We start from the raw sequence: 57,233 nt of genomic DNA on the forward strand, positions 1-57,233 counted from the left end.
CGGTAGTTCAGTTGGTTAGAATACCTGCCTGTCACGCAGGGGGTCGCGGGTTCGAGTCCCGTCCGTTCCGCCACTTATTAGAAAATTAAGCCTGCTACTAAGCAGGCTTAATGATAAGAAGATTTAGGGGCGTAGCTCAGTTGGTAGAGCACCGGTCTCCAAAACCGGGTGTCGCGAGTTCGAGTCTCTCCGCCCCTGCCAGAAACAATCCTTAGCATTCTTGCTAAGGATTTTTTTTACCTGTAATTTGAGTTTTTCCTTCTTTCTTTTTTACTCCCGGCATCCTTGCCAGCGTTTTCCTTAATCTTCCAGAATATTCGTTCTCAGCAGATCGCAAATCAGCGCATGTTTATCGCTATTTTGCAGCCAAACTGCATATAACGGGCGTGAAAGCGTTGTACTGTCGGTAACCGTATGGAGATCGCTTTTACCTTTAGCCCAGCTGACCGGTAGCCAGCTAAAACCTTTGAGGACTGAAAGTTGCTGCCTGGCTAATTCTGCCGAACTGGTGGTAAGTACCGGCACTTCATCTCCCGCAATCAATCCAGCCTCGTGTTGCTGAAAGTCAGGTCCCCATTCCAGACGCAGATAATTCAGTTCATCTTTGGTTTGTGAAGGAGAACTGCAATACAGCGCCAGCGTGAAATATCCCAACAGTTGGCTGCTAAATTCGTCCATTTTGGGCGTTTCGGTAGTAATCAATAGATCAAGCTGTCGTTCATGAAGCTGTTTTACTAACGACTGTCGCTGCGCGATCCTCGCTTCAAATTGCAGGCTGGATTGTGGCTCCTGGGATTGGTACAAACGCCCCAGCCAGCCATTAAGCATGCATTCCCAGAGGGATGCGCTGGCACCAATAGAAAACTCGTTATGCCGCGAGGTATTCGCAACCTCCTTACGTGCTGCTTGCCACGTATTCATCAGCGTTTCAGCGTAAGGTAATAATTTTTCACCTGCAGCGGTTAAACGGATATTGTTTCTGTGTCGGGTGAACAGGTTTACACCCAATTGATTTTCCAGTTGTCTGATCCGAAAACTAACCGCTGATTGGGTCAGATAGAGCGCTTCAGCAGCCCTGCCAAAGTGGCGTGTCCGGCTAACTTCCAGGAAAGTTTTTAACAATTCCGTATCCACAACTCGCTCCATAAAATTATTTGTCGTTATGATTTAAATCTTTTGTTTGACGCTCTGTCAAGCGTAACTAATACTCCGCGCCATAAATAGCTCGGCCAAAGAATTAGGAGCGTGCAGGATGGCGGAAAGCTTTACGACGACTAATCGATATTTCGATAATAAATATTATCCCCGCGGATTCTCCCGTCATGGTGATTTCACCATTAAAGAAGCACAACTGCTTGAGCGTCACGGTTATGCTTTCAACGAGCTGGATCTGGGCAAGCGTGAGCCGGTAACGGAAGAAGAAAAACTGTTTGTTGCGGTATGCCGTGGTGAGCGCGAACCGGTTACCGAAGCTGAACGTGTGTGGTCCAAATACATGACGCGCATTAAGCGTCCAAAACGCTTCCACACGCTGTCTGGCGGGAAACCTCAGGTGGAAGGTGCGGAAGACTACACCGAATCTGATGATTAATAAAAAAGGGCGAAAGCCCTTTTTTTATGCCAGTAGTTTCTGCAAATGAATGAGTAATCTGTCTATCGCCCGATACCCAACAGCCTCCTGTAAGTGCTGGCGAGAGATATGGTCAGATTGTTCTATATCCGCGATCGTTCGAGCGACCTTTATCAGGCGTAACCATGCGCGGATGGATAATCCGAGATGCGCGAGCGTTTCTTCAAGCCACTGCGCATCGTCGCTACGCAATGGACAGTATTTATGGATATCCTGACTGTCCAGGTGCGCATTTAACTTATTCTGCCGCCGATACTGACGCTCTCGTGCTGCCATAACGCGTTGCTTCACCGTTGCGCTATCTTCCCCTTTTACCTGGCTCTGGCTGAGTATGCCGGGCGGCGGTAAGGGGATTTCGAGGGAGAGATCGAAGCGGTCAAGAAATGGACCTGATAATCGATTGAGGTAGCGTAGCGTCTGCTCTGGGGTACAGCGGTTATGGTTCCCCTGATAATGTCCTGTTGGGCTGGGATTCATGGCAGCAATAAGCTGAAAACGCGCGGGGTAAGTTATTTTTGCCCGAGTGCGGGATAAATGAATCTGCCCGGACTCAATGGGCTCTCGCAGTGCATCCAGCGTGCGCCGCTCAAACTCGGGAAGTTCATCCAGAAACAGTATGCCGTTATGCGCCAGAGATATCTCGCCTGGCGCAGGAATAGAGCCTCCACCGACCATGGCGGTTAATGAAGCACTGTGATGCGGCGAACGAAAAGGGCGTTGTTTCCACTGTTTTTGTAGCGTGTCGGAATTGACCAGACTTAGAATCGCGGCGCTTTCCAGTGCTTCATCATTGCTCAGTGGCGGAAGCAATCCTCTCAGGCGACTGGCCAGCATGGTCTTACCCGTTCCCGGCGGCCCGATGAGTAAGAGGTTATGACCGCCAGCTGCGGTAAGCTCCAGCCCGCGTTTACCCTGTTCCTGGCCGATAACATCGCTCAGATCATCTGCTAATGCGCAGGGGGTAAAATCTGCCGATGATGGTCTGTCTAAATCATGCTTACCTTCGAGAAATGCGCATACGGCCTGTAGATGATCGGCTATCAGGCACCCTTCACCGTGTATCAGTCCCACTTCAGCTGCATTCTCTTTTGCGACAATAATTCTCCTGCCTGCGCGAATAGCTTCAGTTGCACTTGATATCGCACCGGGAACGCCGCGTAACGCGCCTGTAAGCGCTAATTCGCCTACCAGCTCATATGTATCGAGGTTATGGGTTGTAAGCTGCTCAGACGCTGCCAGAAGCGCAACTGCGATAGGTAAATCATATCGTCCCCCTTCTTTCGGGAGATCGGCCGGAGCGAGGTTTATGGTTATCTTCTTCGCCGGGAATTCATAACCGCTATTAATAATCGCACTGCGAACTCGATCGCGAGCCTCTTTTACCGTTGTTTCGGGTAATCCCACCATGGTTAAACCAGGCAAACCATTACTGATATGTACCTCGATGGTAATGGCTGGCGCATTCACGCCCAGCGCAGCGCGTGTGTGAACAATCGATAGTGACATAAGCCCTCCTGATGAAAGCATTATGTCGCAATACATCGCGGCAAGATTTCACATAATTACGGTTTTTAGAGGCTTATTCCCGTGTTTTTATGTAGCTCAATACTGCTTGCATAAAGCCTGGAATAGCGCTCGCAAACGCTTTTGAATAACGTTTTTAGTAGGGAACGGGTTGCCGAGAATCACCTGAAACGTGAAATATTTTCACTTTTGATTTTTTGTATAAAAAACAACGATATTTATCTAAACCGTTAACGGCGTCAGAAAAACGAATAAAAAAATATCTTGTGTCATTTGCAAATTCTATGGTAACTCTTTAGGTATTCCTTCGAACAAGATGCAAGAAAATACAAAAATGACAGCCCTTCTACGAGTGATTAGCCTGGTCGTGATTAGCGTGGTGGTGATTATTATCCCACCGTGCGGGGCTGCACTTGGACGAGGAAAGGCTTAGAAAACAAGCCTTAACGAACTAAGACCCCCGCACCGAAAGGTCCGGGGGTTTTTTTTGACCTTAAAAACATACATGAGGAGCAGAAAGTGAACGGTAGCATAAAATTCTGTTTCTCAAGATTTACGGCGGGGATGTAACTATGAATGGGGCACAGTGGGTGGTACATGCGTTGCGTGCACAAGGGGTTCAAACCGTATTTGGTTATCCTGGTGGCGCAATTATGCCGGTTTACGATGCGTTGTATGACGGCGGCGTAGAACACCTGTTGTGCCGACACGAGCAGGGTGCGGCAATGGCGGCAATTGGCTATGCCCGTGCGACCGGTAAAACCGGTGTGTGTATCGCCACTTCAGGTCCTGGCGCTACCAACCTGATCACCGGACTCGCCGATGCGCTGTTAGATTCTGTTCCTGTGGTGGCGATCACCGGCCAGGTGGCCTCACCTTTCATTGGAACGGATGCGTTCCAGGAAGTGGACGTTCTGGGTATGTCTTTGTCCTGCACCAAACACAGTTTCCTGGTGCAGTCACTGGAAGAGCTGCCGCGCATCATGGCAGAGGCTTTCGCTGTGGCGAACTCCGGTCGTCCGGGTCCGGTTCTGGTTGATATCCCGAAAGACATCCAGCTGGCCAGCGGTACGCTGGAGCCGTATTTTACGACTGTCGAAAACGTAGAGGTTTTCCCGCACGCTGACGTTGAGCTGGCGCGTAAAATGCTGGCGCAGGCGCAAAAACCGATCCTGTACGTCGGTGGCGGCGTTGGTATGGCGCAGGCGGTCCCGGCCCTGCGTGAATTTATCGCGGTAACCCAAATGCCGGTCGCCTGCACATTGAAGGGGCTGGGCGCAGTAGAAGCTGACTACTCATACTATTTGGGTATGTTGGGAATGCATGGCACTAAAGCAGCAAATTTCGCGGTGCAAGAATGTGATTTACTGATTGCAGTGGGCGCGCGTTTTGATGACCGGGTGACCGGCAAGCTGAATACCTTCGCGCCGAACGCCAGCGTGATCCACATGGATATCGACCCGGCGGAAATGAACAAGCTGCGCCAGGCGCACGTCGCCCTGCAGGGTGATTTAAATTCTCTGCTGCCGGCATTGCAGCAATCTCTGAAGATTGACGCATGGCGTCAGCATAGCGCTGAACTGCGCACAGAGCATACCTGGCGCTATGATCATCCCGGTGAGGCTATCTACGCGCCACTGTTGTTGAAGCAGTTGTCCGATCGCAAACCCGCGGACAGCGTAGTGACAACGGATGTTGGTCAGCATCAGATGTGGTCGGCGCAGCATATGACCTACACCCGCCCGGAAAATTTCATCACCTCGAGCGGCTTGGGTACGATGGGCTTTGGCCTGCCAGCAGCGGTTGGCGCGCAGGTTGCTCGCCCGAACGATACGGTAATCTGTATCTCCGGTGACGGTTCCTTCATGATGAATGTACAGGAACTGGGCACCGTAAAACGCAAGCAGTTGCCGCTGAAAATAGTCTTACTCGACAACCAGCGGTTAGGCATGGTGCGACAATGGCAGCAGCTGTTTTTCCAGGAACGTTATAGCGAAACCACCCTTACCGATAACCCCGATTTCCTCATGTTGGCCAGCGCCTTCGGCATACCAGGTCAACACATCACCCGTAAAGACCAGGTTGAAGCGGCACTCGACACCATGCTGAACAGCGAGGGGCCATACCTGCTTCATGTCTCAATCGACGAACTTGAGAATGTCTGGCCTCTGGTACCACCAGGTGCCAGTAACTCAGAAATGCTGGAGAAATTATCATGATGCAACATCAGGTCGCCGTTGAGGCTCGTTTCAATCCGGAAACGTTAGAACGTGTTTTACGCGTGGTACGCCATCGTGGTTTTCAGGTGTGCTCCATGAATATGGAAGCCGCCAGCGATGCGCAAAATATAAATATCGAATTGACCGTTGCCAGCCCCCGGTCGGTCGACTTACTGTTTAGTCAGTTAAGTAAACTGGTAGACGTTGCACATGTTGCTATCTGCCAGAGCACAACCACATCACAACAAATCCGCGCCTGAGCGCAAAAGGAAGAAAAATGACGACGAAAAAAGCTGATTACATTTGGTCTAATGGCGAGATGATTCGTTGGGAAGACGCGAAGGTCCACGTGATGTCCCACGCGCTGCACTACGGTACTTCAGTATTCGAAGGCATCCGTTGCTACGATTCTCACAAAGGGCCGGTGGTGTTCCGTCATCGCGAACATATGCAGCGTCTGCGTGATTCAGCCAAGATCTATCGTTTTCCGGTTTCTCAGAGCGTTGATGAGTTGATGGAAGCTTGCCGCGAGGTGATTCGTAAAAACAATCTGACCAGCGCCTATATCCGTCCGCTGGTGTTTGTTGGCGACGTGGGGATGGGCGTTAACCCGCCAGCGGGATACACCACTGACGTGATCATCGCCGCGTTCCCGTGGGGCGCTTACCTCGGTGCTGAAGCACTGGAGCAGGGGATCGACGCGATGGTTTCTTCCTGGAACCGCGTTGCGCCGAACACCATTCCTACTGCTGCTAAAGCGGGTGGTAACTATCTGTCTTCGCTGCTGGTGGGTAGCGAAGCGCGTCGTCATGGCTATCAGGAAGGCATTGCGCTGGACGTGAATGGCTACATCTCCGAAGGTGCGGGCGAAAACCTGTTTGAAGTAAAAGACGGCATTCTGTTTACCCCGCCGTTTACCTCTTCCGCGCTGCCGGGTATTACCCGTGACGCGATCATTAAGCTGGCGAAAGATCTCGATATCGAAGTACGTGAGCAGGTGTTGTCCCGTGAATCACTGTACCTGGCTGACGAAGTGTTCATGTCCGGTACCGCGGCTGAAATCACCCCAGTACGCAGTGTCGATGGTATCCAGGTGGGCGAAGGCCGCTGCGGTCCGGTCACCAAACGCATCCAGCAGGCCTTCTTTGGCCTCTTCACCGGTGAAACGGAAGATAAATACGGCTGGTTGGATTCAGTAAACCAATAACAAAATTAATATTTCCCCAAAATAATTCACGTTGCAGGAAGACGGCAACGCAGCAAGTCCCAGTAGCTTACTGTAGTAAGTGACTGGGGTGAGCGAGGCGGCCAACGCACCTGCGGCGTGAAGTATGCAGGGGAAAGACAGACGGGAGTTAATCAAGCATGCCTAAGTATCGTTCTGCTACCACCACCCACGGCCGCAATATGGCGGGTGCCCGCGCATTGTGGCGCGCCACCGGGATGACCGATGATGACTTCGGTAAACCGATTATCGCTGTGGTGAACTCCTTTACCCAGTTTGTGCCGGGTCACGTCCACCTGCGCGATCTCGGTAAGCTGGTTGCCGAACAAATCGAAGCCTCAGGCGGCGTGGCGAAAGAGTTCAACACCATTGCTGTGGATGATGGTATCGCCATGGGCCATGGCGGCATGCTGTATTCACTGCCGTCGCGTGAGCTGATCGCTGACTCCGTTGAGTACATGGTTAACGCCCACTGCGCCGATGCGATGGTCTGCATCTCCAACTGCGATAAAATCACCCCGGGGATGTTAATGGCCTCTCTGCGCCTGAACATCCCGGTTATCTTCGTTTCCGGCGGCCCGATGGAAGCCGGGAAAACTAAGCTCTCTGACCAAATCATCAAGCTCGACCTGGTTGATGCGATGATTCAGGGTGCTGACCCGAAAGTTTCCGACTCACAAAGCGAGCAGGTTGAACGTTCCGCCTGTCCGACCTGCGGCTCCTGTTCCGGTATGTTCACCGCTAACTCGATGAACTGCCTGACTGAAGCGCTGGGCCTGTCGCAGCCGGGTAACGGTTCACTGCTGGCGACTCACGCCGACCGTAAAGAACTTTTCCTCACTGCAGGCCAGCGCATCGTCGAGCTGACCAAACGCTATTACGAGCAGGATGATGCTTCCGCGCTGCCGCGCAACATTGCCAGCAAGGCAGCGTTTGAGAACGCCATGACGCTGGATATCGCCATGGGCGGCTCCACCAATACCGTTCTGCACCTGCTGGCGGCTGCGCAGGAAGCGGAAATCGACTTCACCATGAGTGATATCGACAAGCTGTCCCGCAAAGTCCCGCAACTGTGTAAAGTGGCACCGAGCACGCAGAAATACCATATGGAAGACGTGCACCGCGCAGGCGGCGTACTGGGTATTTTAGGCGAACTGGATCGTGCTGGACTGCTGAACCGCGACGTGAAAAACGTGCTGGGGCTGACTCTGCCGCAAACGCTCGATCGGTATGACGTGATGTTGACCAAAGACGACGCGGTGAAAAAAATGTTCCGTGCTGGCCCGGCCGGCATTCGTACAACCCAGGCATTCTCACAGGATTGCCGTTGGGATACGCTGGATGACGACCGCGCGGAAGGCTGCATTCGCTCGCTGGAGCACGCTTACAGCAAAGACGGCGGTCTGGCAGTTCTGTACGGTAACTTCGCGGAAAACGGCTGTATTGTAAAAACCGCAGGCGTGGATGACAGCATCCTGAAATTCACCGGCCCGGCAAAAGTGTATGAAAGCCAGGACGATGCGGTTGAAGCCATCCTCGGCGGTAAAGTGGTGGCTGGCGACGTGGTTGTCATTCGCTACGAAGGGCCGAAAGGCGGGCCAGGCATGCAGGAAATGCTCTACCCAACCACCTTCCTGAAATCGATGGGCCTCGGTAAGGCTTGCGCGCTGATTACCGATGGTCGTTTCTCCGGCGGTACTTCGGGGCTTTCCATTGGTCACGTTTCTCCGGAAGCGGCCAGCGGCGGTAATATCGCGATTATCGAAGATGGTGACATGATTGCCATCGATATCCCGAATCGTGGCATTCAATTGCAACTGAGTGATGCGGAAATCGCTGCGCGCCGTGAAGCGCAGGAAGCTCGCGGTGACAAAGCCTGGACGCCAAAAGATCGTCAGCGTCAGGTCTCCTTTGCACTGCGCGCCTACGCCAGCCTGGCAACCAGTGCCGACAAAGGTGCGGTGCGCGATAAGTCGAAGCTCGGGGGATAATGACCATGGCGGATTCACAACCTCTATCCGGCGCTCCTGAGGGCGCCGAGTATCTCAGAGCGGTACTGCGTGCGCCGGTATACGAAGCGGCACAGGTAACGCCGCTACAGAAAATGGAAAAACTCTCTTCGCGCCTCGACAATGTCATTCTGGTGAAGCGCGAAGACCGTCAACCTGTTCACAGCTTCAAGCTACGCGGTGCCTATGCCATGATGGCGGGCTTGACCGAAGAGCAAAAAGCGCATGGCGTCATTACCGCATCGGCTGGTAATCATGCTCAGGGCGTCGCTTTCTCTTCTGCGCGATTAGGCGTGAAGGCGCTGATTGTCATGCCAACGGCTACCGCCGATATCAAAGTCGACGCCGTTCGCGGCTTCGGCGGAGAAGTGCTGCTGCACGGCGCGAACTTTGATGAAGCCAAAGCCAAAGCGATTGAATTGTCGCAGCAGCAGGGTTTTACCTGGGTGCCGCCGTTCGATCATCCGATGGTGATTGCCGGGCAGGGCACGCTGGCGCTGGAGCTGCTCCAGCAGGATGCGCATCTCGATCGCGTCTTTGTGCCAGTTGGCGGCGGCGGTCTGGCGGCAGGTGTTGCGGTGCTAATTAAACAGCTGATGCCGCAAATCAAAGTGATTGCCGTGGAAGCCGAAGATTCGGCCTGTCTGAAAGCGGCGCTGGATGCCGGTCATCCGGTGGATCTGCCGCGAGTGGGTCTCTTTGCCGAAGGCGTGGCGGTGAAACGTATTGGCGATGAAACCTTCCGTCTGTGCCAGGAATACCTCGACGATATTATTACCGTGGATAGCGATGCTATTTGCGCGGCAATGAAAGACCTGTTCGAAGATGTACGCGCGGTGGCGGAGCCTTCCGGGGCGCTGGCGCTGGCGGGGATGAAAAAATATATCGCCCAGCATAATATTCGCGGCGAGCGTCTGGCGCATGTTCTTTCCGGCGCTAACGTTAACTTCCACGGCCTGCGCTACGTTTCTGAACGTTGCGAGCTGGGGGAACAGCGCGAAGCCTTGCTGGCCGTGACCATCCCGGAAGAAAAGGGCAGCTTCCTGAAGTTTTGCCAACTGCTGGGCGGGCGCTCGGTGACCGAGTTTAACTACCGCTTTGCTGATGCGAAAGACGCCTGCATTTTTGTCGGCGTACGTCTGAGCCGTGGGCTGGAAGAGCGTAAGGAAATCCTGCAACTGCTCAATGAGGGCGGCTATAGCGTGGTGGATCTGTCTGATGACGAGATGGCGAAGCTACACGTGCGCTATATGGTCGGTGGACGTCCGTCGAAACCCTTACAGGAACGTCTTTATAGCTTCGAATTTCCGGAGTCGCCGGGGGCGTTGCTCAAATTCCTGCATACCCTGGGGACGCACTGGAATATTTCATTGTTCCACTATCGCAGTCACGGCACTGACTATGGTCGTGTGCTGGCGGCGTTTGAGTTGGGTGAACACGAGCCTGATTTCGAAACGCGGCTGAATGAACTGGGTTATGACTGTCATGATGAAACACATAACCCGGCGTTCAGGTTCTTCCTGGCGGGTTAATGACAGCCATTAAAAAAGGGTTCATGTAAAAACATGAACCCTTTTTGCTACTGTATCAGCAGATTACAGCGTGATAACGTCGAATTCGACTTCGGTATTCACGTCAGCATCGTAATCCACACCGTCGAGGGCAAAACCGAACAGGTTCAGGAATTCCTGCTTGTATCCTGCATAGTCAGTTTCTTGCGCCAGGTTTTCGGTAGTGATCAGCGGCCACAGATCGCGACATGCCTGCTGAATGTCGTCACGCAGTTCCCAGTCATCCATACGGATACGCTGGTTGTCATCAAGCGCCACTTTATCGCCGTACAGGCTGGTGGTCATCAGACGGTTGATCTGCTCAATACAACCTTCGTGAATCCCCTGCGCTTTCATCAGCTTGAAGACCATGGAGATGTACAGCGGCATTACCGGAATCGCAGAAGATGCCTGGGTGATGACGGACTTCAGTACGGCAACGTTAGCGGAACCGTTCAGCGGTGCCAGCTGGTTACGCAGTTCACCTGCCGCTCGATCGAGGTCTTCTTTCGCTTTGCCCAGCGCGCCGTGCCAGTAGATTGGCCAGGTCAGGTCGGTACCGATGTAGGAGTAGGCTACGGTTTTCACGCCATCAGCCAGCACGCCCGCTTCGCTCAGCGCACCCATCCACAGTTCCCAGTCTTCGCCGCCCATGACGGTGACGGTGTTCTGAACTTCTTCTTCGGTAGCCGGCTCAATGCTGGCGGTGATGATCTGATCTTTGTTGGTATCGATCGCTTTAGAGGTGTAAACCTCACCGATTGGCTTCAGCGCTGAACGGACAATTTCACCGGTTTTCGGCATTTTACGCACTGGGGAAGCCAGTGAGTAAACCACCAGGTCAATCTGACCCAGGTCTTCTTTGATCAGTTTGATCACTTCATCACGGCATTCGTCAGAGAACGCATCGCCGTTGATGCTTTTGGAGTACAGACCTTCACGCTTGGCCGCTTCGTCGAAAGCTGCAGAGTTATACCAGCCTGCGGAACCTGGTTTGGTATCCGTGCCCGGTTTTTCGAAAAATACGCCGATAGTGGCGGCACCGCTGCCAAAGGCGGCGGAAATTCTGGAAGCCAGACCGTAACCGGTGGAAGCACCGATCACCAGCACGCGAGACGGGCCGTTCTCGATTTTCCCGTTCTGCTTAACATACTCGATCTGCTTTTCCACGTTGACTTTGCAGCCAGTTGGATGGGTCGTTGTACAGATGAATCCACGAATTTTTGGTTTGATTATCATAATGATGGCTAATTAAGTTTGTATTTTCGCTGTCAAGTGCGCAATGACACCGTCTGTTCTGGCCTGCTTAACGCGATGGTTAACAAGCCCCCCACTACAATGGATCACGACATTATACAGAAAAGGAGCGCCAATACTGAATCTACCACTGATTTTAGACCTGACGCTGGCGCTACTCTGCGGATTTACGTTCCAGAACAATCTTCCAAAACGCGTCGATCAGCGGTTCATGCAGTCGCTTTTTCGGCGCGCAGACGCCAAGCTCGAACGGTGTTTTTTCGTCACTGCGCTCTAAAATCATCACGCGATTACGCACCGGCTCCGGGCTGTTTTCTAGCACCACTTCCGGCAGCAGCGCCACGCCGCAGCCCAGCGCCACCATTGAGACCATCGCTTCGTGGCCACCCACCGTGGCGTAAATCGATGGGTTGCTGATTTTGTGACGGCGGAACCACAGCTCGATACGGCGGCGTACTGGACCTTGATCGGCCATGATAAACGGCACCGTCGACCAGTCCGGCTTATCGACCGATACCTGATTACGCACCGGGCAGGGCAACGCCGGAGCGATCAACACAACCGTCAGATTCTCCAGCATCGAGAACGCCACCGCGCCAGGCAGTGTTTCGGGCTTACCGGCAATTGCCAGATCGGCTTCACCAGTGACCACTTTATCCATCGCATCGGCGGCGTCGCCGGTGGTGAGCTTAATTTCCACTGACGGATGCTCGGCGCGGAAACGGTCAAGGATTGGCGGCAGATGGCTGTAGGCGGCAGTTACCGAACAGAAGATATGCAGTTCGCCCGACAGCGACGGCCCTTGTTGATCGAGAGTGTGGCGTAACTGCTGGTACTGCAACAGCGTCTGTTGGGCAAACACGCGCAGCTCTTCACCGGCTTCGGTCAGTGTAACCGTGCGGTTATCGCGCACAAACAGCGGCTGGCCGAGGTCTTCTTCGAGGCGCTGAATCTGCCGGGAAAGCGTGGATGGGCTGACGTGCATTGCCCGCGCGCTGCGGCCAAAGTGACGACTTTCAGCCAAATGCAGGAACATTTTCAGATCGCGTAAATCCACAGACGAGCCTCCGATTTTCTACGTTGCATAAATTGCAATGTGACGTTGTGAATATATCAATTTCCGCAATAAATTTCCTGTTGTAATGTGGATTCAATCTCGCAAATACAAATCTGCGAACCGAATAATAAGCACCACAACACAACATCACGGAGTACACCATCATGGCTAACTACTTTAATACACTGAACCTGCGCCAGCAGCTGGCACAGCTGGGTAAATGTCGCTTTATGGGTCGCGACGAATTCGCCGATGGTGCGAGCTACCTTCAGGGTAAAAAAGTGGTCATCGTCGGCTGTGGCGCCCAGGGTCTGAACCAGGGCCTGAACATGCGTGACTCCGGTCTGGATATCTCCTACGCACTGCGTAAAGAAGCCATTGCTGAGAAGCGTGCTTCCTGGCGTAAAGCGACCGAAAACGGCTTCAAAGTGGGTACCTACGAAGAGCTGATCCCGCAGGCTGATCTGGTGGTTAACCTGACGCCGGACAAGCAGCACTCCGACGTTGTGCGTTCTGTACAGCCGCTGATGAAAGACGGCGCGGCGCTGGGTTACTCCCACGGCTTCAACATCGTGGAAGTGGGCGAGCAGATCCGTAAAGACATCACCGTTGTGATGGTGGCACCGAAATGCCCGGGTACTGAAGTTCGTGAAGAGTACAAACGTGGTTTCGGCGTACCTACGCTGATCGCCGTTCACCCGGAAAATGATCCGAAAGGCGAAGGCATGGCGATTGCTAAAGCCTGGGCTGCGGCCACCGGCGGTCACCGTGCTGGCGTACTGGAGTCCTCCTTCGTTGCGGAAGTGAAATCTGACCTGATGGGTGAGCAGACTATCCTGTGCGGTATGCTGCAGGCCGGTTCTCTGCTGTGCTTCGATAAGCTGGTGGAAGAGGGTACTGACCCGGCATATGCTGAAAAACTGATTCAGTTCGGCTGGGAAACCATCACCGAAGCGCTGAAGCAGGGCGGCATCACTCTGATGATGGACCGTCTTTCTAACCCGGCGAAACTGCGTGCTTACGCGCTGTCTGAACAGCTGAAAGAGATCATGGCACCGCTGTTCCAGAAACACATGGACGACATCATCTCCGGTGAATTCTCTTCCGGCATGATGGCTGACTGGGCCAACGACGATAAGAAACTGCTGACCTGGCGTGAAGAGACCGGCAAAACCGCGTTCGAAACCGCTGCCCAGTTCGACGGTAAAATCGGCGAGCAGGAATACTTTGATAAAGGCGTTCTGATGATTGCGATGGTGAAAGCGGGCGTTGAGCTGGCGTTCGAAACCATGGTGGATTCCGGCATCATCGAAGAATCTGCTTACTACGAATCACTGCACGAACTGCCGCTGATCGCCAACACCATTGCCCGTAAGCGTCTGTACGAAATGAACGTGGTTATCTCTGATACCGCAGAATACGGCAACTACCTGTTCTCTTACGCTTGCGTACCGCTGCTGAAAGAGTTCATGACCACCCTGCAGACCGGCGACCTGGGCAAAGCGATTGCTGAAGGCGCGGTAGACAACGCGCAGCTGCGTGACGTGAACGATGCGATTCGCGGCCATGCTATCGAGAAAGTGGGCCAGAAACTGCGTGGCTACATGACCGATATGAAGCGCATTGCGGTCGCAGGATAATTCCTCATAGAGGAATGGCATATCAACAGCGCTTCGTAGGCCGGATAAGCGAAGCGCTATCCGGCAAAAAAAGCCCGGTGTTTAAACACCGGGCTTTCTATTAGTTACGGTACAGCACTTTAATGATGTGGTAACCGAACTGAGTGTGCAGCGGACCGGTTGGCTCCAGCACAGGGCAGGAAAAGACCACTTTATCGAACGCCGGAACCATCTGGCCCTGACGGAATTCGCCTAAGTCACCACCGCGTTTGCCTGATGGGCAGATGGAGTGTTTCTTCGCCAGTTTGCCGAAGTCGGCGCCGTTTTTAATCTGTTCCAGAAGATCCAGTGCCAGTTTCTCTTCTTTAACAAGGATATGCACTGCTGCTGCTGTTTTTGCCATGATCGTGCCTTCAAAAGGGGGTCTGTAAGGCTCGCGATTTTAGCATGGCTTACCGTCGATACAGCACTTTGATGATGTGGTAGCCAAATTTGGTTTTTACAGGCCCGTAAGGTTTAAGCAGTGGGCAGCTAAACACAGCGGCATCAAATGGCCCCACCATCATCCCCTGTTTGAACTCGCCCAGATCGCCTCCGTTGCGCCCAGAGGGGCAGCGAGAATAGCGTTTTGCCAAATGATCGAAGCTAATACCGCGATCCAGCTTGCTCAGGATCTCCAGAGCTAATTTCTCTTCTTTCACCAGGATATGTAGGGCTGCCGCGCTCTTAGCCATTATTTTGTTCTCATGTCTCAAAGATGTCCCATTACTTTATCACCCGTCTTAGTCGTGGACATATACTCTTCGCCATCGCGGGACAGATGTCTCGCCTGATGTATGGAAACGGGAGATGAGCGACATTTTCTCTGCCGCATTCCCTTTTGCCGGGGACCTCCGTCCTGTCCCTACAGCCATGGAGCGAGATATCATGGATACAATGAAAAAAACTGAATTTTCAGTCGGATGGCTTACCGGGCTGGGTGATATTGTTCGCGATCCACAGCTCTATGAATTATTGAAATATTGCCCTCTGGACATCATGCAGCGCTGGCGTTTTGAAGAGATCCAACGCGGTGCCTTTATCTGTCGGCAGGGGGAAATATGTCAGCGTTTTTCGCTGATTATTGCCGGTGAAGTCGATGTTTTCTATGAGGCTGAAGATGGACGTCGTTATCGTCAAGCCCGCTACCGGAAAGGCGATATGCTGGGCGAACTCGAGATTTTTGAGTCGCGCCATTACATCTGTTCGGTAGTGGCGGTAGGACATGTGCAGCTTCTGAGCTTATCGCAGGAATACTTCAGCCGCTGGCTGGCGTTAGATAACCATTTTAACCAGCGGATGCTGCGCTTCTTTAGTCAGCAATATTACCAGCTGTCGAAAAAGGCCAGCAGCGACAATCTTTACTCGCTGTATCAGCGAGTGTGCCAGGCGTTATGGCTGCGTTATCAACAAGATGGAACGAATGAAATTTTGCTGGATAAGCTAAACCTCAGTCAGGAACTGGCGGCGACGACACGCAGTATTAACCGTATTTTACATGACCTGAAAGCGTTACAGATTATTGATACCGATGGTGAAAGCATTGTGTTGTTAGTCCCTGAAAAGTTAAAGCAGGAGGCTGATATCGGATAACCGTAAGAGTGAAGGAGGCGCGAGAATGTCGCTGCAACCCCATATCCAGTTAAGCAAGGAGATGACAGGCGCACGCTATGCGCTGCTGCCGGGAGACCCGTTGCGAGTCGATCGCATCGCCAATTTTCTTGATAACCCAGAATCGCTTGGTCAAAACCGTGAGTTTCGCGCCGCGCGAGGTTGGTATCAGGGGATCGAGATTTTAGTGCTCTCTACCGGAATCGGTGGACCGTCTACGGCTATTGCCATTGAAGAACTGCGTCAAATCGGTGTAAAGACCCTGATTCGTATCGGTAGCTGCGGGGCATTGCAGGATAATCTTGCGCTTGGTGACATGATTATCGCCCATGCCGCGGTAACGGATGACGGGACCAGCCGTACCTATGCGCCTGCGGGCTATCCGGCCTGCGCCGACCCGCAGTTAACCTGGGAACTGATGGCGCAAGCGCGGCAGATGAATATTCCCGCCACATGCGGCCTGGTGCGCAGCCACGATAGTTTTTATACCGACCGGGAAGCGGAACTGGATGCGCAGTGGTCGGCACTCGGCGTTCTGGGTGCGGATATGGAAAGTGCCGCTTTGATGACCATCGGTGCGCTGCGCGGGTTACGTACGGCGTCATTACTCAATGTGGTGGTTGCCCACAACGGTTGTCTGGATAGCAGTATCAATGATTATGTCCAGCAGGAAACGTTGTGCCAACAGGGCGAAGAACGGCAAATTACCCTAGCGCTACGCGCCATTCATTCCGATAGTCAGCAAGGAGGTCAGTGATGGACTTTTTTAGCATTAACAATGTAATGGTCAACATTCCTCTCGGCGAAGGCGGCTATGCACTATCTTGGATTGAAGCCATTGGTACCGTATTTGGTCTGTTATGTATCTGGTGTGCCAGCCGGGAAAAAATCATCAATTACCTGTTTGGCCTGATTAACGTCACGCTGTTTGCGGCAATCTTTTTCCAGATTCAGCTCTATGCCAGCTTGTTGCTACAGGTGTTTTTCTTCGCCGCTAACATTTACGGTTGGTATGCTTGGAGCCGACAAAACGAGGCGCAGGAAGCTGCGCTCAAGGTACGTTGGCTTTCCCGCCAGCAAACCCTGGTACTGGGCGGCGTTTGCGCGGTGGCGATAGTTTTGATGACGCTGTTTATCGATCCGGTGTTTGCAGCGCTTACCCGCATTATGATTGCACTGCTACAAATGATAGGTATACCGGTCGCGATGCCTGACCTTCAGCCCGATGCCTTCCCGTTCTGGGATTCCACCATGCTGGTGTTGTCGATTGCGGCCATGATTCTGATGACGCGTAAATATGTCGAAAACTGGCTGCTTTGGGTGCTCATCGACGTGATTAGTGTGGTTATTTACGCGGTGCAGGGCGTCTACGCCATGTCATTCGAATATGTCCTGCTGACGGCAATCGCGGTGATGGGATCCTACAGCTGGATCAAGAGCGCACAGCGCAACGGTTACACACCGCTTGCCGCGACGGTTTCCTGATTGACCCGATTTTCTGGCTACTCACAGGGGTAGCCAGTTACTCTTTTTCTCCCTCTTTCTGCTACAATCCACCTCCCCCGTGTTTACAGATTGAGCAATCCTTTATGCGTTTGAACCCCGGACAACAACAAGCCGTCGAATTCGTCACCGGACCTTGCCTGGTGCTGGCGGGAGCGGGTTCCGGCAAGACGCGTGTTATCACCAACAAAATAGCCCATCTGATCCGTGAATGTGGCTATCAGGCACGACATATTGCGGCAGTGACCTTTACCAATAAGGCTGCGCGCGAGATGAAAGAGCGCGTGGCGCAAACGCTGGGTCGTAAAGAGGCGCGTGGGTTGATGATCTCCACCTTCCACACCCTGGGACTGGATATCATTAAGCGTGAATACGCGGCGCTGGGGATGAAATCTAACTTCTCGTTGTTTGACGATACTGACCAGGTGGCCCTGCTTAAGGAACTGACCGAAGGGCTAATCGAAGACGATAAGCATATTCTCCAGCAGCTGATCTCGACGATCTCCAACTGGAAAAACGATCTGATGACGCCAGCGCAGGCGGCAGCCAGCGCAAAGGGCGAGCGCGATCGTATTTTTGCCCACTGCTATGGTCTGTATGACGCGCATATGAAGGCGTGTAACGTCCTCGATTTTGACGATCTTATCCTGCTGCCCACTCTGCTGCTACAGCGCAATGAAGAAGTGCGTGAGCGCTGGCAAAACAGAATCCGCTACCTGCTGGTGGATGAATATCAGGATACCAACACCAGCCAGTACGAGCTGGTGAAGTTGCTGGTAGGGAAACGTGCGCGCTTTACCGTCGTGGGCGATGACGATCAGTCGATCTACTCCTGGCGCGGCGCCCGTCCGCAGAACCTGGTACTGTTGAGCAAAGATTTTCCGGCTTTGCAGGTGGTGAAGCTGGAGCAAAACTACCGTTCATCAGGTCGCATCCTGAAAGCGGCGAACATCCTCATTGCGAACAATCCACACGTCTTTGAAAAGCGGCTCTTTTCTGAGCTGGGCTACGGCGCTGAGCTGAAGGTGCTGAGCGCAAATAATGAAGAGCATGAAGCCGAACGTGTGACCGGGGAATTAATTGCCCATCACTTTGTGAACAAGACGCAATATAAAGACTACGCCATCCTTTATCGCGGTAATCATCAGTCGCGCGTGTTCGAAAAGTTTCTGATGCAGAACCGTATCCCGTACAAAATTTCCGGCGGAACATCGTTCTTCTCGCGTCCGGAGATTAAAGATTTGCTGGCCTACCTGCGTGTGCTGAGCAACCCGGATGACGACAGCGCATTTTTGCGCATCGTAAACACGCCAAAGCGTGAAATCGGTCCGGCCACGCTGCAAAAGTTGGGTGAATGGGCGATGACGCGTAATAAAAGCCTGTTTACCGCCAGCTTTGATATGGGGCTTAGCCAGACACTGACCGGGCGCGGGTATGATTCTCTGACCCGCTTTACGCACTGGCTGGGTGAAATTCAGCGCCTGGCGGAGCGCGAACCGGTTGCCGCTGTACGCGATCTGATTCACGGTATTGATTACGAATCCTGGCTGTATGAAACCTCGCCGAGCCCGAAAGCGGCTGAAATGCGTATGAAAAACGTCAATACGCTGTTCAGCTGGATGACGGAGATGCTGGAAGGCAGTGAGCTGGAAGAGCCGATGACCCTGACCCAGGTCGTTACCCGCTTTACCCTGCGCGACATGATGGAGCGTGGAGAGAGCGAAGAAGAGCTGGATCAGGTGCAATTGATGACGCTGCATGCCTCAAAAGGGCTGGAGTTCCCGTACGTGTTTATGGTGGGAATGGAAGAAGGATTTTTGCCGCACCAGAGCAGCATCGATGAAGACAATATCGACGAAGAACGTCGTCTGGCTTACGTAGGGATTACGCGTGCACAAAAAGAGCTCATCTTCACGCTATGCAAAGAGCGTCGTCAGTACGGTGAACTGGTGCGCCCGGAACCGAGTCGCTTCCTGTTGGAACTGCCACAGGATGACGTTATCTGGGAGCAAGAGCGAAAAGTGGTGAGCGCCGAGGAGCGGATGCAAAAAGGGCAGGCCAGCATCGCTAATATTCGGGCGATGATGGCGAAAGCTAAAGCGAAGTAGATATTTTGTAGGCCGGATACGTGTAAGCGCTATCCGGCAACCAACATCTAATGAACGTCCAGCGGCCAGTGGACATAGCTTTGCCACTGACTTTCCTGATCGATTAACTCTTTACCCAGCGGATGATGTTCCAGCCAGCCTTCTGGTAGCGTGACCGTCAGGTGCTCGTTTCTTGCATCCATTTGAATTTCCGGCACAAGATCGTCACGGCGGCGGCTGGCGAAGATGATCGCCAAACGTAGCAAACGGCAAAGATGCTCCGCGATGCGCGGTGGCACTGCGTTTTGCTGGTGGAGCGAAGAGAGGTCGACGGGATTGGTCTGGTTGAGTAACAGCGTTGCTAGCAGTTTCTTTTGCGCAGGGGTAAAACCCGGAAGATCGAGATTGCGCACCAGATAAGCGGCATGCTGTGGTGCCTGTTTAAAATCAACGCTCAGGCCAATTTCATGCAGCTGACAGGCACTAATCAGTAGTTCGCGGCTAATCGGTTCAAGATGCCACTTTTTTTCTACCTGATCGAGAAATTTAGTCGCTAAATTGGCAACGCGATGTGCTTGCTCTGTATCGACCATAAAGCGACGCTGGATATTGCGTAATGTGCGGCTACGAATATCCTGATCCACCGCCAGGTGCAGCATACCGTAGACCAGACCTTCACGTAATGCGCCGCCGGCCAGGGTCATGCATTGAATGTTCAGTTCGGTGAAAATAGCAATCAGAATGGCCAGCCCGCTGGGGAAAACCAGCGCACGTTCCAGCGTTAACCCTTCGATTTCCAGCTCTTCCAGACGACCGCAGTGAATGGCGCGCTGCTTAAGCTGCTGCAGTTTGGCCAACGTAATACGCTCATCCATACCCTGCGCCATCATGATTTCCTGCAACGCCTGGACGGTACCAGAGGCACCAACGCAAACTTTCCAGCCATGAAAACGCAGTTTGTCGGCGACCGGGCGCAGAACTTCACGTGCGGCCTTCTCTGCCTCGTCAAAGTTTTCCTGTGCCAGATTACGATCGGTAAAATAGCGTTCGAGCCAGGTGACGCAGCCCATCGACAGGCTGAACAGAGAGGTGGTTTGTGCGCCGGAACCGGTGACTAATTCAGTGCTGGCGCCACCAATATCCACAACCAGACGCTGATCGGCACCGCCGGTTGTATGGGCTACACCTTGATAAATCAGTCGCGCTTCTTCTTCACCGCTAATCACCTGGACAGGGCAGCCAAGGATCTCTTGCGCTTTGGCAATAAACACATCGGCATTTATGGCGATGCGTAATGTTGCCGTGGCGACCACGCGGATTTGTGGATGCGGAATATCCTGCAGACGTTCAGCAAACAGGCGCAAACATTGCCAGCCGCGCTCCATCGCTTCAACAGAGAGCTCGTTGTCACCGTTGAGTCCAGCGGCCAGACGCACTTTGCGTTTGATACGCGTGAGCGTCTGGATGCTTCCTGCCACCTCGCGTACAACCAGCATATGAAAACTATTCGAGCCGAGATCGATTGCTGCATACAGCGAAGTAGAATTCATACACTTCATCCTTCAACCTGTATCTGTGTTGGCTGCGTTCTCTCACCCGAATCACTTACTAAAGTAAGCTCATCGGGATTCGTTTTCTTGCCGCCTTGATACAGGCTGAATGATTTTGTGTATGGCATAACTTTTCTTAACCTGAACGACGACGATTACGCGGAGCACCACCGGTACGGCGTGGGCCATTGCCTGTACGCGGGCGCGTTAAGCGCAACGGCTTCGGCAGATCGGTCATCAGCGCATCCGGGTTATATTTGCTGACCGGAATCGAGTGGCCAATATAGGTCTCGATTGCGGGTAAATTCAGCGCGTACTCTTCACAGGCCAGGCTGATAGAGTGACCGCTTGCGCCAGCACGTCCGGTACGACCGATTCGGTGAACGTAATCTTCACAGTCATCCGGCAGGTCATAGTTAAATACGTGCGTTACTGCTGGGATATGCAGGCCACGCGCAGCGACATCCGTCGCAACGAGAATGTCGAGATCGCCACGGGTGAACTCATCAAGAATACGCAGACGTTTTTTCTGTGCTACGTCACCGGTCAGCAGACCGACGCGATGACCATCCGCAGCAAGGCTGCCCCAGATATCTTCACAACGATGCTTGGTGTTAGCAAAAACAATGGCGCGATCTGGCCACTCTTCTTCAATCAGCGTTTGCAGCAAACGCATTTTCTCTTCGTTGGAAGGGTAGAAGAGCTCTTCTTTAATGCGGTGGCCAGTTTTCTGTTCCGGTTCGACTTCAACGTACTCAGCGTTATTCATCTGTTCGAACGCCAGTTCGCGAACGCGGTAAGAGAGGGTTGCAGAAAACAGCATGTTCAGACGTTGGGTGGTTGGCGGCATACGACGGAACAGCCAACGGATATCTTTAATAAAGCCCAGATCGTACATACGATCGGCTTCATCCAGCACCACGACCTGAATCGCGCCCAGATTAATGTGGTTCTGTTTTGCATAGTCGATGAGACGACCGGTCGTGCCGATAAGAATATCGACGCCGCTTTCCAGCACTTTCAGCTGTTTATCGTAACCGTCGCCGCCATACGCCAGGCCTAATTTCAGACCAGTAGTCTGTGCCAGCGGCTCGGCATCGGCGTGGATCTGCACGGCTAATTCACGCGTTGGCGCCATAATTAACGCACGCGGTTGGTTCACCTTGCGATCGGCAATCGCGGGATGAGAGAGAAGATAATGAAACGTTGACGTCAGGAACGCCATCGTTTTTCCGGTACCGGTTTGCGCCTGCCCGGCAACATCACGACCAGCCAGCGTTAGCGGCAGCGCGAGGGCCTGAATGGGCGTACAGTTATGAAAGCCTTTATTTTCAAGGGCTTTTATCACCTTTGGGTGCAGGGCGAAGTCGGAAAACTTCTGTTCTGTTAAATGTGTTTTGCTCATAGTGTGGTAGAATATCAGCTTACTATTGCTTTACGAAAGCGTATCCGGTGAAATAAAGTCAACCTTTAGTTGGTTAATGCTACATCAACACGTCGTTGATTAATGCTACACCAATGCACCAGGCTTATTCCTGTGGAGTTATTATGAGCGATAAAATTATTCACCTGACTGACGACAGTTTTGACACGGATGTACTCAAAGCGGACGGAGCAATCCTCGTTGATTTCTGGGCAGAGTGGTGCGGTCCGTGCAAAATGATCGCTCCGATTCTGGATGAAATCGCTGACGAATATCAGGGCAAACTGACGGTTGCTAAACTGAACATTGACCAAAACCCAGGCACCGCGCCGAAGTATGGTATCCGTGGCATCCCGACCCTGCTGCTGTTTAAAAACGGCGAAGTTGCGGCGACGAAAGTCGGCGCGCTGTCCAAAGGTCAGTTGAAAGAATTCCTCGACGCTAATTTAGCGTAAGGAAGTCTCATGATCGGGCGACCCTACTTCGAAATGATTCGGATGACTGGACGCCCGACTTGAGTCGTGCTAAGTTAGTGTTGACTTCGTATTAAACATACCTTATTAAGTTTGAATCTAGTTATATCCAATACTTCCCGTTGTTTCTCGCGCGAGAAGTGGACAGATTCCTGGCTTGTCACTCAATCCGTCTTGTCGTTTCAGTTCTGCGTACTTTCCTGTGACCAGAAAGCGAACAGACATGAGTTGATGGCCGTAAACAGGCATGGATGACCCTGCCATACCATTCACAACATTAAGTTCGAGATTTACCCCAAGTTTAAGAACTCACACCATTATGAATCTTACCGAATTAAAGAATACGCCGGTTTCTGAGCTGATCACTCTCGGCGAAAATATGGGCCTTGAAAACCTGGCTCGTATGCGCAAGCAGGACATTATTTTTGCCATCCTGAAGCAGCACGCAAAGAGTGGCGAAGATATCTTTGGTGACGGTGTGCTGGAGATATTGCAGGATGGATTTGGTTTCCTCCGCTCTGCAGACAGCTCCTACCTCGCCGGTCCTGATGACATCTACGTTTCTCCCAGCCAAATCCGCCGTTTCAACCTCCGCACTGGTGATACCATTTCTGGTAAGATTCGCCCGCCGAAAGAAGGTGAACGCTACTTTGCGCTGTTGAAAGTTAACGAAGTTAACTACGACAAACCTGAAAACGCCCGTAACAAAATCCTCTTTGAGAACTTAACGCCTCTGCACGCGAACTCTCGTCTGCGTATGGAACGTGGTAACGGTTCTACTGAAGACTTAACGGCGCGTGTACTGGATCTGGCATCGCCGATCGGTCGTGGCCAACGTGGTCTGATTGTTGCTCCGCCGAAAGCGGGTAAAACCATGCTGCTGCAGAACATCGCGCAGAGCATTGCATACAATCATCCTGACTGCGTGCTGATGGTGCTGCTGATTGACGAACGTCCGGAAGAAGTTACCGAGATGCAGCGTTTGGTGAAAGGTGAAGTGGTTGCCTCTACCTTTGACGAACCTGCCTCCCGCCACGTTCAGGTTGCGGAAATGGTTATCGAGAAGGCGAAACGTCTGGTTGAACACAAGAAAGACGTTATCATTCTGCTTGACTCCATCACCCGTCTGGCGCGTGCATATAACACCGTGGTTCCGGCTTCCGGTAAAGTACTGACCGGTGGTGTGGATGCCAACGCCCTGCATCGTCCGAAGCGTTTCTTTGGTGCTGCACGTAACGTGGAAGAGGGCGGTAGCCTGACCATCATCGCGACTGCGCTGATTGATACCGGCTCTAAAATGGATGAAGTTATCTACGAAGAGTTTAAAGGTACCGGCAACATGGAACTGCATCTCTCTCGTAAGATTGCTGAAAAACGCGTCTTCCCGGCTATCGACTACAACCGTTCCGGTACCCGTAAAGAAGAGCTGCTCACTACCCAGGAAGAGCTGCAGAAAATGTGGATCCTGCGCAAAATCATCCATCCGATGGGTGAAATCGATGCAATGGAATTCCTCATTAACAAACTGGCGATGACCAAGACCAACGACGATTTCTTCGATATGATGAAGCGTTCCTGATTCGGGCATCATCTGAAAACGCCACGTTTTTACGTGGCGTTTTGCTTTTACGATTCATCCTAATGTTTGGTCAGATAAAATTGTCATTATTATCGGCGTCATGGATTGTCACAATGAGTGGCATGACCGACAAGAGGTAGGAAGTGTAATGTTTTAGCTGCTCTCTTCAAGGGGGCGTCTTAACGCATTATACTTTAAGGAAATGATATATGCTGAGAACACATACACTGTGAATCTACTCGCTGCTTTCTCTGAGCTAGTTAGTATTTTTTTATTCACAACCATTTTTATTTTTTTGGCACGAAAAGTAGCCATAAAAATAGGTTTAGTGGATAAGCCAAACTTCCGCAAACGTCACCAAGGGATTATTCCGTTAGTGGGCGGGATTTCTGTGTTTGCAGGAATCAATTTCATGTTTGGCCTTTCGGATTATTACATTCCCCATGCCTCGTTATACCTCTTCTGTGCAGGTGTGCTGGTGTTTGTTGGTGCGCTTGACGATCGTTTTGACATCAGCGTAAAAGTACGAGCAGTTGTTCAGGCGGTGATTGCTATTTTGATGATGGTAAAAGGTGAGCTTTATCTAAGTAGCCTGGGATATATTTTTGGCCCGTGGGAGTTGTTGTTGGGTCCCTTTGGTTATTTTCTCACCCTTTTTGCCGTCTGGGCGGCGATTAACGCCTTTAATATGGTTGATGGCATTGATGGCTTGTTAGGCGGGCTATCCAGCGTCTCATTCGCAGCGATGGGGTTTATCCTGTGGTTCGATGGTCAGACAAGCCTGGCTATCTGGTGTTTTGCCATGATTGCCGCCATCCTGCCTTACATCATGCTGAACCTGGGTATTCTTGGACGCCGCTATAAGGTCTTTATGGGCGATGCGGGGAGTACGCTGATTGGCTTTACGGTAATCTGGATCCTGCTGGAGACCACTCAAGGTAAAACGCATCCTATTAGCCCGGTCACTGCACTGTGGATTATCGCCATTCCGTTAATGGATATGGTGGCGATCATGTATCGTCGTTTACGTAAAGGCATGAGTCCTTTCTCTGCCGATCGCCAGCATATTCATCATTTAGTGATGCGCGCCGGGTTTACTTCCCGACAGGCATTTGTTCTGATCACGTTGGCTGCAGCGATTCTGGCCTCTATCGGTGCACTGGCTGAATATTTTCGTTTAGTTCCTGAATGGGCCATGTTGGTGCTCTTTTTACTGGCATTCGGTCTTTACGGTTACTGTATTAAGCGGGCATGGAAGGTCGCGAGATTTATTAAGCGTGTTAAGCGCAGGCTACGAAGGCACCGCGAAGGCAAACCAAACTTAACCAAGTGAATTGAGGATGCGATGACACAACCATTACCGGGGGAACACGCCGTGAGCGCAGAAAATGAACTGGATATCCGTGGGTTGTTTCGTGCCTTATGGGCAGGGAAAGTGTGGATTGTCGGCATGGCTCTCGCCTTCGCGATAGTCGCTCTCGCGTATACGTTTTTTGCTCGTCAGGAGTGGAGTGCAACGGCGATTTCAGACAGGCCAACGGTCAATATGTTGGGCGGCTATTATTCTCAGCAGCAGTTCTTGCGTAACCTGGACATCAAGGCCAGTCTTGCATCTGCGGATCAACCGTCAGTGATGGATGAAGCCTATAAAGAATTTATTATGCAGCTTGCCTCATGGGATACGCGCCGTGAATTCTGGCTGCAGACTGATTACTACAAGCAACGTATGGTGGGTAACAGTAAAGCCGATGCGGCGATGCTGGATGAACTGATCAATAACATTCAGTTTATGCCCGGCGATGCGGTTCGTAATACCAATGACAGCGTGAAACTGATTGCCGAGACGGCACCTGATGCCAACAATCTGCTGCGACAGTACGTCGCGTTTGCCAGTCAGCGTGCAGCGCGTCATCTGAACGACGAGTTAAAGGGAGCCTGGGCTGCGCGCACCGTGCAGATGAAAGCACAGGTTAAACGCCAGGAAGAAGTGGCGAAATCGATTTTCTCTCGCCGTGTTCATAATATTGAGCAGGCTCTCAAAATTGCTGAACAGCATAATATTTCGCGTACTTCCACTGACGTTCCGGCTGAAGAGCTACCCGATTCTGAACTGTTTTTGCTTGGACGTCCTATGCTGCAGGCGCGACTCGAAAACCTGCAATCTGTTGGTCCCGATTTCGATCTGGACTACTTCCAAAACCGAGCCATGCTTAACACACTGAACGTTGGGCCAACTCTGGATCCGCGTTTTCAGACCTATCGTTATTTGCGTACGCCGGAGGAACCGGTAAAACGTGACAGCCCTCGTCGTGCCTTCCTGATGATTATGTGGGGCATCGTTGGGGCTCTGATCGGTGCTGGTGTCGCGTTAACCCGTCGCCGCACGATTTAGCAATATCGTTGCAGTGAGGGGCTGGGCCCTCACTGCCAATCCGAAGAGAATCGATGTGAAAGTACTGACTGTATTTGGCACGCGACCGGAGGCCATAAAAATGGCACCTCTGGTTCATGCGCTGGCAAAAGATCCTGATTTTGAGGCAAAAGTTTGCGTCACGGCACAGCATCGGGAGATGCTCGATCAGGTGTTGAACCTTTTTTCCATTGTACCTGACTACGATCTCAATATTATGCAGCCAGGTCAGGGACTAACAGAAATTACCTGCCGAATCCTTGAAGGATTAAAGCCTATTCTGGCTGATTTTAAACCCGACGTTGTGTTGGTTCACGGCGATACCACGACCACCATTGCCACTAGCCTGGCCGCGTTCTATCAACGCATTCCGGTAGGGCATGTGGAGGCGGGTTTACGTACAGGCGATCTCTACTCTCCCTGGCCGGAAGAGGCGAACCGTACGCTGACCGGGCATCTGGCGATGTATCATTTTGCGCCAACAGAAAACTCGCGCCAAAACCTGCTACGGGAAAACATTTCTGATAGCCGTATCTTCGTAACAGGTAATACGGTTATTGATGCGTTGATCTGGGTTCGTGACCGTGTACTGGGAAACGAGGTGCTGCGTACCGATCTGGCAGAACGTTATCCTTTCCTGGCCGCTGATAAAAAAATGATTCTGGTGACCGGTCATCGTCGGGAAAGCTTTGGTCGCGGTTTTGAACGCATTTGCCACGCGCTGGCGGAAATTGCCGCGGCCAATCAGAACGTACAGATTGTCTATCCAGTGCACCTGAATCCTAACGTCAGCGAACCGGTTAATCGTATTCTGGGTCACGTTGAAAACGTCATCCTGATTGAACCGCAGGATTACATGCCGTTTGTCTGGCTGATGAATCACGCCTGGCTGATCCTTACCGACTCTGGTGGGATTCAGGAAGAAGCCCCATCTCTGGGGAAACCGGTACTGGTGATGCGCGAAACGACGGAACGTCCGGAAGCGATTACTGCGGGCACAGTACGTCTGGTAGGGACAGACCCGCAGCGTATTGTCGAAGAAGTCACGCGTTTGCTGCATGACGACAATGAATATCAGACCATGAGCCGCGCCCATAATCCGTATGGTGACGGGCAGGCATGTGGCCGCATTTTACACGCGTTAAAAAATAATCGGATATCGCTATGAGTTTTACGACCATTTCTGTCATTGGGCTGGGTTATATCGGACTGCCGACGGCGGCTGCCTTTGCTTCCCGTCAAAAGCATGTGATTGGCGTAGATGTAAATCAACACGCGGTGGATACCATTAATCGCGGTGAAATTCATATCGTTGAGCCAGATTTGGGCGCCGTGGTGAAAACGGCGGTCGCAAATGGATTTCTGTGTGCGACCACAACCCCTGTAGATGCGGATGCCTATCTGATTGCTGTGCCTACTCCGTTTAAGGGGGAGCACGAACCCGATATGGTTTATGTGGAAGCTGCGGCGAAGTCTCTTGCGCCGGTGCTGAAAAAAGGCGCGTTGGTGATCCTTGAATCGACGTCGCCTGTCGGGGCTACCGAACAGATGGGCACATGGCTGGCTGAAATGCGTCCTGATCTGACTTTCCCGCAACAGGTCGGTGAACAGGCTGACGTTAACATTGCTTATTGTCCAGAGCGCGTGCTGCCGGGCCAGGTGATGGTTGAACTGATTAAAAACGACCGCGTGATTGGGGGAATGACCTCTGTCTGTTCCGCGCGTGCTAGCGAACTGTACAACATCTTCCTTGAGGGTGAATGTGTCGTGACTAACGCCCGCACTGCGGAAATGTGCAAGCTGACTGAAAATAGCTTCCGCGACGTCAATATCGCCTTTGCCAATGAGCTGTCGCTGATTTGCGCCGATCAGGGGATCAACGTCTGGGAACTGATTCGCCTGGCAAATCGCCATCCGCGCGTGAATATTTTGCAACCGGGTCCGGGTGTTGGCGGGCACTGTATCGCAGTTGATCCGTGGTTTATCGTGGCGCAGAACCCGCAGCAGGCGAAATTGATTCGCACCGCGCGTGAGGTAAACGACGGTAAGCCTCATTGGGTGGTCGAGCGGGTAAAAGCTGCCGTGGCCGACTGTCTGGCGGATACCAATAAACGGGCCAGCGAAGTGAAAATTGCCTGCTTTGGTCTGGCATTTAAACCGAATATTGATGATTTACGTGAAAGCCCGGCGATGGGGATTGCGCAAAGCATCGCGCATTGGCACAAAGGCGAAACATTGGTGGTGGAACCGAACATCCATCAACTGCCGAAAAAACTGGACGGTCTGTGCCAACTGGCAACGCTGGACGATGCCCTGGCAAGCGCCGATGTGCTGGTCTTGCTGGTCGACCATAATGAATTTAAAGCCATTAAAGGCGATGCGGTTCATCAGCAATATGTCGTTGATACCAAAGGGGTTTGGCGCTAATGAAACGAATTCTGGTTACCGGTGGAGCGGGATTCATCGGCTCTGCGGTTGTTCGGCATATCATTCATGAGACTCAGGATGCGGTAGTTGTGGTCGATAAACTGACCTATGCCGGAAATCTGATGTCGCTGGAGCCGGTTGCACAGAATCCTCGTTTTACCTTTGAGAAAGTCGATATCTGCGATCGAGCTTCGCTCGACAGGGTGTTTCAACACTATCAGCCGGACTGCGTGATGCATCTGGCGGCAGAAAGCCACGTCGATCGCTCAATTGATGGTCCGGCCGCCTTCATCGAAACTAACATCGTGGGAACCTACACGCTGTTGGAAGCGGCGCGCGCTTACTGGGGTGATTTAACCAGCGAGAAAAAATCAGCGTTTCGTTTCCACCATATCTCGACTGACGAGGTGTATGGCGACCTGCATTCTACGGATGATTTCTTCACTGAAACCACACCGTATGCACCGAGCAGCCCTTATTCCGCGTCGAAAGCCAGCAGCGATCATCTGGTTCGCGCCTGGCTGCGTACCTACGGTCTGCCAACGCTGATAACCAACTGTTCTAACAACTATGGTCCGTACCATTTTCCGGAAAAACTGATTCCGCTGATGATCCTCAACGCATTGGCGGGGAAGCCGTTGCCGGTTTACGGCAATGGGCAACAGATCCGTGATTGGTTGTATGTAGAAGATCACGCCAGGGCGCTCTATTGTGTGGCGACAACGGGCGCGGTGGGAGAAACCTATAATATCGGTGGCCATAACGAGCGTAAAAACCTGGAAGTTGTCGAAACGGTTTGCAGCCTATTGGAAGAGCTGGCACCGCAAAAGCCGCAGGGTATCGCGCAGTACCGCGACTTGATCGCTTTTGTGGACGATCGCCCGGGTCATGATTTGCGTTATGCCATTGACGCGTCGAAAATTGCGCGTGAACTAGGCTGGATGCCGCAAGAAACGTTTGAAAGCGGAATGCGCAAAACCGTGCAATGGTATCTGGCTAATCAGGCATGGTGGAAACCCGTGCAGGACGGCAGTTACCAGGGCGAACGTTTAGGTCTGAAGGGCTAACAGCCTGGTTTTGGCTCCCGGAGGAGACAACGCATGAAAGGTATCATTCTGGCGGGTGGCTCAGGTACTCGCCTGTATCCCATTACGCGTGGCGTATCGAAGCAGCTATTGCCTATTTACGATAAGCCGATGATTTACTACCCGTTATCAGTATTGATGCTGGCGGGAATTCGCGAAATCCTGATTATCACTACACCGGAAGATAAAGGCTATTTCCAGCGCTTACTGGGCGATGGATCTGAGTTCGGCATTGAATTGCACTATGCTGAGCAACCCAGTCCGGATGGATTAGCACAGGCGTTTATCATTGGTGAAACGTTCCTTAACGGTGAACCATCATGTCTGGTGTTAGGAGACAATATCTTCTTTGGTCAGGGATTCAGTCCAAAACTGCGTCACGTAGCCGCCAGAACGCAAGGCGCGACGGTGTTTGGTTACCAGGTGATGGATCCTGAACGTTTTGGTGTCGTGGAGTTTGACGACAATTTTCGAGCTATTTCGCTGGAAGAGAAGCCGAAAGCACCAAAATCCAACTGGGCAGTGACTGGTCTCTATTTCTATGACAGCAAGGTGGTGGAATATGCAAAACGCGTAAAACCTTCTGAGCGTGGGGAGCTGGAGATTACGTCTATCAACCAGATGTATCTTGATGACGGACATCTGACGGTAGAATTGCTCGGGCGTGGCTTTGCCTGGCTGGATACCGGTACGCACGACAGTCTTATCGAAGCGAGTACTTTTGTGCAGACGGTGGAAAAACGCCAGGGCTTTAAAATAGCCTGTCTGGAAGAAATCGCCTGGCGTAACGGTTGGCTGGATGACGAAGGCGTGAAGCGTGCTGCCAGTTCACTGGCCAAAACGGGTTATGGTCAATACCTGCTGGAGCTGCTCCGTGCTCGTCCGCGCCAGTATTGAGCCGCTTAGCTGGGAAAATACGTTCTTTGGCGTGAATAGCGCCATTGTGCGTTTTGACCAACACGCGCCGGTTCTGACTGCGGATGTGTTGCAGCCCTGGTCGCGGGTACAGGCAAAAATTCCTGCCGCCAATACCCATGAATTAGACGCCCTGCAACAGTTGGGCTTCTCACTGGTTGAAGGTGAAGTGGATTTTGTGCTGCCGGTGATGTGTGCGCATGGCGACCCCGGTGCGCAGATCGCACAAACTACGGATATCCCTGCATTACGCCAACTGGCAGGGCAGGCGTTCGCGCAAAGTCGTTTTCGTACCCCGTGGTATGCCGCAGATGCCAGCACGCGTTTTTATGCGCAGTGGATTGAAAACGCGGTGCTGGGGACGTTCGATCATCAATGCCTCGTTTTTCGTACACCGGCAGGTGATATTCGTGGCTATGTCTCGCTGCGTGAACTGAATGCGACCGATGCGCGAATTGGCCTGCTGGCCGGGCGTGGGGCGGGAGCAGAACTGATGCAGGCTGCCCTTTGCTGGGCGCAGGCTCGCGGTAAAACAACATTACGCGTGGCGACCCAAATGGGCAATACCGCCGCGCTTAAACGTTATATACACAGTGGTGCGAATGTGGAAAGCACCGCGTATTGGTTATACAGGTGACACGATGATTCCATTTAACGCACCGCCGGTGGTGGGCACTGAACTCGATTACATGCAGTCTGCGATGAACAGCGGCAAACTGTGTGGCGACGGTGGTTTTACCCGTCGCTGCCAACAGTGGCTGGAACAGCATTTTGGCAGCGAGAAAGTACTGCTGACGCCTTCCTGCACCGCATCGCTTGAGATGGCGGCATTGCTGCTGGATATCCAGCCTGGCGATGAAGTCATTATGCCGAGCTATACGTTTGTCTCCACGGCCAATGCTTTCGTGCTGCGCGGTGCGAAAATTGTCTTTGTTGATATCCGCCCGGATACCATGAACATTGACGAAACGCTGATTGAAGCGGCGATCACCGACAAGACCCGCGCTATCGTGCCGGTGCATTACGCGGGCGTAGCCTGTGAAATGGATACCATCATGGCGCTGGCGACCAAACATAACCTGTTTGTCGTGGAAGATGCGGCCCAGGGCGTCATGTCGACTTACAAAGGTCGGGCGCTGGGGACGATTGGTCACATCGGTTGCTTTAGCTTCCATGAGACCAAAAACTATACCGCAGGCGGTGAAGGTGGTGCGACGCTGATTAATGATAAAAAATTAGTGGAACGTGCAGAGATCATCCGTGAAAAAGGAACTAACCGCAGCCAGTTTTTCCGCGGTCAGGTGGATAAGTATACCTGGCGTGATATTGGCTCCAGCTATCTGATGTCCGATCTGCAGGCTGCCTATCTGTGGGCACAACTGGAAGCGGCTGACCGTATTAACCAGCAGCGTCTGGCGCTGTGGCAGAACTACTATGATGCTCTCGAACCGCTGGCGCGTGCCGGACGCATTGATCTGCCTTCTGTCCCGGAAAACTGCGTGCAGAATGCCCATATGTTTTATATCAAGCTGCGCGATATCGACGATCGCACGGCGTTGATTAACTTCTTGAAAGAAGCTGAAATTATGGCGGTGTTCCACTATATCCCGCTACATGATTGTCCGGCTGGCGATAAATTCGGCGTATTTGCCGGTGTTGATCGTTTCACCACTAAAGAGAGCGAGCGTCTGCTGCGCTTGCCGCTGTTTTACAACCTGTCGCAAGTAAACCAGCGAACGGTCATTTCGACCTTACTCAACTACTTCGCCTGATATGTCGCTTGCTAAAGCGTCCTTATGGACGGCAGCCAGTACGCTGGTAAAAATTGGTGCAGGTTTGCTGGTCGTGAAGCTGCTGGCGGTGTCGTTTGGCCCGGCAGGCGTGGGGCAGGCGGGTAACTTCCGCCAGATGGTCACCGTGCTTGGTGTTCTGGCGGGGGCCGGCATTTTCAACGGCGTCACGAAATATGTTGCGCAGCACCATGACGATCCGACCCGGCTCCGTAAGGTAGTCGGTACATCTTCCGCGATGGTGCTGGGATTCTCTACGCTGATGGCGGTGATTTTTCTGCTGGCGGCCGCGCCAATCAGTCAGGGATTGTTTGGCCATACTCATTATCAGGGGCTGGTAAGACTGGTTGCGCTGGTGCAAATGGGTATTGCCTGGGCGAACCTGCTGCTGGCGTTGATGAAGGGCTTTCGCGATGCGGCGGGTAACGCGCTGTCGCTGATTGTGGGTAGCCTGGTGGGCGTAGTGGCTTATTATGGCTGTTATCGCCTGGGAGGGTATGAAGGCGCTTTGCTGGGTCTGGCGTTAGTGCCCGCGTTGGTCGTTATCCCCGCCGCTATTATGCTGATTAAGCGTGGGGCGATTCCCCTGCATTACCTGAAACCCTCGTGGGATAACGGTCTGGCTGGACAGCTAAGCAAGTTTACCCTGATGGCGCTGATTACCTCCGTAACGCTGCCTGTGGCATACGTGATGATGCGAAACCTGCTGGCGGCGCAGTACAGTTGGGATGATGTAGGGATTTGGCAGGGAGTAAGCAGTATCTCTGATGCTTATCTGCAATTCATTACCGCCTCATTCAGCGTTTACTTGCTTCCGACGTTGTCGCGACTGACCGAAAAGCGCGACATTACGCGCGAGGTGATTAAGTCGCTGAAGTTCGTGTTACCGGCGGTTGCCGCTGCGAGCTTTACTGTTTGGTTGCTGCGTGATTTTGCGATCTGGCTGCTTTTCTCCGCAAAATTCACCGCCATGCGCGATCTGTTTGCCTGGCAACTGGTCGGCGATGTACTGAAAGTTGGGGCGTATGTCTTTGGGTATCTGGTGATCGCGAAAGCATCGCTGCGGTTTTATATTTTGGCTGAAATTAGCCAGTTCATGTTATTGACGGTGTTTGCTCACTGGCTGATCCCTGCACACGGTGCGCTGGGTGCGGCACAGGCTTATATGGCAACGTACATCGTCTATTTTTCTCTTTGTTGTGGCGTGTTTTTACTCTGGCGTAGGCGGGCATGACTGTACTGATTCACGTTCTGGGATCGGATATCCCTCACCATAACCAAACCGTGTTGCGGTTTTTCAACGACTCGCTGGCCGCGACGAGCGAGCATGCGCACACGTTTATGGTTGCCGGTCAGGATGCGGGACTCAGTGAGAGCTGCCCGGCGTTATCGCTAAGCTTCTACAGCGGGAAAAAGGCGCTTGCTGACGCTGTGATCGCGAAAGCAAAAGCGGATCGCCAACAGCGTTTCTTCTTCCACGGCCAGTTCAACACCAGCCTGTGGCTGGCGCTGCTGAGTGGCGGGATTAAACCGGCGCAGTTTTACTGGCATATCTGGGGCGCTGATTTATACGAAGTCTCCAGTGGGCTGAAATTCCGCCTGTTTTACCCGATTCGCCGCATGGCGCAGAATCGTGTGGGCTGCGTGTTTGCCACACGGGGCGATTTACGTTATTTCGCCGAGCAACATCCCCGTGTGCGGGGTGAGTTGCTCTATTTCCCAACGCGAATGGATCCGTCACTCAATAACATGAGCAATGATTGCCAGCGCAGCGGCAAGATGACGGTGCTGGTTGGCAACTCTGGCGATCGCAGCAATGAGCATGTTGCCGCGCTTCGCGCCGTCCATCAGCAGTTTGGCGACACGGTGAATGTGATTGTGCCGATGGGTTATCCCGCCAATAATGCGGCCTATATCGACGAGGTTCGCCAGGCTGGTCTGGCGTTATTTAGCGCTGATAATCTGCAAATTTTGAGTGAAAAGCTGGAATTTGACGCTTATCTCGCGTTATTGCGTCAATGCGATTTGGGTTACTTTATTTTTGCCCGTCAACAGGGAATCGGTACACTGTGTTTGCTGATCCAGGCGGGTATCCCATGCGTGCTCAACCGTGACAATCCCTTCTGGCAGGATATGGTGGAACAAAATCTTCCGGTGTTATTTACCACTGATGATCTCAATGAAGGCGTCGTACGTGAAGCGCAGCGCCAGTTGGCATCGGTAGATAAAAATACTATTACCTTCTTTAGCCCGAATTATCTGCAGCCGTGGCACAACGCGCTGCGCATTGCTTCAGGAGAAACCGTATGAGCCTGATGCAATTCAGCGGTCTTCTGGTGGTCTGGCTGCTCTCCACCTTGTTTATCGCCACGCTGACCTGGTTTGAGTTCCGCCGCGTGCGTTTTAACTTCAATGTTTTCTTCTCATTGTTGTTCTTGCTGACGTTCTTCTTCGGATTCCCGTTAACCAGCATCCTGGTGTTCCGCTTTGATGTGGCAGTGGCTCCGCCGGAGATCCTGCTGCAGGCCTTGCTGTCAGCCGCCTGTTTCTATGCCGTCTACTACGTGACGTATAAAACGCGCTTGCGCAAACGAGTAGATGATAAGCCGCGCAGGCCGCTGTTTACTATCAATCGCGTTGAAGCCCATTTGACCTGGGTTATCCTGATGGCGATTGCGCTGGTGAGCGTGGGCATCTTCTTTATGCACAACGGATTCCTGCTGTTCAGACTGCAATCCTATAGCCAGATTTTTTCCAGTGAAGTCTCTGGCGTCGCTCTGAAGCGTTTCTTCTACTTCTTCATTCCAGCAATGCTGGTGGTTTATTTCTTGCGTCAGGACAGCAAAGCGTGGGTGTTCTTCCTCGTGAGTACCGTCGCGTTTGGTTTGCTGACCTATATGATTGTGGGTGGGACGCGCGCCAATATCATTATCGCGTTTGCCATCTTCTTGTTTATCGGCATTATTCGCGGCTGGATTTCGCTGTGGATGTTGGCCGCTGCAGGCGTGTTGGGCATTGTCGGGATGTTCTGGCTGGCGTTGAAGCGCTACGGAATGAGCGTTAGCGGCGATGAGGCGTTCTATACGTTCCTGTACCTTACGCGCGACACCTTCTCACCGTGGGAGAACCTGGCGCTGTTGCTGCAGAATTACCACAATATTGAGTTCCAGGGGCTGGCACCGATTGTCCGTGACTTCTACGTCTTTATTCCCTCCTGGCTGTGGCCTGGGCGGCCGAGTATTGTACTCAACTCAGCGAACTACTTTACCTGGGAAGTGTTGAACAACCACTCAGGACTGGCGATTTCGCCGACGTTAATTGGTTCACTGGTGGTGATGGGCGGGGCGCTGTTTATACCATTAGGCGCGATTGTTGTTGGGCTCATTATCAAGTGGTTCGACTGGCTGTATGAGCTTGGCAATCGCGAAACCAATCGCTATAAGGCGGCGATTTTGCACAGTTTCTGTTTTGGCGCCATTTTCAATATGATCGTTTTGGCACGTGAAGGGCTGGATTCGTTTGTCTCACGAGTGGTCTTTTTCCTCGTGATTTTCGGCGTTTGCCTACTGGTGGCAAAACTGCTGTTCTGGCTGTTTGATAGCGCGGGACTCATTCATAAACGAATCAAATCGCTGCCCCGGACACAGATTGAAGGATCGTAATGACAGATAACACAACTGCGCCGCTGTATTCGCTGCGCGGATTACAACTGATTGGCTGGCGCGATATGCAACATGCGCTGAATTACCTGTTTGCCGCAGGACACCTCAGGTCAGGAACACTGGTGGCTATTAACGCTGAGAAGATGCTGACAGCAGAAGATAACCCTGAAGTGAGGGAGCTGATCAACGCCGCGGAGTTCAAGTATGCGGATGGGATTAGCGTGGTGCGTTCGGTGCGCAAAAAATTCCCACAGGCGCAGGTTTCACGCGTGGCCGGAGCTGACCTTTGGGAAGCGCTGATGGCGCGAGCTGGGCAAAACGGAACGCCAGTTTTCCTGGTTGGCGGCAAGCCTGAAGTTCTGGCACAAACAGAAGCAAAACTACGTGCACAGTGGCGCGTGAACATTGTGGGTAGTCAGGACGGTTATTTTACCCCAGAGCAGCGTCAGGCGTTGTTTGAGCGTATTCACGCCAGCGGTGCGCAAATTGTGACGGTGGCGATGGGCTCGCCAAAACAAGAGATCTTTATGCGTGATTGCCGCAAGACTCACCCCGACGCGCTGTATATGGGCGTAGGGGGCACCTACGACGTCTTTACCGGTCACGTTAAGCGTGCGCCTAAAATCTGGCAAAATCTGGGGCTGGAGTGGCTGTATCGCTTATTGTCGCAGCCGAGCCGTATTACTCGACAACTTCGCTTATTACGCTATCTCCGCTGGCACTATACCGGCAACCTCTGACGCCCTCTCTCCTCTGATAAGTAGCGTGATCTGCTAATTACGCTACTTATTCACAACATAATCGCTGCTTTATCGCACAATCTATTCATTTTTTGAATGCTTTAATTGCCATTTAAGCGATTTTAGGAAACCATTCGCAACAATCATTGCAGTGCCGTGGTGTTTTTGGCGCCAACCGTAAAGCGGTCGGTGCCGCATGGCCTGTTATGGCATAACAAGATGTACCCATAACGAGAACCGGTAATACCGGACAGCATGCAAACACATCAAGAGGATTTATGGCTGAGAACAAACCTGAGCTACAGCGTGGGCTGGAGGCTCGTCACATCGAATTAATTGCCCTTGGGGGCACTATTGGCGTTGGGCTATTTATGGGGGCCGCCAGTACCCTTAAATGGGCGGGCCCTTCGGTTCTGCTAGCGTATATCGTCGCCGGGCTGTTCGTGTTTTTCATTATGCGTTCTATGGGGGAGATGTTATTCCTCGAGCCGGTTGCAGGTTCATTCGCTGTTTACGCTCACCGTTATATGAGCCCCTTCTTTGGCTATCTCACCGCCTGGTCATACTGGTTTATGTGGATGGCTGTGGGGATCTCAGAGATTACCGCCATCGGGGTGTATGTGCAGTTCTGGTTTCCGGAAATGGCGCAATGGATACCCGCACTGATCGCGGTCGGACTGGTTGCGTTGGCAAACCTCGCTGCGGTTCGCCTGTATGGTGAAATTGAGTTCTGGTTTGCCATGATCAAAGTGACCACCATCATTGTGATGATTGTCATTGGGGTTGGGGTGATTTTCTTCGGCTTCGGCAATGGCGGCCAGGCGATTGGTTTTGGCAACCTGACCGAGCACGGTGGCTTCTTTGCTGGGGGCTGGAAGGGCTTCCTGACGGCATTGTGTATTGTTGTGGCGTCTTACCAGGGCGTGGAGCTGATCGGCATCACTGCAGGGGAAGCGAAGAATCCACAGGTCACGCTGCGTAGCGCGGTGGGTAAAGTGCTGTGGCGCATTCTGATTTTCTACGTTGGTGCGATTTTTGTCATCGTCACTATTTTCCCGTGGAATGAGATTGGCAGCAACGGCAGCCCGTTTGTTCTCACCTTTGCCAAGATTGGTATTACTGCTGCGGCAGGGATTATTAACTTTGTGGTGCTGACGGCGGCGCTGTCTGGCTGTAACAGCGGCATGTACAGCTGTGGGCGTATGCTCTACGCGCTGGCAAAGAATCGCCAGCTTCCTGCCGTTGTTGGAAAAGTATCACGCCATGGCGTGCCGGTTGCCGGAGTGGCTATTTCTATCGCGATCCTGCTGATTGGCTCATGCCTGAACTACATCATTCCTAACCCGCAGCGCGTGTTTGTTTATGTCTATAGTGCCAGCGTGTTGCCGGGGATGGTGCCGTGGTTTGTGATCCTGATAAGCCAGTTGCGTTTCCGTCAGGCGCATAAAGCGGCGATTGCCAGTCATCCATTCCGCTCCATTCTGTTCCCGTGGGCGAATTATTTGACGATGGCGTTCCTGATTTGCGTATTAATTGGCATGTACTTTAATGAAGATACCCGAATGTCGCTTTTTGTTGGCATGGGTTTCTTACTGGCCGTGACACTCATTTATAAGGTTTTTGGTCTGAATCGTCATGGCACAGCCCATAAATTGCGGGAATAAGCGACAAAACGCACAAACCATGACCAAACGATAATTTATTTTAAAAAAGCACTAGACAGAAGACCGAGACCTCCGTAATATCCAGCCCCGCAACGGCGCTAAGCGCCCGTAGCTCAGCTGGATAGAGCGCTGCCCTCCGGAGGCAGAGGTCTCAGGTTCGAATCCTGTCGGGCGCACCATTTAGTAGGGTGCCAGAGCTGCGGTGGTTTTAATACCGCGTAAAAGATTTGCAGTGGTGGCTATAGCTCAGTTGGTAGAGCCCTGGATTGTGATTCCAGTTGTCGTGGGTTCGAATCCCATTAGCCACCCCATTAATTTAAAGTTGTGAAATGCGAAGGTGGCGGAATTGGTAGACGCGCTAGCTTCAGGTGTTAGTGTCCTTAGGATGTGGGGGTTCGAGTCCCCCCCCTCGCACCACGACTTAAAGAATTGAACTAAAAATTCAAAAAGCAGTAAAACGGCGAGTAGCGCAGCTTGGTAGCGCAACTGGTTTGGGACCAGTGGGTCGGAGGTTCGAATCCTCTCTCGCCGACCAATTTTGAACCCCGCTTCGGCGGGGTTTTTTGTTTTCAGATTTTCCCTTCTTAGCCTGCGCATCTGCGAATTTCCTGAAGTCTTAAAAAGTCCGAATACCTGGTTTTTGCAGTGCAATCGTGGCATGCGTTGTGCAATAATATGCGGGTAGATGCTCATTCCATCTCTTATGTTCGCCATCTGGCCTCATAAACTCAGGAATGATGCAGAGCCGTTTACGGTGCTTATCGTCCACAGACAGATGTCGCTCAGGCCTCATCAAACACCATGGACATAACGTTGAGTGAAGCACCCATTTATGTTGTCATACAGACCTGTTTAACGCCTGCTCCTTACCGAGCGGGCGTTTTTTTATGCATAAACAAAATCCTTCAAGTGACTTCTCGAAGGATTTTGTTTATGCGATTGAAAAATATGTAGGCCCGGTAAGCGAGGCGCCACCGGGCAAGAGGGAATTACTGCGGGGGATTGTTGTTCTGCAGCGTCAACATCAGGCCATCACGGCGCATGGTGGCGGCTTCTTCCGGCTGGTGCAGTCTGTCCAGCGCGTCAGCAAGCCAGGCGTAGTCATAGGCATCCGGGCGCTGTTTGAGAGCAGCACGGAAGGCGAGCGTAGCTTCCTGCCATTCCCCATGCTTCATTAACGACTGACCCAGCGTACTCCACAGCAACGGGCGATCGCCCACGGCTTTAATCTGCTGGCGCAGCACTTTTTCTATCTGTTCCGGATTATTGGTTTTCAGACGCGGGATCGGCAGCACCAGGCGGTCATCGTACTGACGTTTCAAACCATCAATGATGACCTGCTGCGCCGTATCGTGATCGTCACACTCAATCAGATGTTCAGCCATCGCTACCTGCAAAGCAACCTGATGACGGGTTTTACGGCTCTGGTTTTTCCACCATGCACGCAGCCCCTCGCTGCCCTGATCGGCGCGGACTTGATCCATCAAGCCAACCCATGCCTGTTGTTCCAGCATGGCGCGGTGCTCGTCATCACCCACATGCGCTTTTGCCATGGATGGGATGATATCCAGCAAGGAACTCCATGCGCCGGTGCGAATGTAGGCCTGCTCAGCCAGACGCAGCACCTCCGGATGACGTGGCGTCACTTCCAGCAGTTTGTCTACGCTGTGGCGTGCAGCGTGATTTTCATTACGCGCCAGTTGCAGGCGAACGCGAGCGATTTCTACCGGGATCGTATCATTTCCGGCCAGTTCGGCAGCACGCTCAAGGTGTTGGTTGGCGCGCGCTTCGTCACCGCGCTGCTGAGCCGCTTCTGCCGCCAGCAGGTAATTCACTACCGGCTGTTCTGCATGATCGGCATTTTTCGACATCAGCTTCTCAACCTGCTGATAGTCACCTTCTGCCAGTTTGAGCAGCGCCTGTTCGGTCTGCTTACGGGCGCGACGTCGCTTACGACCCACAAACCACCCACGGGTATGTGCGCCGGTGCGGAAGATTCGGCGCAACAGCCATTCAATCGCAAACAGGACGACCATGGCGACGATAAGGATGATCACCAGGCCCGTAACGCTGGTTTCGATATTGTAGTTATCCGTCTGGATCAGCACGTAACCCTGATGACCGGCTATCATCGGACCGACGACGATCCCGGCGATCAACAGCACAAAGAGCAACAATACTTTTAGCATCATTATTCTCCTTGCGGCGCGGTTGCCGGAGCATCTGTCGAAGGCGCTGGCGCAGGTGCTACTGCTACCGGTGCTGTGGCAGGCTGCGCCAGTAAATTACGTACGCGGGTCTGCATTAACTTGTCGAGAATAGCCTGGCTCTGCAGCGTTTCCGGAACATCCATACTGATGCTTTGCTGGCTCAGCTGGTCTACTTCTTCAAGGAACGCTTTGGTCGCTGCATCGTCGGTGTCGTAGTAAGCACGCACCCATGTGGAGACATTTTCCAGCGCCTGGCGATATGTTTCTTCCTGATGACGCGGCACGGCCTGTGCGGCCACTAACAGACGAGAACGGATGTTCTCACGTAAGTAAACGTCCTGGTTCGGTGCCAGCAGCGGGACGGCGGTTTCATCACGACGACGAATAGTGATGAAGCTGTCCATAAAGTTCTGCCAGCTTTTTTGCAGATTGACGCGCCATTCGCTAATCGAGCTGGAAAGCTCGCTGCTGTCGGAGTCCATTGGTGAATCGTCGGTGTCGTTGTCGGCCAGACGCAGGTTATCAATCTGATTAGAGAGCTGATTCACTTTCAGGATAATGCCGTCATAGTCGACCTGAGTCACCGCGGAGAGGCTCGCGATGTCGTCAGTAATCGCACGTCGCGCGGTAATTAAGCTCGGGTCGTTCATATCCGCCAGGCTGGCGTCGGCGCTTTTCAACAGCGCAGCGGCGGTGGTGACGTCCTGATCGCTCCATAATTTACGACCGGCCAGTTTCACCAGAAAATCAGCCTGCGCCAGCAGCCATGTGCCAGCATCGCTGCCGGAGATGGTGGCGACTTTTTGCTGGACTTCATCAAGCTGTTTGACCAGCGTGGCCTGCTGGCGAGTGGCTTCATCCAGCTGCGTTGCCTGCTGTTTAATAATGCCTTCCAGCTCAGCTTTTTGGCTTTCCTGCGCTTTTTGCAGCGCCGTCAGCTGGTTCGCCAGCGCATCGCTGGTTGCCGTTTGTGTTGTTGCCTGTTGTTTCCCCCAGCCGTACAGCCCAACGCCTGCAGCCAGCGCAATAGCAATCGCCACAGCGCTCAGAATCAGCGCCGTGCTGTTCTTACTCTTCTTTTCAGTATTGACTGGCTGTGACGTGGTTTCCACGGCCTCCCTGGTCTCTTCAACCACGGCGGAGGATTTTTCTTGTTCCGTCATTATGGCATCCCATTATGAGAGTTATTGTAATGCGCGTAGTAGCGCATCGTTGTCGGCGTTATCAGCGACCTTAATATCTTGCCAGCCCAGTTCCCGGGCGAGGTGCGCCAGACGCTCACTGACGACCAACAGCCGACAGCGTAGTAACCAGTGCTCACGATACCACTGCGGAATGAGCGACCAGAGCTGTTGTAGCATCTCTCCGCTGGTGACAACCACCGTGGTTACGCCACGGGATTGCCAGCGCATAGCTTCTTCCGCACCATCGTAATGTTTTGCACTGCGTTGATAACATTCACAAAAATCGACATCGGCTCCGCGTGCCGTCAGGGTTTCACCTATCAGCTCCCGGCCACCGTTGCCGCGTAATATAAGCGCGCGTTTTCCCGCAATATTTTGTAATTCAGGTAATTGTAGCAAGACTTCGCTAATTTCCCGATCCAGAGGGTAGTGAATATTGAAGCCGCTAACAGTATGCAGCGCCAGCGCCGTTGTACGGCCAATGGCAAAATAACGCGGAAGGGATGGCCAGCTTTTCTCTTGCTGGCGAAGCTCGGCATCTGCAAAGGTGACGGCGTGCTGCGAGAGAGCGAAGACCAGATCGTTCTCCGTCAGCGCCGACAGTCGGGAAGCAACCGTTGCCAGTTCCCGACCAGGTGAAAACTCGATGAGCGGAAAACTCCAGGCCACCTGCCCCAGTGTGCGCAGTCGGCTCACTAACTCTTCCCCTGCGGGAGACGGGCGGGTGACCAGAATACTCATGCGGGGGCTTCTCCGTTATAAACTTCCGCCAGAATGGCGCGCGCACCGTTCTCCAGCAGTTCTTCTGCCAGAGAGATGCCCATCTGTTCGGCATCCTGTGTGGCGCCGCGACGTTCTCCGCATACCATCTGTGAACCGTCTGGCGCGCCGACCAGCGCACGTAGCCAAATCTCACCGTCGATGATTTCGGCATAGCTGCCAATAGGTACCTGACATCCCCCTTCCAGGCGGGTGTTCATGGCGCGTTCTGCTTTGACGCGTAGCGCGGTCTCTTCATGGTTGAGCGGCGCTAACAGCGCCTGAGTGCGCATATCATCCAGTCGACATTCTATGCCTACTGCGCCTTGCCCGACAGCGGGCAGGGAGACTTCCGGCGGCAGAGCGGTGCGGACTCGCGACTCAAGACCTAAACGTTTTAATCCGGCGACTGCCAGAATAATGGCGTCATAATCGCCGTTATCCAGTTTGCTGAGGCGCGTGCCTACGTTGCCGCGCAGCGAACGGATGACGAGATCCGGGCGACGCTTCGCCAACTGGCACTGGCGGCGCAAACTGGATGTCCCGACGATGCTGCCTGCGGGGAGTTCATCCAGCGAGTTGTACTTATTTGAGACGAAAGCATCACGCGGATCCTCTCGCTCACAAATGGTGACCAGCCCAAGACCGTCAGGGAATTCAACCGGCACATCCTTCATGGAATGCACAGCGATATCGGCGCGTTTTTCCAGCAGCGCGACTTCCAGCTCTTTAACAAACAACCCTTTCCCCCCGACCTTCGCCAGCGGGGTATCAAGGATCACATCGCCACGGGTTACCATAGGAACCAGTTCCACGATCAGACCGGGGTGGTTTGCCATTAAGGCGTCTTTGACATAATGTGCCTGCCAGAGCGCAAGGGGGCTTTGGCGTGTGGCAATTCTCAAAACATTGTCTAACATGCTTGTTACCGTCATTATCAATCATTGACCATCCTAACATCCTTATCAAAGGGATGTCAGCGTTACGCTCAAACGTAAGTGAGAGGAAAAGGCGCTGCATCATCACTGGCAGTGAATAATGACGAGAAACCTCCCGACCGTATGAAGGAATTTACACGTAACGAACGGTGCTACACTTGTATGTAGCGCATCTTTCTTTACGGTCAATGAGCAAGGTGTTAAATTGATCACGTTTTAGACCATTTTTTCGGCTGAACAGCATAAAAAAATATGGGCGAAAAACAGGTAACGGTTATTTTTGACATACGGTTTATCCGAATTGATGGCGATTATTGTGAGCGCTTGCGCCGCGGCAATCGACAACATGACGGATAGCAACATCAGGCGATACGTCTTGTACCTCTATATTGAGACTCTGAAACAGAGACTGGATGCCATAAATCAACTGCGTGTGGATCGCGCGCTTGCTGCCATGGGACCTGCCTTCCAGCAGGTATACAGTCTGCTGCCGACATTATTGCACTACCACCATCCGCTGATGCCGGGTTACCTCGATGGTAACGTTCCCAAAGGCATATGCTTTTACACGCCTGATGAAACCCAACGCCACTACCTGAACGAACTGGAACTGTACCGCGGTATGTCGCCGCAGGATCCTCCCAAGGGCGAACTGCCGATCACCGGCGTTTACTCAATGGGCAGCACCTCTTCGGTAGGGCAAAGCTGTTCCTCTGACCTTGATATCTGGGTCTGCCATCAATCCTGGCTGGATAGCGAAGAGCGCCAGCTGCTGCAGCGAAAATGTAGCCTGCTGGAAAGCTGGGCCGCCTCGCTAGGCGTGGAGGTCAGTTTCTTCCTGATTGATGAAAACCGTTTCCGTCACAATGAAAGCGGCAGTCTGGGTGGTGAAGACTGTGGCTCGACGCAGCATATCCTGTTGCTTGATGAATTCTATCGCACCGCTGTGCGCCTCGCGGGTAAACGTATTCTGTGGAATATGGTGCCTGGCGACGAAGAAGAGCATTACGACGATTACGTCATGACGCTCTACGCGCAGGGGGTGCTAACGCCAAACGAATGGCTGGATCTCGGCGGGCTCAGTTCGCTTTCCGCCGAAGAGTACTTTGGCGCCAGCCTCTGGCAGTTGTACAAGAGTATCGACTCCCCGTACAAAGCGGTGCTGAAAACGCTGCTGCTGGAAGCTTATTCCTGGGAATACCCGAATCCACGCCTGTTGGCGAAAGATATTAAACAGCGCCTGCACGATGGCGAGATCGTCTCTTTTGGTCTCGACCCTTACTGCATGATGCTGGAGCGCGTTACCGAGTACCTCACGGCGATCGAAGATCCGACGCGCCTGGATTTAGTGCGTCGATGTTTCTACTTAAAAGTGTGTGAGAAACTGAGCCGTGAGCGCGCCTGCGTGGGCTGGCGTCGTGAAGTATTAAGTCAGTTAGTGAAAGAGTGGGGCTGGGATGACGCCCGTCTGACCATGCTGGATAACCGCGCTAACTGGAAGATTGACCAGGTACGCGAAGCGCATAACGAACTGCTCGATGCGATGATGCAGAGCTATCGTAATCTGATCCGCTTTGCGCGGCGCAATAACCTCAGCGTCAGCGCCAGCCCGCAGGATATCGGCGTGCTGACCCGTAAGCTGTATGCCGCGTTTGAAGCGTTGCCGGGTAAAGTCACGCTGGTGAACCCACAGATATCTCCGGATCTCTCGGAACCGAATCTGACCTTTATCCATGTACCGCCGGGTCGTGCCAACCGTTCAGGTTGGTATCTCTACAACCGCGCGCCGAACATGGACTCGATCATCAGCCATCAGCCGCTGGAATATAACCGCTATCTCAACAAGCTGGTGGCGTGGGCCTGGTTCAACGGCCTGCTGACCTCGCGTACGCATTTGTTTATTAAGGGCAACGGCATTGTTGATTTGCCGAAGCTGCAGGAAATGGTCGCCGACGTGTCGCACCACTTCCCGCTGCGGCTGCCTGCACCAACGCCGAAAGCGCTCTATAGCCCATGCGAAATTCGCCATCTGGCGATTATCGTTAACCTCGAATATGACCCAACGGCAGCGTTTCGCAATCAGGTGGTACATTTTGATTTCCGTAAGCTGGACGTCTTCAGCTTTGGCGAAGAGCAAAATTGCCTGGTGGGTAGCGTCGACCTGCTGTACCGCAACTCGTGGAATGAAGTGCGTACGCTGCACTTCAACGGCGAGCAGGCGATGATTGAAGCGTTAAAAACGATTCTGGGCAAAATGCACCAGGATGCCGCGCCGCCAGATAGCGTCGAGGTGTTCTGCTATAGCCAGCATCTGCGCGGTTTAATTCGCACCCGCGTCCAGCAACTGGTGTCTGAGTGCATCGAATTACGTCTCTCCAGCACCCGTCAGGAAACCGGACGTTTCAAAGCGTTGCGCGTTTCCGGCCAGACGTGGGGATTGTTCTTCGAGCGCCTGAACGTTTCGGTACAGAAGCTGGAAAACGCAATTGAATTCTATGGCGCGATTTCACATAACAAACTGCACGGGCTTTCCGTCCAGGTTGAGACCAACCATGTGAAACTTCCGTCGGTGGTCGACGGTTTTGCCAGTGAAGGGATTATTCAGTTCTTTTTCGAAGAAACGGGTGATGAGCAGGGCTTTAATATCTACATTCTGGACGAAAGCAATCGGGCCGAGGTGTATCACCACTGCGAAGGTAGCAAAGAGGAGTTGGTACGCGACGTCAGTCGTTTCTACTCATCGTCGCACGATCGCTTTACCTACGGCTCCAGCTTCATCAACTTTAACCTGCCGCAGTTCTATCAGATTGTGAAAACCGACGGGCGCGCGCAGGTGATTCCGTTCCGTACCCAACCGATTAGCGCTGTTCCGCCAGCCAGTCAGGACAACGACACGCCGCTGTTACAGCAGTATTTCTCGTGAGTTAACTTGCCCGGTGGCGCGACGCTTACCGGGCTAAAGTAGGCCGGATAAGCAAAGCGCATCCGGCACTAAAGCTTAGCGGAAGCTCACCTCTTCACCCGCCTGCTGCGTTGCCGCCTGTTCCAGCAGATCCCAGAACGTTTCGCCGCTTCGGTCGCAGATCCATTCGTCGCCTTTCAGGTCAAAGTGGTAGCCGCCCTGTTTGGTCGCCAGCCACACCTGGTGCAGCGGCTCCTGACGGTTAATGATAATTTTGCTGCCGTTTTCGAAGCTGATGGTCAGCACGCCGCCGTTGATCTCACAATCGATATCGCTGTCGCCATCCCAGTCATCCAGACGTTCTTCAATGGTCATCCACAGGGTGTCAGCAAGGCGATGAAATTCACTGTCGTTCATTTTCTTATCCTATTTTTCGTGATGCCCGCAGTATAACGTGGAATAAATCGCGATGCAGTTTTTAGCCAAACTCTTGCTTTTACGCCTTCTCCTGCGATGATAGAAAACAGAAAGCATGAACTTTACAGGCAATCCATAATGAAAAACGTGTTAAAGCCACTCGCTGTCATTTTTACTCTGTTCAGCCTGACGGGCTGTGGGTTAAAAGGCCCGCTCTATTTCCCGCCAGCTGATAAAACCGCGCCGCCTCCGACCAAGAGCGTTCAGCCGCAATCGCAATCCACCACGCCTGAGAAAAACGATCGTGGGATTAGTGATGGGCCTTCTCAGGTGAATTACTAACGGCAGGAATAGATTTTACATTTCTGTACCCGCGTGAACGGAGTGAATGATGCAATTCTCTAAAATGCATGGCCTTGGCAACGATTTTATGGTCGTCGACGCGGTAACGCAGAATGTCTTTTTCTCACCAGAGCTGATCCGCCGCCTGGCCGACAGACATCTCGGCGTTGGATTTGATCAGCTGCTGGTGGTTGAGCCTCCGTATGATCCGGAGCTGGATTTCCACTACCGTATTTTTAATGCCGACGGCAGTGAAGTGTCACAGTGTGGCAATGGCGCCCGCTGTTTTGCCCGTTTTGTTCGCCTGAAAGGGCTGACTAATAAACGTGATATTCGCGTCAGTACCGCGAATGGTCGTATGGTATTAACCGTAACCGACGACGAGCTGGTGCGGGTGAATATGGGCGAACCCAATTTTGAACCCTCGCAGGTTCCTTTTCGCGCTAACAAAGCAGAGAAGACCTATATTATGCGCGCGGCCGAACAGACAGTATTGTGCGGCGTGGTTTCAATGGGGAACCCGCACTGCGTGATTCAGGTTGATGATGTTGATACGGCCACGGTAGAAACACTGGGACCGGTTCTGGAAAGCCACGAACGCTTCCCTGAACGCGCCAATATCGGATTTATGCAGGTGGTAAAACGCGAGCATATCCGACTGCGCGTCTATGAGCGCGGCGCGGGTGAAACGCAGGCCTGCGGCAGCGGTGCGTGCGCTGCCGTTGCGGTCGGTATCCAGCAGGGTCTGCTGGCAGAAGAAGTGAGGGTGGAATTACCGGGCGGTCGACTTGATATCGCCTGGAAAGGTCCGGGTCATCCGCTGTATATGACTGGCCCGGCGGCACATGTCTACGACGGATTTATTCACTTATGAAGCAACCAGGGGAAGAACTACAGGAAACGCTCATGGAGCTGGACGACCGGGCGGTCGTCGATTACCTGCAACGTAATCCTGAGTTTTTTATCCGTAATGCCCAGGCCGTTGAAGCGATGCGAGTTCCGCACCCAGTGCGGGGCACGGTCTCTTTAGTGGAATGGCATATGGCGCGGGCACGTAATCATATTAACGTGCTGGAAGAGAACATGGCGTTGTTGATGGAACAAGCCAATGCCAATGAAAGCCTGTTCTATCGTCTGTTAAATCTGCAAGGACGGCTGGTGTCGGCCAGCAGTCTTGACGACATGCTGATGCGATTTCATCGCTGGGCGCGTGAGTTAGGGCTGGCCGGAGCGACGGTTCGTCTGTTCCCGGATCGCTGGCGACTTAGCGCGCCATCAAAATTCACCCATCTGGCATTAAGCCGTCAGGCTTTTGAACCGCTGCGTATCCAGCGTCTGGGTCAGTCACAGCACTATCTTGGGCCGCTCAATGGTCCGGAATTGCTGGTCATGATGCCGGAGGCGAAAGCCATAGGCTCGGTGGCGATGTCGATGCTCGGGCAAGATGGCTCTCTGGGCGTGATGCTGTTTAGCAGCCGTGACGTTAATCATTACCAGCAGGGGCAAGGCACGCAATTGCTGCAGGAAATCTCGCTGATGTTGCCGGAGCTGCTGGAGCGCTGGATTGAACGCGTATGACCGATTCACCCCTTTCTCAGGATGTGGCGCGCTTTTTGCGCTATCTGGGCGTTGAGCGTCAGCTTAGCCCGATCACATTGCTTAATTATCAGCGTCAGCTTGATGCCATCATTGCGTTAGCCGGAGAGACCGGTCTGCAAAGCTGGCAACAATGTGATGCTGCGATGGTACGTAGTTTTGCTGTTCGCAGCCGTCGTAAGGGACTGGGGCCGGCGAGTCTGGCGCTGCGTCTCTCCGCGTTACGCAGTTTCTTCGACTGGCTGGTTAATCAGGGCGAGCTGAAAGCCAATCCGGCAAAAAGCGTTTCCGCGCCGAAAGCACCGCGTCATCTCCCTAAAAATATCGATGTCGACGATGTTAATCGTCTGCTGGATATCGATCTCAACGATCCCCTTGCCGTGCGCGATAGAGCAATGCTGGAAGTGATGTACGGCGCGGGTCTGCGTTTATCTGAGTTGGTTGGGCTGGATATTAAACATCTCGACCTCGACACCGGCGAAGTGTGGGTGATGGGTAAGGGCAGTAAAGAGCGTCGCCTGCCGATTGGCCGCAACGCGGTGGCGTGGATTGAGCACTGGCTGGATCTACGCGGGCTATTTGGCAGCGATGACGATGCGCTATTTCTGTCCAAACTGGGCAAACGCATCTCGGCGCGTAATGTGCAGAAACGCTTTGCTGAATGGGGTATCAAGCAGGGGCTGAACAGCCACGTACATCCCCACAAATTGCGTCACTCCTTTGCGACGCATATGCTGGAGTCGAGCGGCGATCTGCGCGGAGTGCAGGAGTTATTGGGTCATGCCAATCTCTCCACGACTCAAATCTATACCCATCTTGATTTTCAACACCTGGCTTCAGTGTACGATGCGGCGCATCCGCGCGCCAAACGGGGGAAATAATGCGTTTTTACCGGCCTTTGGGGCGCATTTCTGCGCTCACCTTTGACCTTGATGACACCCTTTACGATAACCGTCCCGTTATCACACGCACCGAGCAGGAAGCGCTCGCGTTTGTACAGAATTACCATCCGGCGTTGAATTCGCTGCAAAATAGCGACCTACAGCGCTTACGTCAGGCCGTTCGCGACGCCGAGCCGGAAATCTACCACGATGTTACCCAATGGCGTCACCGTGCCGTAGAGCGCGCTATGCTGGAGGCGGGGTTGTCAGCGGCAGAAGCCAGAATGGGGGCGAATGCGGCGATGATGAATTTTGCCAAATGGCGTAGCCGCATTGAAGTCCCGCAGACGACGCATGACACGCTGAAGGCGCTGGCCCGCAAATGGCCGCTGGTGGCGATCACCAACGGTAACGCGCAGCCGGAACTGTTTGGCCTGGGTGATTACTTTGAGTTTGTGCTGCGCGCCGGTCCCGACGGGCGATCAAAACCCTTTAGCGACATGTACACGTTGGCGGCGGAAAAACTGAAAATGCCTGTGGGTGAGATTCTGCACGTGGGTGATGACCTGACGACGGACGTCGCGGGCGCCATCCGTTGTGGTATGCAGGCCTGCTGGATCAAACCGGAAAATGCCGACCTGATGCAAACCGCAGACAGTCGTTTGCTGCCGCATATCGAAATTTCACAGTTGGCATCTCTGACCTCGCTGATATAATCACCAGCAGAACTCTGTATATATACCCAGCTTTTTGGCGGATGGCGCTACGCTTATCCGCCTTACCTACTTTTACGCGGCGGTGCCAATGGACGTTTCTTACCTGCTCGACAGCCTTAATGATAAACAGCGTGAAGCGGTGGCCGCGCCACGCAGCAACATGCTGGTTCTGGCAGGCGCGGGGAGTGGTAAAACGCGCGTGCTGGTGCACCGTATCGCCTGGTTACTGACGGTTGAGAACAACTCGCCGTACTCCATTATGGCGGTGACCTTTACCAACAAAGCGGCGGCGGAAATGCGCCACCGTATCGGCCAGATCATGGGAACCAGCCAGGGCGGTATGTGGGTGGGGACATTCCACGGTCTGGCGCACCGTCTGCTGCGCGCGCACCATATGGATGCGAACCTGCCGCAGGATTTTCAGATCCTCGACAGTGAAGACCAACTGCGTTTGCTCAAGCGTCTGATCAAAGCGATGAATCTTGATGAGAAGCAGTGGCCACCGCGTCAGGCGATGTGGTTCATCAACAGCCAGAAAGACGAAGGGCTGCGTCCGCATCATCTGCAAAGCTACGGCAACCCGGTTGAGCAAACCTGGCAGAAAGTGTATCAGGCTTACCAGGAAGCGTGTGACCGCGCGGGGCTGGTGGATTTCGCCGAGCTGCTGCTGCGCGCCCACGAGCTGTGGCTCAACAAACCGCATATCCTGCAGCACTACCGCGAACGTTTTACCAATATCCTGGTGGACGAATTTCAGGATACCAACAACATTCAGTACGCGTGGATCCGCCTGCTGGCGGGCGATACCGGCAAGGTAATGATCGTCGGCGATGACGATCAGTCAATCTACGGCTGGCGCGGAGCGCAGGTGGAGAACATCCAGCGCTTCCTCACGGATTTCCCCGGCGCAGAAACTATTCGCCTGGAGCAGAACTACCGCTCGACTAACAATATCCTCAGCGCGGCCAACGCCCTGATTGAAAACAACAACGGGCGTCTGGGTAAAAAGCTGTGGACCGATGGCGTCGACGGCGAACCGATCTCGCTGTACTGCGCGTTCAACGAACTCGATGAAGCGCGCTTTGTGGTCAATCGTATCAAGACCTGGCAGGACAACGGTGGTGCGCTGGAGCAATGCGCTATTCTTTATCGCAGCAACGCCCAGTCGCGCGTACTGGAAGAGGCGTTGTTACAGGCCAGCATGCCGTATCGGATTTATGGCGGGATGCGCTTCTTCGAACGCCAGGAAATCAAAGATGCGCTTTCCTACCTGCGTCTGATCGCCAACCGCAATGACGACGCCGCATTTGAGCGCGTGGTGAATACGCCCACCCGCGGGATTGGCGATCGTACTTTGGACGTGGTGCGTCAGACCTCCCGTGACCGCCAGCTAACGTTGTGGCAGGCCTGTCGTGAGCTGTTGCAGGAAAAAGCCCTCGCGGGTCGCGCCGCCAGCGCCTTACAGCGCTTTATGGAGCTGATTGACGCACTGGCGCAGGAGACCGCCGATATGCCGCTGCACGTGCAGACTGACCGGGTGATTAAAGACTCCGGCCTGCGCATGATGTACGAGCAGGAAAAAGGCGAGAAAGGCCAGACGCGTATCGAAAACTTAGACGAACTGGTGACGGCAACGCGCCAGTTCAGCTACAACGAAGAAGACGAAGACTTAATGCCGCTGCAGGCATTCCTGTCTCACGCTGCGCTGGAAGCGGGCGAAGGGCAGGCGGATACCTGGCAGGACGCGGTACAACTGATGACGCTGCACTCGGCGAAAGGTCTGGAGTTCCCGCAGGTGTTTATCGTCGGGATGGAAGAAGGCATGTTCCCCAGCCAGATGTCGCTGGACGAAGGCGGTCGCCTCGAAGAAGAGCGCCGCCTGGCTTACGTAGGCGTGACCCGCGCAATGCAAAAGCTGACCCTGACCTACGCCGAAACGCGTCGTCTGTACGGCAAAGAGGTTTACCATCGTCCGTCGCGCTTTATCGGCGAACTGCCGGAAGCGTGCGTTGAAGAGGTTCGCCTGCGCGCCACTGTCAGCCGCCCGGTGAGCCATCAGCGGATGGGCACGCCAATGGCGGAAAATGATACCGGCTATAAGCTCGGCCAGCGCGTGCGCCACGCTAAATTTGGCGAGGGCACCATCGTCAACCTGGAAGGAAGCGGCGAACACAGTCGTTTGCAGGTCGCTTTCCAGGGGCAGGGGATCAAATGGCTGGTTGCCGCCTACGCCAGACTGGAAACGGTATGATCGCCTGATGTCGCTGCGCTTATCAGGCCTACGCGGAACGTAATATTTTGATTTGTAGGCCGGATAAGGCGAAGCCGCCATCCGGCTATCTGTCGGTTAATATTCTGAAATCATAGATAAATAATTCCCCTCTGCTAACCTTTCTGTATAAGGGGAAATTATTACTTTTTCGCCATCCGTTGCGTGTTGACGTCAAAATTTTGCTGGCGTAACATGCGCGCACGATTACGCTAAGAGGACATTCGCCTTGGACACACCCAGTAGATACTGGCTCATTATCCTGTCATCCAGGATCAACTCCTAAGGCTATCCCTTTTTGCTGATAGCCTTCGCGGTTGTCAGCGACCTTCTGTTTTTTCCCGTCGCGCTGAGTCAGGCTGTTTAATGGTCTGAAACCCAATTTGTTTCTGTGTGCCCTCCGAACTGTCCGATAATTTTTTGCATTGGGAGTCCCGGTCATGCTGAGCGCATTTCAACTGGAAAACAATCGTTTAACTCGCCTTGAGGCAGACGAGATCGAGCACCTGGCCAGTTCGGTTTGGGTCGATTTAGTCGAGCCGGATGACGAAGAACGAAACCGTGTGCAAAAGGACTTGGGCCAGAATCTGGCTACGCGCCCTGAACTGGAAGACATCGAAGCATCCGCACGTTTTTTTGAAGACGAAGACGGTCTGCACATCCACTCCTTCTTCTTTTACGAAGACGCCGACGATCACGCGGGTAACTCAACCGTCGCATTTACCATTCGCGAAGGCCGCCTGTTTACTCTGCGCGAGCGCGAACTGCCGGCCTTCCGCCTGTACCGCATGCGTGCGCGTAACCAGGCGATGGTGGATGGCAACGCCTACGAGCTGTTGCTCGACCTGTTCGAAACCAAAATTGAACAGCTGGCGGATGAGATCGAAAACATCTACAGCGACCTGGAAAAACTCAGCCGTGTGATCATGGAAGGGCGTCAGGGCGATGAGTATGACGAAGCGCTGTCGACGTTGGCGGAACTGGAAGATATCGGCTGGAAAGTACGTCTGTGTCTGATGGATACCCAGCGCGCGCTGAACTTCCTGGTACGTAAAGCGCGTTTGCCGGGCAGTCAGCTGGAGCAGGCGCGTGAGATCCTGCGCGATATCGAGTCACTGCTGCCGCATAATGAATCGCTGTTCCAGAAGGTTAACTTCCTGATGCAGGCGGCGATGGGTTTTATCAACATCGAGCAGAACCGCATCATCAAGATCTTCTCGGTGGTTTCTGTGGTATTCCTGCCGCCGACGCTGGTGGCTTCCAGCTACGGGATGAACTTTGAGTTTATGCCGGAATTGCACTGGAGCTTCGGTTACCCGGGCGCGATTGTCTTTATGATGCTCGCGGGACTGGCGCCGTATCTGTACTTTAAGCGCAAGAACTGGCTGTAATCACTGTACTTTATCCGGCCTACGGCGATGTGCTTTTGTAGGCCGGATAAGCGAAGCGCCATCCGGCACTCCCCTAGCTCCGACGAACCCGTCGTTGCGTATAAATCGCATCCATCACGAAAATCGCCAGTGCCACCCAGATAAACGCAAACGTGACCATTTTATCCGTTCCCGGAACTTCACCATAGAAGGTGACGGCCAGCAGGAACATCAGCGTAGGCCCGATATACTGGAAGAATCCCAGCGTGGACAGACGCAGGCGGGTTGCCGCGCCGGTAAAGCACAGCAGCGGAATGGTGGTCACGACACCCGCGGCAATCAGCAGCAGGTTGAGCGACATGGGGTTTTGCCCCATATGGCTGGTTGAGCTGTCCGCAATGCCAAACAGATAGATGGCGGCGACAGGTAAAAGCCACAGGGTTTCGATCAGCATGCCGGTTTGTGCTTCGACGGCAATCTTCTTGCGCACCAGCCCATAGAACGCAAAGCTGAACGCCAGTCCCAGCGCGATTATTGGCAGCGATCCGAAGGTCCACAGCTGTACCAGCACGCCGCAGGCGGCTAACAGTACCGCCAGCCACTGCATGCGACGAAAGCGCTCACCGAGGAATAGCATTCCCAGCACAATATTCACCAGTGGGTTAATAAAATAGCCGAGGCTGGCTTCCAGCATATGGTGATTATTGACCGCCCAAATGAACAGCAGCCAGTTTCCGCCGATGAGCACTGCAGAGAGCGCCAGCAGGAAGATCTTCTTTGGCGTTTGTAGCAGCGTTTTAACGCCTGACCACTGGCGGCTGATGCTCATCAGTACCACCATAAAGAAAAATGACCAGATGACGCGGTGCGTCAGGATCTCATCCGCCGGGACATAGTAAATCAGCTTGAAGTAGGCGGGAGCGATACCCCAAATAAAATAAGCAGCAAGAGCGAGTAGCACGCCCTGCCGCGTTTGTTTAGCATCCATCGGGAAAACTCATTGCAGAAATGTAACAGCAGTTTACCTTTTTTTAGGCACTTACCCCACCATATAAGTGGCGGTTGCGCTGGCAATATAAAGCTGTTCTTCGTTATGCAATTCCACGCGCGCAACAGCGACTTTATTACCCGCCCGCAGCAGGCTACTGGTGGCGGTAAAGCGATTCCCTCTTCCGGGGCGCAGATAATCAACACGCAAATCGATTGTACCCATGCGTGACATCCGCTGACGTAGTTCGTCCTCGCTGATCGTTTCATGGCGGGTCAGCGTACTCCCAACGCATACCAGCCCGGCGGCGACGTCCAGCGCCGAGGCGATCACGCCGCCATGCAGAATGCTTTGCGCCCAGTTGCCGACCATCATCGGTTGGTTATTAAAGGCTAATTGAGCAAATTCTTTCTCATAGCGTTCGAGCTCCAGTCCCAGCGCCCGGTTAAACGGCATATGATAGACAAACATTTCACCCACTAACTTCAGCGCTTCCTCAGCAGTAAGTACGGCAGACATACGATCCCTACATCTCTATGGTTAATGAAATGTTGATATTATGCTTATTATTTGTTGTTTTCTACTTTAGGACGGGATAACTAACGAGGAATTAGCTAAGTATGTAGAATACTTGCCAGATAATTATACAATTCATCAATATTTTGGTTCAGGAGAACATTACCGATGCGGGCGATTCTGGGATGGTTACTACCAGCAATTATGCTGCCGTTGACCGCGTATGCGCAGGAAGCGACAGTGAAAGAGATTCATGATGCACCGGCGGTTCGTGGCAGTATTATCGCTAATATGCTGCAGGAACATGACAACCCTTTCACGCTTTATCCTTATGACACCAACTATCTTATTTACACCAATACCAGCGACATGAACAAAGAGGCGATCAGCAGTTATAGCTGGTCCGAAAATGCGCGCAAAGATGAAGTTAAGTTTCAGTTAAGCCTGGCGTTTCCGCTCTGGCGCGGGATATTAGGCCCAAACTCGGTACTTGGCGGTTCCTATACCCAGAAGTCCTGGTGGCAGCTTTCGAACAGTGAAGAGTCTTCACCGTTTCGCGAAACCAACTACGAACCGCAATTGTTCCTCGGTTTCGCCACCGACTATCGCTTTGCCGGTTGGACGCTTCGTGATGTCGAAATGGGTTATAACCATGACTCCAACGGCCGATCCGATCCCACGTCACGTAGCTGGAACCGTCTTTATACCCGTCTGATGGCTGAAAATGGTAACTGGCTGGTGGAAGTTAAGCCGTGGTACGTGATTGGTAGCACCGACGATAACCCTGATATCACTAAATACATGGGCTACTATCAGCTGAAAATGGGGTATCACCTGGGTGACGCGGTTATCAGCGTGAAAGGCCAGTACAACTGGAATACCGGCTACGGCGGCGCAGAGCTGGGGGCCAGCTATCCCATCACGAAGCATGTGCGTCTATACACTCAGGTCTACAGTGGTTACGGCGAATCGCTGATTGACTACAACTTCAATCAGACGCGTGTTGGTGTGGGCGTGATGCTCAACGATATCTTCTGATAAGTATTGAGAGTATTTTAATCATTGCAGTTTCTCTCTCAGGCGCTGAAAATAGCGCC

At 53.0% G+C, this 57,233-nt stretch carries 53 protein-coding genes and 5 tRNA genes; 43 read left to right on the plus strand and 15 right to left on the minus strand.

Annotation, left to right across the window (positions count from 1 at the left end):
• The first annotated feature begins 125 nt into the window (after positions 1 to 125).
• Positions 126 to 201 (plus strand) — tRNA-Trp (locus OGX90_RS01200).
• A gap of 99 nt (positions 202 to 300) precedes the next feature.
• Here the strand turns inward: OGX90_RS01200 and hdfR are convergent.
• Positions 301 to 1,146: an HTH-type transcriptional regulator HdfR gene (hdfR, locus tag OGX90_RS01205; protein ID WP_008787063.1), complete on the minus strand. Its 846-nt coding sequence runs from the start codon at positions 1,144 to 1,146 to the stop codon at positions 301 to 303.
• Positions 1,147 to 1,252: 106 nt separating this feature from the next.
• Between hdfR and maoP the strand changes: the two genes are divergently transcribed.
• Positions 1,253 to 1,591: a macrodomain Ori organization protein MaoP gene (gene maoP, locus OGX90_RS01210; protein ID WP_003018025.1), complete on the plus strand. Its 339-nt coding sequence runs from the start codon at positions 1,253 to 1,255 to the stop codon at positions 1,589 to 1,591.
• Between the two features lie 24 nt (positions 1,592 to 1,615).
• On the opposite strand, the gene OGX90_RS01215 is transcribed toward maoP, so the two are convergent.
• Positions 1,616 to 3,136 (minus strand): YifB family Mg chelatase-like AAA ATPase, encoded by a 1,521-nt coding sequence (locus OGX90_RS01215; RefSeq protein WP_057067459.1) that lies wholly within the window; start codon positions 3,134 to 3,136, stop codon positions 1,616 to 1,618.
• A gap of 352 nt (positions 3,137 to 3,488) precedes the next feature.
• On the opposite strand from OGX90_RS01215, the gene ilvL reads away from it, so the two are divergent.
• The 6 genes from ilvL to ilvA all read left to right on the plus strand — a co-directional run bounded on the left by ilvL (position 3,489) and on the right by ilvA (position 10,139).
• Complete coding sequence (gene ilvL / locus OGX90_RS01220; protein ID WP_001311244.1) at positions 3,489 to 3,587, plus strand: ilv operon leader peptide; 99 nt, start codon at positions 3,489 to 3,491, stop codon at positions 3,585 to 3,587.
• Between the two features lie 139 nt (positions 3,588 to 3,726).
• Positions 3,727 to 5,373, plus strand: coding sequence for an acetolactate synthase 2 catalytic subunit (gene ilvG, locus OGX90_RS01225; RefSeq protein ID WP_267452772.1), 1,647 nt, complete (start codon positions 3,727 to 3,729; stop codon positions 5,371 to 5,373).
• Positions 5,370 to 5,633 carry an acetolactate synthase 2 small subunit gene (gene ilvM / locus OGX90_RS01230; protein ID WP_003018017.1) on the plus strand — a complete coding sequence of 88 codons (264 nt, stop codon included), beginning with the start codon at positions 5,370 to 5,372 and terminating at the stop codon, positions 5,631 to 5,633. Before ilvG ends, ilvM begins: the two co-directional genes overlap by 4 nt.
• 17 nt (positions 5,634 to 5,650) lie before the next feature.
• The gene (locus OGX90_RS01235; RefSeq protein WP_003829030.1) at positions 5,651 to 6,580 is read left to right on the plus strand and encodes a branched-chain amino acid transaminase; all 930 of its coding nucleotides are present in this window, start codon (positions 5,651 to 5,653) and stop codon (positions 6,578 to 6,580) included.
• A 158-nt stretch (positions 6,581 to 6,738) separates the two neighbouring features.
• Positions 6,739 to 8,589, plus strand: coding sequence for a dihydroxy-acid dehydratase (gene ilvD, locus OGX90_RS01240; RefSeq protein ID WP_008787065.1), 1,851 nt, complete (start codon positions 6,739 to 6,741; stop codon positions 8,587 to 8,589).
• Between the two features lie 5 nt (positions 8,590 to 8,594).
• Positions 8,595 to 10,139 (plus strand): threonine ammonia-lyase, biosynthetic, encoded by a 1,545-nt coding sequence (ilvA, locus tag OGX90_RS01245; RefSeq protein WP_003018007.1) that lies wholly within the window; start codon positions 8,595 to 8,597, stop codon positions 10,137 to 10,139.
• A gap of 63 nt (positions 10,140 to 10,202) precedes the next feature.
• Here ilvA and fabV read toward each other — a convergent pair whose 3' ends face one another.
• Complete coding sequence (gene fabV, locus OGX90_RS01250; RefSeq protein WP_008787067.1) at positions 10,203 to 11,396, minus strand: enoyl-ACP reductase FabV; 1,194 nt, start codon at positions 11,394 to 11,396, stop codon at positions 10,203 to 10,205.
• 172 nt (positions 11,397 to 11,568) lie between these two features.
• A complete protein-coding gene (ilvY, locus tag OGX90_RS01255) occupies positions 11,569 to 12,471 on the minus strand; it encodes an HTH-type transcriptional activator IlvY (RefSeq protein WP_003829023.1) in 903 nt (300 codons plus the stop codon).
• Between the two features lie 164 nt (positions 12,472 to 12,635).
• On the opposite strand from ilvY, the gene ilvC reads away from it, so the two are divergent.
• Positions 12,636 to 14,111: a ketol-acid reductoisomerase gene (gene ilvC / locus OGX90_RS01260; RefSeq protein ID WP_003829020.1), complete on the plus strand. Its 1,476-nt coding sequence runs from the start codon at positions 12,636 to 12,638 to the stop codon at positions 14,109 to 14,111.
• Between the two features lie 100 nt (positions 14,112 to 14,211).
• On the opposite strand, the gene ppiC (OGX90_RS01265) is transcribed toward ilvC, so the two are convergent.
• Positions 14,212 to 14,493 carry a peptidylprolyl isomerase PpiC gene (ppiC, locus tag OGX90_RS01265; RefSeq protein WP_003017999.1) on the minus strand — a complete coding sequence of 94 codons (282 nt, stop codon included), beginning with the start codon at positions 14,491 to 14,493 and terminating at the stop codon, positions 14,212 to 14,214.
• Positions 14,494 to 14,542: 49 nt separating this feature from the next.
• On the minus strand, positions 14,543 to 14,824 hold the full coding sequence (gene ppiC, locus OGX90_RS01270; protein WP_038634595.1) for a peptidylprolyl isomerase PpiC: 282 nt from the start codon (positions 14,822 to 14,824) through the stop codon (positions 14,543 to 14,545).
• 193 nt (positions 14,825 to 15,017) lie between these two features.
• Between ppiC (OGX90_RS01270) and OGX90_RS01275 the strand changes: the two genes are divergently transcribed.
• From OGX90_RS01275 to rep, 4 genes are all read left to right on the plus strand, one after another.
• The gene (locus OGX90_RS01275; RefSeq protein WP_071446079.1) at positions 15,018 to 15,722 is read left to right on the plus strand and encodes a Crp/Fnr family transcriptional regulator; all 705 of its coding nucleotides are present in this window, start codon (positions 15,018 to 15,020) and stop codon (positions 15,720 to 15,722) included.
• Positions 15,723 to 15,747: 25 nt separating this feature from the next.
• Positions 15,748 to 16,497 carry a nucleoside phosphorylase gene (locus OGX90_RS01280; protein WP_286623010.1) on the plus strand — a complete coding sequence of 250 codons (750 nt, stop codon included), beginning with the start codon at positions 15,748 to 15,750 and terminating at the stop codon, positions 16,495 to 16,497.
• A complete protein-coding gene (gene pnuC / locus OGX90_RS01285) occupies positions 16,497 to 17,225 on the plus strand; it encodes a nicotinamide riboside transporter PnuC (protein WP_286623012.1) in 729 nt (242 codons plus the stop codon). Before OGX90_RS01280 ends, pnuC begins: the two co-directional genes overlap by 1 nt.
• Positions 17,226 to 17,329: 104 nt before the next feature.
• Positions 17,330 to 19,351 (plus strand): DNA helicase Rep, encoded by a 2,022-nt coding sequence (gene rep, locus OGX90_RS01290; protein ID WP_286623014.1) that lies wholly within the window; start codon positions 17,330 to 17,332, stop codon positions 19,349 to 19,351.
• A 47-nt stretch (positions 19,352 to 19,398) separates the two neighbouring features.
• Here rep and gppA read toward each other — a convergent pair whose 3' ends face one another.
• Positions 19,399 to 20,880 (minus strand): guanosine-5'-triphosphate,3'-diphosphate diphosphatase, encoded by a 1,482-nt coding sequence (gene gppA, locus OGX90_RS01295; protein WP_286623015.1) that lies wholly within the window; start codon positions 20,878 to 20,880, stop codon positions 19,399 to 19,401.
• 136 nt (positions 20,881 to 21,016) lie between these two features.
• Positions 21,017 to 22,285, minus strand: coding sequence for an ATP-dependent RNA helicase RhlB (gene rhlB / locus OGX90_RS01300; protein WP_267454576.1), 1,269 nt, complete (start codon positions 22,283 to 22,285; stop codon positions 21,017 to 21,019).
• Positions 22,286 to 22,428: 143 nt separating this feature from the next.
• Between rhlB and trxA the strand changes: the two genes are divergently transcribed.
• From trxA to OGX90_RS01400, 20 genes are all read left to right on the plus strand, one after another.
• Positions 22,429 to 22,758, plus strand: coding sequence for a thioredoxin TrxA (gene trxA / locus OGX90_RS01305; protein ID WP_001280776.1), 330 nt, complete (start codon positions 22,429 to 22,431; stop codon positions 22,756 to 22,758).
• Positions 22,759 to 22,888: 130 nt separating this feature from the next.
• Positions 22,889 to 23,008, plus strand: a complete 120-nt coding sequence (locus tag OGX90_RS01310; RefSeq protein ID WP_286623029.1) for a rho operon leader peptide — start codon at positions 22,889 to 22,891, stop codon at positions 23,006 to 23,008.
• Positions 23,009 to 23,095: 87 nt separating this feature from the next.
• Positions 23,096 to 24,355: a transcription termination factor Rho gene (rho, locus tag OGX90_RS01315; protein WP_002437993.1), complete on the plus strand. Its 1,260-nt coding sequence runs from the start codon at positions 23,096 to 23,098 to the stop codon at positions 24,353 to 24,355.
• Positions 24,356 to 24,557: 202 nt separating this feature from the next.
• Complete coding sequence (gene wecA / locus OGX90_RS01320; protein ID WP_267966254.1) at positions 24,558 to 25,688, plus strand: UDP-N-acetylglucosamine--undecaprenyl-phosphate N-acetylglucosaminephosphotransferase; 1,131 nt, start codon at positions 24,558 to 24,560, stop codon at positions 25,686 to 25,688.
• A 12-nt stretch (positions 25,689 to 25,700) separates the two neighbouring features.
• Positions 25,701 to 26,747: an ECA polysaccharide chain length modulation protein gene (wzzE, locus tag OGX90_RS01325; RefSeq protein ID WP_071446068.1), complete on the plus strand. Its 1,047-nt coding sequence runs from the start codon at positions 25,701 to 25,703 to the stop codon at positions 26,745 to 26,747.
• Between the two features lie 55 nt (positions 26,748 to 26,802).
• Positions 26,803 to 27,933 (plus strand): non-hydrolyzing UDP-N-acetylglucosamine 2-epimerase, encoded by a 1,131-nt coding sequence (gene wecB / locus OGX90_RS01330; RefSeq protein WP_071446066.1) that lies wholly within the window; start codon positions 26,803 to 26,805, stop codon positions 27,931 to 27,933.
• On the plus strand, positions 27,930 to 29,192 hold the full coding sequence (wecC, locus tag OGX90_RS01335; RefSeq protein WP_234692722.1) for a UDP-N-acetyl-D-mannosamine dehydrogenase: 1,263 nt from the start codon (positions 27,930 to 27,932) through the stop codon (positions 29,190 to 29,192). The genes wecB and wecC overlap by 4 nt, the downstream gene beginning before the upstream one ends.
• The gene (gene rffG, locus OGX90_RS01340; RefSeq protein WP_234692723.1) at positions 29,192 to 30,259 is read left to right on the plus strand and encodes a dTDP-glucose 4,6-dehydratase; all 1,068 of its coding nucleotides are present in this window, start codon (positions 29,192 to 29,194) and stop codon (positions 30,257 to 30,259) included. Before wecC ends, rffG begins: the two co-directional genes overlap by 1 nt.
• Positions 30,260 to 30,292: 33 nt before the next feature.
• Entirely contained in the window at positions 30,293 to 31,174 is an 882-nt protein-coding gene (rfbA, locus tag OGX90_RS01345) for a glucose-1-phosphate thymidylyltransferase RfbA (protein WP_032945685.1), read from the plus strand.
• Positions 31,152 to 31,829: a dTDP-4-amino-4,6-dideoxy-D-galactose acyltransferase gene (rffC, locus tag OGX90_RS01350; protein WP_213752700.1), complete on the plus strand. Its 678-nt coding sequence runs from the start codon at positions 31,152 to 31,154 to the stop codon at positions 31,827 to 31,829. Before rfbA ends, rffC begins: the two co-directional genes overlap by 23 nt.
• Positions 31,830 to 31,833: 4 nt before the next feature.
• Positions 31,834 to 32,964: a dTDP-4-amino-4,6-dideoxygalactose transaminase gene (gene rffA / locus OGX90_RS01355; RefSeq protein ID WP_111466303.1), complete on the plus strand. Its 1,131-nt coding sequence runs from the start codon at positions 31,834 to 31,836 to the stop codon at positions 32,962 to 32,964.
• 1 nt (position 32,965) lies between these two features.
• Complete coding sequence (gene wzxE, locus OGX90_RS01360; protein ID WP_100271711.1) at positions 32,966 to 34,216, plus strand: lipid III flippase WzxE; 1,251 nt, start codon at positions 32,966 to 32,968, stop codon at positions 34,214 to 34,216.
• On the plus strand, positions 34,213 to 35,292 hold the full coding sequence (locus tag OGX90_RS01365; RefSeq protein ID WP_286623017.1) for a TDP-N-acetylfucosamine:lipid II N-acetylfucosaminyltransferase: 1,080 nt from the start codon (positions 34,213 to 34,215) through the stop codon (positions 35,290 to 35,292). The genes wzxE and OGX90_RS01365 overlap by 4 nt, the downstream gene beginning before the upstream one ends.
• On the plus strand, positions 35,289 to 36,644 hold the full coding sequence (gene wzyE, locus OGX90_RS01370; protein ID WP_020996101.1) for an ECA oligosaccharide polymerase: 1,356 nt from the start codon (positions 35,289 to 35,291) through the stop codon (positions 36,642 to 36,644). The genes OGX90_RS01365 and wzyE overlap by 4 nt, the downstream gene beginning before the upstream one ends.
• A complete protein-coding gene (wecG, locus tag OGX90_RS01375) occupies positions 36,644 to 37,384 on the plus strand; it encodes a lipopolysaccharide N-acetylmannosaminouronosyltransferase (RefSeq protein ID WP_286623019.1) in 741 nt (246 codons plus the stop codon). Before wzyE ends, wecG begins: the two co-directional genes overlap by 1 nt.
• Before the next feature lie 278 nt (positions 37,385 to 37,662).
• Entirely contained in the window at positions 37,663 to 39,048 is a 1,386-nt protein-coding gene (gene thrP / locus OGX90_RS01380; protein ID WP_003828980.1) for a bifunctional threonine/serine APC transporter ThrP, read from the plus strand.
• Positions 39,049 to 39,150: 102 nt separating this feature from the next.
• Positions 39,151 to 39,227: transfer RNA gene (locus OGX90_RS01385), tRNA-Arg, on the plus strand.
• Between the two features lie 56 nt (positions 39,228 to 39,283).
• Positions 39,284 to 39,359, plus strand: a tRNA-His gene (locus OGX90_RS01390).
• Positions 39,360 to 39,379: 20 nt separating this feature from the next.
• Positions 39,380 to 39,465, plus strand: a tRNA-Leu gene (locus OGX90_RS01395).
• A gap of 41 nt (positions 39,466 to 39,506) precedes the next feature.
• Positions 39,507 to 39,583: transfer RNA gene (locus OGX90_RS01400), tRNA-Pro, on the plus strand.
• Positions 39,584 to 40,037: 454 nt separating this feature from the next.
• Here OGX90_RS01400 and hemY read toward each other — a convergent pair.
• The 4 genes from hemY to hemC are packed head-to-tail and all read right to left on the minus strand — an operon-like array spanning position 40,038 to position 44,121.
• Positions 40,038 to 41,237, minus strand: a complete 1,200-nt coding sequence (gene hemY, locus OGX90_RS01405; protein WP_048215221.1) for a protoheme IX biogenesis protein HemY — start codon at positions 41,235 to 41,237, stop codon at positions 40,038 to 40,040.
• A 2-nt stretch (positions 41,238 to 41,239) separates the two neighbouring features.
• A complete protein-coding gene (gene hemX / locus OGX90_RS01410) occupies positions 41,240 to 42,421 on the minus strand; it encodes a uroporphyrinogen-III C-methyltransferase (RefSeq protein WP_048237113.1) in 1,182 nt (393 codons plus the stop codon).
• A 21-nt stretch (positions 42,422 to 42,442) separates the two neighbouring features.
• A complete protein-coding gene (gene hemD / locus OGX90_RS01415; RefSeq protein WP_003828974.1) occupies positions 42,443 to 43,183 on the minus strand; it encodes a uroporphyrinogen-III synthase in 741 nt (246 codons plus the stop codon).
• Positions 43,180 to 44,121 (minus strand): hydroxymethylbilane synthase, encoded by a 942-nt coding sequence (hemC, locus tag OGX90_RS01420; RefSeq protein WP_003828972.1) that lies wholly within the window; start codon positions 44,119 to 44,121, stop codon positions 43,180 to 43,182. Before hemC ends, hemD begins: the two co-directional genes overlap by 4 nt.
• A gap of 394 nt (positions 44,122 to 44,515) precedes the next feature.
• On the opposite strand from hemC, the gene cyaA reads away from it, so the two are divergent.
• Positions 44,516 to 47,062: a class I adenylate cyclase gene (cyaA, locus tag OGX90_RS01425; protein WP_032934207.1), complete on the plus strand. Its 2,547-nt coding sequence runs from the start codon at positions 44,516 to 44,518 to the stop codon at positions 47,060 to 47,062.
• A gap of 75 nt (positions 47,063 to 47,137) precedes the next feature.
• On the opposite strand, the gene cyaY is transcribed toward cyaA, so the two are convergent.
• Positions 47,138 to 47,458 carry an iron donor protein CyaY gene (gene cyaY, locus OGX90_RS01430; RefSeq protein ID WP_003828967.1) on the minus strand — a complete coding sequence of 107 codons (321 nt, stop codon included), beginning with the start codon at positions 47,456 to 47,458 and terminating at the stop codon, positions 47,138 to 47,140.
• 138 nt (positions 47,459 to 47,596) lie between these two features.
• Between cyaY and lptM the strand changes: the two genes are divergently transcribed.
• From lptM to corA, 8 genes are all read left to right on the plus strand, one after another.
• Positions 47,597 to 47,800 carry an LPS translocon maturation chaperone LptM gene (lptM, locus tag OGX90_RS01435; protein WP_003017937.1) on the plus strand — a complete coding sequence of 68 codons (204 nt, stop codon included), beginning with the start codon at positions 47,597 to 47,599 and terminating at the stop codon, positions 47,798 to 47,800.
• Between the two features lie 49 nt (positions 47,801 to 47,849).
• Positions 47,850 to 48,674 carry a diaminopimelate epimerase gene (dapF, locus tag OGX90_RS01440; RefSeq protein WP_003017933.1) on the plus strand — a complete coding sequence of 275 codons (825 nt, stop codon included), beginning with the start codon at positions 47,850 to 47,852 and terminating at the stop codon, positions 48,672 to 48,674.
• Positions 48,671 to 49,378 (plus strand): DUF484 domain-containing protein, encoded by a 708-nt coding sequence (locus tag OGX90_RS01445; RefSeq protein ID WP_125363363.1) that lies wholly within the window; start codon positions 48,671 to 48,673, stop codon positions 49,376 to 49,378. Before dapF ends, OGX90_RS01445 begins: the two co-directional genes overlap by 4 nt.
• On the plus strand, positions 49,375 to 50,277 hold the full coding sequence (xerC, locus tag OGX90_RS01450) for a tyrosine recombinase XerC (RefSeq protein ID WP_032945700.1): 903 nt from the start codon (positions 49,375 to 49,377) through the stop codon (positions 50,275 to 50,277). Before OGX90_RS01445 ends, xerC begins: the two co-directional genes overlap by 4 nt.
• Positions 50,277 to 50,993 carry a 5-amino-6-(5-phospho-D-ribitylamino)uracil phosphatase YigB gene (gene yigB, locus OGX90_RS01455; RefSeq protein WP_032945701.1) on the plus strand — a complete coding sequence of 239 codons (717 nt, stop codon included), beginning with the start codon at positions 50,277 to 50,279 and terminating at the stop codon, positions 50,991 to 50,993. The genes xerC and yigB overlap by 1 nt, the downstream gene beginning before the upstream one ends.
• A gap of 88 nt (positions 50,994 to 51,081) precedes the next feature.
• Positions 51,082 to 53,244, plus strand: a complete 2,163-nt coding sequence (gene uvrD, locus OGX90_RS01460) for a DNA helicase II (RefSeq protein WP_003828957.1) — start codon at positions 51,082 to 51,084, stop codon at positions 53,242 to 53,244.
• A 247-nt stretch (positions 53,245 to 53,491) separates the two neighbouring features.
• Positions 53,492 to 53,548 carry a YsgD/CorL family protein gene (ysgD, locus tag OGX90_RS01465; RefSeq protein WP_212723238.1) on the plus strand — a complete coding sequence of 19 codons (57 nt, stop codon included), beginning with the start codon at positions 53,492 to 53,494 and terminating at the stop codon, positions 53,546 to 53,548.
• Positions 53,549 to 53,702: 154 nt separating this feature from the next.
• Positions 53,703 to 54,653, plus strand: a complete 951-nt coding sequence (gene corA, locus OGX90_RS01470; RefSeq protein ID WP_003017920.1) for a magnesium/cobalt transporter CorA — start codon at positions 53,703 to 53,705, stop codon at positions 54,651 to 54,653.
• Between the two features lie 73 nt (positions 54,654 to 54,726).
• On the opposite strand, the gene rarD is transcribed toward corA, so the two are convergent.
• On the minus strand, positions 54,727 to 55,620 hold the full coding sequence (gene rarD, locus OGX90_RS01475; RefSeq protein WP_003828953.1) for an EamA family transporter RarD: 894 nt from the start codon (positions 55,618 to 55,620) through the stop codon (positions 54,727 to 54,729).
• Positions 55,621 to 55,671: 51 nt separating this feature from the next.
• Positions 55,672 to 56,139 (minus strand): acyl-CoA thioesterase YigI, encoded by a 468-nt coding sequence (yigI, locus tag OGX90_RS01480; RefSeq protein WP_003017917.1) that lies wholly within the window; start codon positions 56,137 to 56,139, stop codon positions 55,672 to 55,674.
• A 165-nt stretch (positions 56,140 to 56,304) separates the two neighbouring features.
• On the opposite strand from yigI, the gene pldA reads away from it, so the two are divergent.
• The gene (pldA, locus tag OGX90_RS01485) at positions 56,305 to 57,174 is read left to right on the plus strand and encodes a phospholipase A (RefSeq protein ID WP_003828947.1); all 870 of its coding nucleotides are present in this window, start codon (positions 56,305 to 56,307) and stop codon (positions 57,172 to 57,174) included.
• Positions 57,175 to 57,233 lie beyond the last annotated feature (59 nt).

The sequence above is a fragment of the Citrobacter sp. Cpo012 genome (genome assembly GCF_030333015.1).
Taxonomy (GTDB): domain Bacteria; phylum Pseudomonadota; class Gammaproteobacteria; order Enterobacterales; family Enterobacteriaceae; genus Citrobacter; species Citrobacter portucalensis.

What these genes read in the sequence shown, in the direction of transcription:
- wecA (WP_267966254.1), top strand. Translation starts at nt 24,558, where the DNA reads ATGATATATGCTGAGAACACATACACTGTGAATCTACTCGCTGCTTTC.
- rhlB (WP_267454576.1), bottom strand. Translation starts at nt 22,285, where the DNA reads ATGAGCAAAACACATTTAACAGAACAGAAGTTTTCCGACTTCGCCCTG.
- ilvD (WP_008787065.1), top strand. Translation starts at nt 6,739, where the DNA reads ATGCCTAAGTATCGTTCTGCTACCACCACCCACGGCCGCAATATGGCG.
- cyaY (WP_003828967.1), bottom strand. Translation starts at nt 47,458, where the DNA reads ATGAACGACAGTGAATTTCATCGCCTTGCTGACACCCTGTGGATGACC.
- ppiC (WP_003017999.1), bottom strand. Translation starts at nt 14,493, where the DNA reads ATGGCAAAAACAGCAGCAGCAGTGCATATCCTTGTTAAAGAAGAGAAA.
- ilvC (WP_003829020.1), top strand. Translation starts at nt 12,636, where the DNA reads ATGGCTAACTACTTTAATACACTGAACCTGCGCCAGCAGCTGGCACAG.
- rho (WP_002437993.1), top strand. Translation starts at nt 23,096, where the DNA reads ATGAATCTTACCGAATTAAAGAATACGCCGGTTTCTGAGCTGATCACT.
- wzzE (WP_071446068.1), top strand. Translation starts at nt 25,701, where the DNA reads ATGACACAACCATTACCGGGGGAACACGCCGTGAGCGCAGAAAATGAA.
- gppA (WP_286623015.1), bottom strand. Translation starts at nt 20,880, where the DNA reads ATGAATTCTACTTCGCTGTATGCAGCAATCGATCTCGGCTCGAATAGT.
- hemY (WP_048215221.1), bottom strand. Translation starts at nt 41,237, where the DNA reads ATGCTAAAAGTATTGTTGCTCTTTGTGCTGTTGATCGCCGGGATCGTC.
- corA (WP_003017920.1), top strand. Translation starts at nt 53,703, where the DNA reads ATGCTGAGCGCATTTCAACTGGAAAACAATCGTTTAACTCGCCTTGAG.
- ilvM (WP_003018017.1), top strand. Translation starts at nt 5,370, where the DNA reads ATGATGCAACATCAGGTCGCCGTTGAGGCTCGTTTCAATCCGGAAACG.
- OGX90_RS01275 (WP_071446079.1), top strand. Translation starts at nt 15,018, where the DNA reads ATGGATACAATGAAAAAAACTGAATTTTCAGTCGGATGGCTTACCGGG.
- pnuC (WP_286623012.1), top strand. Translation starts at nt 16,497, where the DNA reads ATGGACTTTTTTAGCATTAACAATGTAATGGTCAACATTCCTCTCGGC.
- rffG (WP_234692723.1), top strand. Translation starts at nt 29,192, where the DNA reads ATGAAACGAATTCTGGTTACCGGTGGAGCGGGATTCATCGGCTCTGCG.
- hemD (WP_003828974.1), bottom strand. Translation starts at nt 43,183, where the DNA reads ATGAGTATTCTGGTCACCCGCCCGTCTCCCGCAGGGGAAGAGTTAGTG.
- dapF (WP_003017933.1), top strand. Translation starts at nt 47,850, where the DNA reads ATGCAATTCTCTAAAATGCATGGCCTTGGCAACGATTTTATGGTCGTC.
- rep (WP_286623014.1), top strand. Translation starts at nt 17,330, where the DNA reads ATGCGTTTGAACCCCGGACAACAACAAGCCGTCGAATTCGTCACCGGA.
- trxA (WP_001280776.1), top strand. Translation starts at nt 22,429, where the DNA reads ATGAGCGATAAAATTATTCACCTGACTGACGACAGTTTTGACACGGAT.
- OGX90_RS01365 (WP_286623017.1), top strand. Translation starts at nt 34,213, where the DNA reads ATGACTGTACTGATTCACGTTCTGGGATCGGATATCCCTCACCATAAC.
- pldA (WP_003828947.1), top strand. Translation starts at nt 56,305, where the DNA reads ATGCGGGCGATTCTGGGATGGTTACTACCAGCAATTATGCTGCCGTTG.
- rarD (WP_003828953.1), bottom strand. Translation starts at nt 55,620, where the DNA reads ATGGATGCTAAACAAACGCGGCAGGGCGTGCTACTCGCTCTTGCTGCT.
- wzxE (WP_100271711.1), top strand. Translation starts at nt 32,966, where the DNA reads ATGTCGCTTGCTAAAGCGTCCTTATGGACGGCAGCCAGTACGCTGGTA.
- rfbA (WP_032945685.1), top strand. Translation starts at nt 30,293, where the DNA reads ATGAAAGGTATCATTCTGGCGGGTGGCTCAGGTACTCGCCTGTATCCC.
- ilvL (WP_001311244.1), top strand. Translation starts at nt 3,489, where the DNA reads ATGACAGCCCTTCTACGAGTGATTAGCCTGGTCGTGATTAGCGTGGTG.
- wecG (WP_286623019.1), top strand. Translation starts at nt 36,644, where the DNA reads ATGACAGATAACACAACTGCGCCGCTGTATTCGCTGCGCGGATTACAA.
- ilvG (WP_267452772.1), top strand. Translation starts at nt 3,727, where the DNA reads ATGAATGGGGCACAGTGGGTGGTACATGCGTTGCGTGCACAAGGGGTT.
- uvrD (WP_003828957.1), top strand. Translation starts at nt 51,082, where the DNA reads ATGGACGTTTCTTACCTGCTCGACAGCCTTAATGATAAACAGCGTGAA.
- hdfR (WP_008787063.1), bottom strand. Translation starts at nt 1,146, where the DNA reads ATGGAGCGAGTTGTGGATACGGAATTGTTAAAAACTTTCCTGGAAGTT.
- OGX90_RS01445 (WP_125363363.1), top strand. Translation starts at nt 48,671, where the DNA reads ATGAAGCAACCAGGGGAAGAACTACAGGAAACGCTCATGGAGCTGGAC.
- maoP (WP_003018025.1), top strand. Translation starts at nt 1,253, where the DNA reads ATGGCGGAAAGCTTTACGACGACTAATCGATATTTCGATAATAAATAT.
- fabV (WP_008787067.1), bottom strand. Translation starts at nt 11,396, where the DNA reads ATGATAATCAAACCAAAAATTCGTGGATTCATCTGTACAACGACCCAT.
- OGX90_RS01280 (WP_286623010.1), top strand. Translation starts at nt 15,748, where the DNA reads ATGTCGCTGCAACCCCATATCCAGTTAAGCAAGGAGATGACAGGCGCA.
- ilvA (WP_003018007.1), top strand. Translation starts at nt 8,595, where the DNA reads ATGGCGGATTCACAACCTCTATCCGGCGCTCCTGAGGGCGCCGAGTAT.
- rffA (WP_111466303.1), top strand. Translation starts at nt 31,834, where the DNA reads ATGATTCCATTTAACGCACCGCCGGTGGTGGGCACTGAACTCGATTAC.
- yigB (WP_032945701.1), top strand. Translation starts at nt 50,277, where the DNA reads ATGCGTTTTTACCGGCCTTTGGGGCGCATTTCTGCGCTCACCTTTGAC.
- wecC (WP_234692722.1), top strand. Translation starts at nt 27,930, where the DNA reads ATGAGTTTTACGACCATTTCTGTCATTGGGCTGGGTTATATCGGACTG.
- ppiC (WP_038634595.1), bottom strand. Translation starts at nt 14,824, where the DNA reads ATGGCTAAGAGCGCGGCAGCCCTACATATCCTGGTGAAAGAAGAGAAA.
- xerC (WP_032945700.1), top strand. Translation starts at nt 49,375, where the DNA reads ATGACCGATTCACCCCTTTCTCAGGATGTGGCGCGCTTTTTGCGCTAT.
- wzyE (WP_020996101.1), top strand. Translation starts at nt 35,289, where the DNA reads ATGAGCCTGATGCAATTCAGCGGTCTTCTGGTGGTCTGGCTGCTCTCC.
- hemC (WP_003828972.1), bottom strand. Translation starts at nt 44,121, where the DNA reads ATGTTAGACAATGTTTTGAGAATTGCCACACGCCAAAGCCCCCTTGCG.
- OGX90_RS01235 (WP_003829030.1), top strand. Translation starts at nt 5,651, where the DNA reads ATGACGACGAAAAAAGCTGATTACATTTGGTCTAATGGCGAGATGATT.
- OGX90_RS01215 (WP_057067459.1), bottom strand. Translation starts at nt 3,136, where the DNA reads ATGTCACTATCGATTGTTCACACACGCGCTGCGCTGGGCGTGAATGCG.
- lptM (WP_003017937.1), top strand. Translation starts at nt 47,597, where the DNA reads ATGAAAAACGTGTTAAAGCCACTCGCTGTCATTTTTACTCTGTTCAGC.
- thrP (WP_003828980.1), top strand. Translation starts at nt 37,663, where the DNA reads ATGGCTGAGAACAAACCTGAGCTACAGCGTGGGCTGGAGGCTCGTCAC.
- hemX (WP_048237113.1), bottom strand. Translation starts at nt 42,421, where the DNA reads ATGACGGAACAAGAAAAATCCTCCGCCGTGGTTGAAGAGACCAGGGAG.
- yigI (WP_003017917.1), bottom strand. Translation starts at nt 56,139, where the DNA reads ATGTCTGCCGTACTTACTGCTGAGGAAGCGCTGAAGTTAGTGGGTGAA.